At 69.4% G+C, this 57,671-nt stretch carries 53 protein-coding genes; 26 read left to right on the top strand and 27 right to left on the bottom strand.

Translation table 11 applies throughout. The features are described 5' to 3' along the window. Positions 1-129: 129 nt before the first annotated feature. Complete coding sequence (locus OO71_RS19990) at positions 130-636, bottom strand: DoxX family protein (RefSeq protein ID WP_033291362.1); 507 nt, start codon at positions 634-636, stop codon at positions 130-132. 177 nt (positions 637-813) lie between these two features. Here OO71_RS19990 and OO71_RS19995 point away from each other — a divergent pair, with 177 nt between their 5' ends. From OO71_RS19995 to OO71_RS20010, 5 genes are all read left to right on the top strand, one after another. Beyond that, positions 814-1,572, top strand: a complete 759-nt coding sequence (locus OO71_RS19995) for a MerR family transcriptional regulator (protein WP_033291363.1) — start codon at positions 814-816, stop codon at positions 1,570-1,572. A 191-nt stretch (positions 1,573-1,763) separates the two neighbouring features. Next, positions 1,764-2,954, top strand: a complete 1,191-nt coding sequence (locus OO71_RS20000; protein ID WP_033291364.1) for an ATP-binding protein — start codon at positions 1,764-1,766, stop codon at positions 2,952-2,954. Between the two features lie 230 nt (positions 2,955-3,184). Further along, the gene (locus OO71_RS51290; protein ID WP_162836041.1) at positions 3,185-3,334 is read left to right on the top strand and encodes a hypothetical protein; all 150 of its coding nucleotides are present in this window, start codon (positions 3,185-3,187) and stop codon (positions 3,332-3,334) included. Between the two features lie 246 nt (positions 3,335-3,580). Next, complete coding sequence (locus tag OO71_RS20005) at positions 3,581-4,510, top strand: bifunctional helix-turn-helix transcriptional regulator/GNAT family N-acetyltransferase (RefSeq protein ID WP_033291492.1); 930 nt, start codon at positions 3,581-3,583, stop codon at positions 4,508-4,510. Then, positions 4,511-4,798: a hypothetical protein gene (locus OO71_RS20010; protein WP_033291365.1), complete on the top strand. Its 288-nt coding sequence runs from the start codon at positions 4,511-4,513 to the stop codon at positions 4,796-4,798. It begins immediately after the preceding gene. On the opposite strand, the gene OO71_RS20015 is transcribed toward OO71_RS20010, so the two are convergent. After that, complete coding sequence (locus tag OO71_RS20015) at positions 4,786-5,361, bottom strand: peroxidase-related enzyme (protein WP_033291366.1); 576 nt, start codon at positions 5,359-5,361, stop codon at positions 4,786-4,788. The genes OO71_RS20010 and OO71_RS20015 overlap by 13 nt on opposite strands. Positions 5,362-5,418: 57 nt before the next feature. Here OO71_RS20015 and OO71_RS20020 point away from each other — a divergent pair, with 57 nt between their 5' ends. Beyond that, complete coding sequence (locus OO71_RS20020; RefSeq protein ID WP_033291367.1) at positions 5,419-6,048, top strand: hypothetical protein; 630 nt, start codon at positions 5,419-5,421, stop codon at positions 6,046-6,048. A 27-nt stretch (positions 6,049-6,075) separates the two neighbouring features. Here the strand turns inward: OO71_RS20020 and mctP are convergent, their stop codons facing one another. Both mctP and OO71_RS20030 read right to left on the bottom strand, forming a co-directional pair. Continuing rightward, complete coding sequence (gene mctP / locus OO71_RS20025) at positions 6,076-7,740, bottom strand: monocarboxylate uptake permease MctP (RefSeq protein ID WP_033291368.1); 1,665 nt, start codon at positions 7,738-7,740, stop codon at positions 6,076-6,078. Beyond that, positions 7,737-7,982 (bottom strand): DUF3311 domain-containing protein, encoded by a 246-nt coding sequence (locus OO71_RS20030; protein ID WP_033291369.1) that lies wholly within the window; start codon positions 7,980-7,982, stop codon positions 7,737-7,739. Before OO71_RS20030 ends, mctP begins: the two co-directional genes overlap by 4 nt. 305 nt (positions 7,983-8,287) lie before the next feature. On the opposite strand from OO71_RS20030, the gene OO71_RS20035 reads away from it, so the two are divergent. Next, on the top strand, positions 8,288-8,557 hold the full coding sequence (locus OO71_RS20035) for a helix-turn-helix domain-containing protein (protein ID WP_033291370.1): 270 nt from the start codon (positions 8,288-8,290) through the stop codon (positions 8,555-8,557). A 608-nt stretch (positions 8,558-9,165) separates the two neighbouring features. Here the strand turns inward: OO71_RS20035 and OO71_RS20040 are convergent. Next, complete coding sequence (locus OO71_RS20040; protein WP_033291371.1) at positions 9,166-10,017, bottom strand: LysR family transcriptional regulator; 852 nt, start codon at positions 10,015-10,017, stop codon at positions 9,166-9,168. A 92-nt stretch (positions 10,018-10,109) separates the two neighbouring features. Between OO71_RS20040 and OO71_RS20045 the strand changes: the two genes are divergently transcribed. Then, complete coding sequence (locus tag OO71_RS20045) at positions 10,110-10,805, top strand: SDR family oxidoreductase (RefSeq protein ID WP_033291372.1); 696 nt, start codon at positions 10,110-10,112, stop codon at positions 10,803-10,805. A 1-nt stretch (position 10,806) separates the two neighbouring features. Here OO71_RS20045 and OO71_RS20050 read toward each other — a convergent pair whose 3' ends face one another. The 11 genes from OO71_RS20050 to OO71_RS20100 form a co-directional block, all read right to left on the bottom strand. After that, complete coding sequence (locus OO71_RS20050) at positions 10,807-11,382, bottom strand: EndoU domain-containing protein (protein WP_033291373.1); 576 nt, start codon at positions 11,380-11,382, stop codon at positions 10,807-10,809. A 45-nt stretch (positions 11,383-11,427) separates the two neighbouring features. Then, positions 11,428-12,690, bottom strand: a complete 1,263-nt coding sequence (locus OO71_RS20055) for a DUF6297 family protein (RefSeq protein WP_033291493.1) — start codon at positions 12,688-12,690, stop codon at positions 11,428-11,430. Then, complete coding sequence (locus OO71_RS20060) at positions 12,690-13,295, bottom strand: ATP-binding cassette domain-containing protein (protein WP_033291494.1); 606 nt, start codon at positions 13,293-13,295, stop codon at positions 12,690-12,692. The genes OO71_RS20055 and OO71_RS20060 overlap by 1 nt, the downstream gene beginning before the upstream one ends. Next, on the bottom strand, positions 13,292-14,179 hold the full coding sequence (locus OO71_RS20065) for a TIGR03621 family F420-dependent LLM class oxidoreductase (protein WP_084145077.1): 888 nt from the start codon (positions 14,177-14,179) through the stop codon (positions 13,292-13,294). The genes OO71_RS20060 and OO71_RS20065 overlap by 4 nt, the downstream gene beginning before the upstream one ends. A 91-nt stretch (positions 14,180-14,270) precedes the next feature. Further along, the gene (locus OO71_RS20070) at positions 14,271-16,091 is read right to left on the bottom strand and encodes a phosphoenolpyruvate carboxykinase (GTP) (RefSeq protein ID WP_033291496.1); all 1,821 of its coding nucleotides are present in this window, start codon (positions 16,089-16,091) and stop codon (positions 14,271-14,273) included. A gap of 358 nt (positions 16,092-16,449) precedes the next feature. Next, entirely contained in the window at positions 16,450-17,133 is a 684-nt protein-coding gene (locus tag OO71_RS20075) for a DUF6802 family protein (protein WP_033291374.1), read from the bottom strand. A gap of 99 nt (positions 17,134-17,232) precedes the next feature. Continuing rightward, the gene (locus OO71_RS20080; RefSeq protein WP_156096433.1) at positions 17,233-17,814 is read right to left on the bottom strand and encodes a hypothetical protein; all 582 of its coding nucleotides are present in this window, start codon (positions 17,812-17,814) and stop codon (positions 17,233-17,235) included. Between the two features lie 7 nt (positions 17,815-17,821). Continuing rightward, positions 17,822-19,642: a dynamin family protein gene (locus OO71_RS20085; protein WP_033291376.1), complete on the bottom strand. Its 1,821-nt coding sequence runs from the start codon at positions 19,640-19,642 to the stop codon at positions 17,822-17,824. Next, on the bottom strand, positions 19,639-20,028 hold the full coding sequence (gene grpE, locus OO71_RS20090) for a nucleotide exchange factor GrpE (protein ID WP_033291377.1): 390 nt from the start codon (positions 20,026-20,028) through the stop codon (positions 19,639-19,641). The genes OO71_RS20085 and grpE overlap by 4 nt, the downstream gene beginning before the upstream one ends. Further along, positions 20,028-20,645: a TetR/AcrR family transcriptional regulator gene (locus OO71_RS20095; RefSeq protein ID WP_033291378.1), complete on the bottom strand. Its 618-nt coding sequence runs from the start codon at positions 20,643-20,645 to the stop codon at positions 20,028-20,030. Before OO71_RS20095 ends, grpE begins: the two co-directional genes overlap by 1 nt. After that, positions 20,642-21,121 (bottom strand): YqeB family protein, encoded by a 480-nt coding sequence (locus tag OO71_RS20100; protein WP_033291379.1) that lies wholly within the window; start codon positions 21,119-21,121, stop codon positions 20,642-20,644. Before OO71_RS20100 ends, OO71_RS20095 begins: the two co-directional genes overlap by 4 nt. 106 nt (positions 21,122-21,227) lie before the next feature. On the opposite strand from OO71_RS20100, the gene OO71_RS20105 reads away from it, so the two are divergent. The 3 genes from OO71_RS20105 (at position 21,228) to OO71_RS20115 (ending at position 24,328) form a co-directional block, all read left to right on the top strand. Beyond that, a complete protein-coding gene (locus tag OO71_RS20105; protein ID WP_033291380.1) occupies positions 21,228-22,178 on the top strand; it encodes a sigma-70 family RNA polymerase sigma factor in 951 nt (316 codons plus the stop codon). Positions 22,179-22,247: 69 nt separating this feature from the next. Continuing rightward, the gene (locus OO71_RS20110; RefSeq protein ID WP_051791730.1) at positions 22,248-23,660 is read left to right on the top strand and encodes an MFS transporter; all 1,413 of its coding nucleotides are present in this window, start codon (positions 22,248-22,250) and stop codon (positions 23,658-23,660) included. Continuing rightward, the gene (locus OO71_RS20115) at positions 23,657-24,328 is read left to right on the top strand and encodes an SDR family NAD(P)-dependent oxidoreductase (protein WP_033291381.1); all 672 of its coding nucleotides are present in this window, start codon (positions 23,657-23,659) and stop codon (positions 24,326-24,328) included. Before OO71_RS20110 ends, OO71_RS20115 begins: the two co-directional genes overlap by 4 nt. Here the strand turns inward: OO71_RS20115 and OO71_RS20120 are convergent. Both OO71_RS20120 and OO71_RS20125 read right to left on the bottom strand, forming a co-directional pair. Further along, entirely contained in the window at positions 24,325-24,894 is a 570-nt protein-coding gene (locus tag OO71_RS20120) for a hypothetical protein (RefSeq protein WP_033291382.1), read from the bottom strand. The two genes, OO71_RS20115 and OO71_RS20120, sit on opposite strands and share 4 nt — an antisense overlap. Before the next feature lie 30 nt (positions 24,895-24,924). Further along, positions 24,925-26,460, bottom strand: coding sequence for a dynamin family protein (locus OO71_RS20125; protein WP_033291383.1), 1,536 nt, complete (start codon positions 26,458-26,460; stop codon positions 24,925-24,927). Between the two features lie 142 nt (positions 26,461-26,602). On the opposite strand from OO71_RS20125, the gene OO71_RS20130 reads away from it, so the two are divergent. From OO71_RS20130 to trmB, 8 genes are all read left to right on the top strand, one after another. Next, complete coding sequence (locus OO71_RS20130; RefSeq protein WP_425388694.1) at positions 26,603-27,775, top strand: sensor histidine kinase; 1,173 nt, start codon at positions 26,603-26,605, stop codon at positions 27,773-27,775. Next, positions 27,772-28,428 (top strand): response regulator, encoded by a 657-nt coding sequence (locus OO71_RS20135; protein WP_033291385.1) that lies wholly within the window; start codon positions 27,772-27,774, stop codon positions 28,426-28,428. The genes OO71_RS20130 and OO71_RS20135 overlap by 4 nt, the downstream gene beginning before the upstream one ends. 211 nt (positions 28,429-28,639) lie before the next feature. Beyond that, entirely contained in the window at positions 28,640-29,578 is a 939-nt protein-coding gene (locus tag OO71_RS20140) for an ABC transporter ATP-binding protein (protein ID WP_033291386.1), read from the top strand. A gap of 31 nt (positions 29,579-29,609) precedes the next feature. Then, on the top strand, positions 29,610-30,347 hold the full coding sequence (locus OO71_RS20145) for an ABC transporter permease (RefSeq protein WP_033291387.1): 738 nt from the start codon (positions 29,610-29,612) through the stop codon (positions 30,345-30,347). 165 nt (positions 30,348-30,512) lie between these two features. Continuing rightward, positions 30,513-31,421 carry an ABC transporter ATP-binding protein gene (locus OO71_RS20150; protein ID WP_033291498.1) on the top strand — a complete coding sequence of 303 codons (909 nt, stop codon included), beginning with the start codon at positions 30,513-30,515 and terminating at the stop codon, positions 31,419-31,421. Continuing rightward, a complete protein-coding gene (locus OO71_RS20155; protein WP_033291388.1) occupies positions 31,418-32,161 on the top strand; it encodes an ABC transporter permease in 744 nt (247 codons plus the stop codon). The genes OO71_RS20150 and OO71_RS20155 overlap by 4 nt, the downstream gene beginning before the upstream one ends. A gap of 220 nt (positions 32,162-32,381) precedes the next feature. Next, positions 32,382-32,876: a hypothetical protein gene (locus tag OO71_RS20160; RefSeq protein ID WP_245633737.1), complete on the top strand. Its 495-nt coding sequence runs from the start codon at positions 32,382-32,384 to the stop codon at positions 32,874-32,876. 20 nt (positions 32,877-32,896) lie between these two features. Continuing rightward, positions 32,897-33,592, top strand: a complete 696-nt coding sequence (gene trmB / locus OO71_RS20165) for a tRNA (guanosine(46)-N7)-methyltransferase TrmB (protein WP_084145079.1) — start codon at positions 32,897-32,899, stop codon at positions 33,590-33,592. Positions 33,593-33,800: 208 nt separating this feature from the next. On the opposite strand, the gene OO71_RS20170 is transcribed toward trmB, so the two are convergent. Continuing rightward, complete coding sequence (locus OO71_RS20170; RefSeq protein ID WP_033291390.1) at positions 33,801-36,071, bottom strand: FtsX-like permease family protein; 2,271 nt, start codon at positions 36,069-36,071, stop codon at positions 33,801-33,803. Beyond that, positions 36,068-36,772, bottom strand: coding sequence for an ABC transporter ATP-binding protein (locus OO71_RS20175; RefSeq protein WP_033291391.1), 705 nt, complete (start codon positions 36,770-36,772; stop codon positions 36,068-36,070). The genes OO71_RS20170 and OO71_RS20175 overlap by 4 nt, the downstream gene beginning before the upstream one ends. 181 nt (positions 36,773-36,953) lie before the next feature. Here OO71_RS20175 and OO71_RS20180 point away from each other — a divergent pair, with 181 nt between their 5' ends. The 3 genes from OO71_RS20180 to OO71_RS20190 are packed head-to-tail and all read left to right on the top strand — an operon-like array spanning position 36,954 to position 40,734. Next, on the top strand, positions 36,954-38,753 hold the full coding sequence (locus tag OO71_RS20180) for a sensor histidine kinase (protein WP_033291392.1): 1,800 nt from the start codon (positions 36,954-36,956) through the stop codon (positions 38,751-38,753). Beyond that, on the top strand, positions 38,750-39,400 hold the full coding sequence (locus OO71_RS20185; protein ID WP_033291393.1) for a response regulator: 651 nt from the start codon (positions 38,750-38,752) through the stop codon (positions 39,398-39,400). The genes OO71_RS20180 and OO71_RS20185 overlap by 4 nt, the downstream gene beginning before the upstream one ends. Positions 39,401-39,426: 26 nt before the next feature. Further along, positions 39,427-40,734, top strand: coding sequence for an amidohydrolase family protein (locus tag OO71_RS20190; protein ID WP_033291394.1), 1,308 nt, complete (start codon positions 39,427-39,429; stop codon positions 40,732-40,734). A 400-nt stretch (positions 40,735-41,134) separates the two neighbouring features. Here OO71_RS20190 and OO71_RS20195 read toward each other — a convergent pair whose 3' ends face one another. From OO71_RS20195 to OO71_RS20215, 5 genes are all read right to left on the bottom strand, one after another. After that, a complete protein-coding gene (locus OO71_RS20195; RefSeq protein WP_033291500.1) occupies positions 41,135-41,812 on the bottom strand; it encodes an SDR family oxidoreductase in 678 nt (225 codons plus the stop codon). A 17-nt stretch (positions 41,813-41,829) separates the two neighbouring features. Beyond that, positions 41,830-43,509 carry an arabinofuranosyltransferase AftB family protein gene (locus tag OO71_RS20200; protein ID WP_051791731.1) on the bottom strand — a complete coding sequence of 560 codons (1,680 nt, stop codon included), beginning with the start codon at positions 43,507-43,509 and terminating at the stop codon, positions 41,830-41,832. Between the two features lie 118 nt (positions 43,510-43,627). Continuing rightward, complete coding sequence (locus tag OO71_RS20205; protein ID WP_051791732.1) at positions 43,628-45,010, bottom strand: DUF7850 domain-containing protein; 1,383 nt, start codon at positions 45,008-45,010, stop codon at positions 43,628-43,630. Between the two features lie 64 nt (positions 45,011-45,074). Continuing rightward, positions 45,075-47,153 carry a PhoX family protein gene (locus tag OO71_RS20210; RefSeq protein ID WP_033291395.1) on the bottom strand — a complete coding sequence of 693 codons (2,079 nt, stop codon included), beginning with the start codon at positions 47,151-47,153 and terminating at the stop codon, positions 45,075-45,077. A gap of 161 nt (positions 47,154-47,314) precedes the next feature. Beyond that, positions 47,315-48,529, bottom strand: a complete 1,215-nt coding sequence (locus OO71_RS20215) for an MFS transporter (protein ID WP_033291396.1) — start codon at positions 48,527-48,529, stop codon at positions 47,315-47,317. A gap of 84 nt (positions 48,530-48,613) precedes the next feature. Here OO71_RS20215 and OO71_RS20220 point away from each other — a divergent pair, with 84 nt between their 5' ends. Continuing rightward, positions 48,614-49,258, top strand: coding sequence for an HAD family hydrolase (locus OO71_RS20220; RefSeq protein ID WP_033291397.1), 645 nt, complete (start codon positions 48,614-48,616; stop codon positions 49,256-49,258). A gap of 181 nt (positions 49,259-49,439) precedes the next feature. Here the strand turns inward: OO71_RS20220 and OO71_RS20225 are convergent, their stop codons facing one another. Together OO71_RS20225 and OO71_RS20230 are read right to left on the bottom strand one after the other, a co-directional pair. Beyond that, positions 49,440-50,528, bottom strand: a complete 1,089-nt coding sequence (locus OO71_RS20225) for an inositol-3-phosphate synthase (RefSeq protein WP_033291398.1) — start codon at positions 50,526-50,528, stop codon at positions 49,440-49,442. A gap of 63 nt (positions 50,529-50,591) precedes the next feature. Continuing rightward, complete coding sequence (locus OO71_RS20230) at positions 50,592-51,149, bottom strand: PadR family transcriptional regulator (RefSeq protein WP_033291503.1); 558 nt, start codon at positions 51,147-51,149, stop codon at positions 50,592-50,594. 246 nt (positions 51,150-51,395) lie between these two features. On the opposite strand from OO71_RS20230, the gene OO71_RS20235 reads away from it, so the two are divergent. From OO71_RS20235 to OO71_RS20245, 3 genes are all read left to right on the top strand, one after another. Then, complete coding sequence (locus OO71_RS20235; protein WP_033291399.1) at positions 51,396-51,797, top strand: DUF5318 domain-containing protein; 402 nt, start codon at positions 51,396-51,398, stop codon at positions 51,795-51,797. Between the two features lie 424 nt (positions 51,798-52,221). Continuing rightward, positions 52,222-54,705, top strand: coding sequence for a transglycosylase domain-containing protein (locus OO71_RS20240; RefSeq protein WP_156096434.1), 2,484 nt, complete (start codon positions 52,222-52,224; stop codon positions 54,703-54,705). 441 nt (positions 54,706-55,146) lie between these two features. After that, on the top strand, positions 55,147-57,435 hold the full coding sequence (locus OO71_RS20245; protein ID WP_033291400.1) for a transglycosylase domain-containing protein: 2,289 nt from the start codon (positions 55,147-55,149) through the stop codon (positions 57,433-57,435). Positions 57,436-57,671 lie beyond the last annotated feature (236 nt).

Genomic DNA, 57,671 nt, shown 5'->3' on the forward strand with positions numbered 1-57,671 from the left:
AACACACCTCAAAAACAGCAGACGCGGCACAAAACCCACCACACCAACACGTTAAAACCCAAGGGAACCATCACGGAATCAGATTCCCTCATGGTTCCCTTCACGGACTTGCGCGGTCTGGGCGGGACTTCAGTCGGTGAGCGACTTCTCGGCGCGTTTGCCCAGTTTCTCGGCGCGCTTGCCCGCTTTTTTGGCGGCTCGGCGGGCGCGCCAGCCGAGCGAGGGTTTCCCGGCGGTGTCGCCTGCGGCCAGGAGGAGACCACCGGCCAGCGACGCGTTCTTGATGAATTGCACCTGCTGAGCCTGCTTCTCGGCCGGGTTCTCGAGTGCCCAGAAGCGGTGGGTGGCCAGCGTGGTCGGGACCAGTGAGCCGAGCAGGGCCACTGCCGCCAGCCGCGGGGCTTTGCCGCTCGCCAGTGCGAGGCCGGCGCCGATCTTGACAGCTGCGTCGATCCGGACGAGCGTGACCGGATCGCGCGGGACCTGGTCCGGTACCAGGCCCTCGACCTTGTCGAACGTGTCGGTGATGAACGGTTCGGCCGTCTTTGCGTGCCCTTGGGCGTCGCGCAGGGCGTTGATGCCGCCGGAGATGAAGATCGACGCGAGTAGTGGACGTGCCACCCGGCGCAGTATCACGGGTCTCGCCTCTCTGGTGTGGAAATCCCTGTGGAGAACCTACAACCGAGGATGCCCGCGTGGCTTCCCGCCGAACCGGGACTAGCGGTTCCTACCACAATATTGCACAACTACTAGATACCGCTAGAAAGATTTAGCGTTGACCTTGACGCGGCGTCAACCTTTACCGTCGAAGGCGTGGTCAGAACGGAGTGGTCGATCCAGGACATCGCGCGGTCCGCGGGCACGACGAGCCGGACCCTGCGGCACTACGACGCCGTGGGGCTCCTGCCGCCGACGCGGATCGGCGGCAACGGGTACCGCTACTACGACGAGCAGGCGCTCGTCCGGTTGCAGCGGATCCTGCTGTTGCGCGACCTGGGTCTCGGCCTGCCCGCGATCGCCGAGGTGCTGGACGGCCAGCACGACGGCGTCGCGGCGCTCGAAACGCACCTGGCGCTGCTGGAGCAGGAGCGGCAGCGGATCGGGCGGCAGATCGAGTCCGTGCGCACCACGCTGCGGAAACTGAAGGGAGGTGAACAACTGATGGTGGAGGAAGTTTTCGACGGCTTCGACCACACCCGTTACGAGGAGGAGGTCACCCAGCGCTGGGGCGCGGAGGCCTACCGCAAGGGGGACCGGTGGTGGAAGTCGCTGACCGAGGCTGACAAGAAGGCCTTTCAGCAGGAACAGCTCGACATCTCGGCCGCGTACGGGGCAACCCGCAAGGCTGGTCACGACGCTGCTTCGCAAGAGGCGCAGGCCGTCACCGCACGGCTGTACGCCTGGTTGCAACCGGCAGCCGGGAAGGTGTCGAAGGGCTACTTCGCCGGTCTCGGACAGCTGTACGTCGACGACCCGCGCTACGGCGCGTACGACGAGAAGCACGGGCCTGGCACCGCCGAGTACATCCGCGACGCGATGAAGATCTACGCGGAACGGAACCTGACGGACTAATGCGCCGTCGAAAGGGGTGCTGGGGGTAGGGATGGACGGGGCTGCAGACCCGGCCATCTTTCAGGGAGACACGAGACACCTCCGCCTTCCTCCCCTCCACCACCCTCAACGGAGTGGCTGCGCCACGCTGTGCTCTGTGCATGTATCCGCAAATATCGGGTCCACGCTAGATACCTCGATACGGTGACAGAGTGGACCCCATCCGCAACCCCTTCGCGCCTGGCGCCGGGCAGCGGCCGCCGGAACTGGCCGGCCGTGAACGGGAGCTGAAGGCGTTCGAGGTCGTGCTCGAGCGGGTCGCTCGCGGGCGGCCCGAGCGCAGCCTCGTGCTGACTGGCCTGCGCGGGGTCGGCAAGACCGTGCTGCTGGGGGAGCTGCGGTCGATGGCCGTCCGGCATCGGTGGGGGGCGGGGAAAATCGAGGCGCGGCCGGATGCCGAGCTGCGCCGTCCGCTTTCGGCCGCCCTGCATCGGGCGATCCGCGACCTGGCCGTGCGGCATCGCGCGCCGGACCGGGTCGAGGACGTCCTCGGCGTGCTGAAAGCGTTTGCGCTCAAGGCAAACAGGCCGGACGCGAAGCTGCGCGACCGCTGGCAGCCCGGCATCGACGTGCCCGCTGCGCAGGGCCGTGCGGATTCCGGCGACATCGAGATCGACCTGGTCGAGCTGTTCACCGACGTCGCCGAGCTGGCCGCGGACGTCGGCACCGGTGTCGCGCTGCTGATCGACGAAATCCAGGACCTGCAGCCGGACGACGTGTCGGCGCTGTGCGCGGCGTGCCATGAGCTGTCGCAGTCCGGCGCGCCGCTCGTGGTGGTCGGGGCCGGGTTGCCGCACGTACCGGCAGTGCTGTCGGCGTCGAAGTCCTACTCCGAGCGGCTTTTTCGCTACGCCCGCATCGACCGGCTCAGCCGCGAAGACGCCGACTACGCCGTGATGGCCCCGATCGAACGCGAGGAAGCCGGGATCGAACCGGAGGCGCTCGACGCGCTCTTCGACGCGTCCGGCGGCTATCCGTACTTCATCCAGGCCTACGGCAAAGCCGCCTGGGACGCCGCACCCGCCGACCCGATCACGGTCAAGGACGTGCAGGTCGCCGCGCCGGAGGCGGAATCCGAGCTGGCCGTCGGGTTCTTCGGGTCGCGCTACGAACGCGCGACGCCGGCCGAACGCGAGTACCTGCTCGCGATGGCCGAGCTGACCCAGGGCCGCGACGAGCCCGCGGGCACCGCCGATGTGGCCGTCTACCTGGGGCGGAAGCCGTCGTCGCTGTCGCCGGCGCGGGACAACCTCATGAAGAAGGGCCTGGTCTACTCCGCCGAGCGCGGGCAGATCGCCTTCACCGTGCCGCATTTCGGGCATTACCTGCTCGGCCGCGACTGACCATACGTCCGGCTAAACCTTTCTACCCGTTTTCCTAGAAAGCCATAGATATCGCTAGGGCGTTAGCGGCTTGTGACTGCCGACACCAATCTGTCCGGTGAAGATCAGGTCGTCGCCGATGATTATCCGGCCAGTGCCCCATGTCACCGTCGATTCATTGGAATCCTTGTGAAAAAAGGCGCATACTAGAGGCACAGCCACCGAAGAACTCCGAAGGGGATGCAGAACCCATGAGCAACATCGCCGCCAAGCTCCGTGCCCGTCGCGCCGAGGCTCGCACTCGCCGGGCGCTGAACCGGGCGATCGACACCGCGGCCACCTCCACGGTCCGGCAGGAGCTCATCGCCCTCGCGCAGGCGCGTCAGCCGTTCATGCGCTGACGGACACCACCCTGTTGGTAGGTCACTCACGAGAGTGACCTGAACCACAACCCATCCGAGATGTAACGCTGCGCGGAGCAGCGTCGATACCCCCTACGACCCCGTGATGCTGGCGGACCCCCGACCTGGCAGCATCACGGGGTTTCCACATGTCCGGACCACTTCCCCATCGGGGGAATTCGCTTGCCCGAAGCGGCCGCCGGGGCGATGCTTGACTCGGTCAACGATTCAAGCCGAGGTGGTTCCGTGTCCGATTCCGTGCTTGCCGAGCGTGTTGCGACGGTCCGCGCCTTCAACCGGCTCTACACCGGGGTGATCGGCGTCCTCGACGAGGGCCCTGCCGACGCCGAGTACTCCCTCAGCGAGGCGCGGGTGCTGTTCGAATTGGCCCAACAGGACCAGCTCCAGGTAAGTGACCTGCGTAAACGGCTCGGGCTCGATGGCGGGTACGCGAGCAGGCTGCTCGGCAGGCTGGAGAACCGCGGCCTCGTCGCGCGCGAACGCTGCACCACCGACGCCCGGCGCCAGCTCGTCACGCTCACCGCCGACGGGCACGACGCGTTCGCCGACCTCAACAACCGGTCCGCCCGCCAGATCGGCGGCCTGCTCGACAAGTTCCCCGACGCCGACCAGCGCCGTCTGCTCGGCGCGATGGGCACCATCACCGCGCTGGTCGGCGAGCCCTCGGCACAACCGCAGGTCACGCTGCGCGCGCCCGGGCCGGGTGACCTCGGCTGGGTGGTGCACCGGCACGGCGCGCTGTACGCCACGGAGTACGGCCTCGACGGACGTTTCGAAGCCGTGGTCGCGCGCGTGATCGCCGATTTCGCCGAACACCGCGGTGACCCGGGCCAGGCGGGCTGGATCGCCGAGGTCGACGGCGAACGCGTCGGCAGTGTCTTCTGCACCCCGGGCGACCACGAGGGGGTCGCGAAACTGCGGCTGCTCCTGCTGGAACCGGCCGCGCGCGGGCACGGCGTCGGCAAATGGCTGGTGCACGAGTGCGTCGAGTTCGCGAGAGCGGCGGGCTACCGCGAGATGGAGTTGTGGACGCTGTCGATGCTCACCGCCGCGCGCGGGATCTACCGCAGCGTCGGATTCGAGCTCGCCGGGCAGGAGGAGACCGACAGTTACGGGCCCCTCGTCACCAGCGAGACCTGGCGACGGGAGCTATAGATGTTCGCCGTCTACTGCGCGGTGTGCGACCGCCGCACGCTACTGGGGGTCGACGAGGTCGACTGGGTCGAAAACCTCACGCGCGGCGTGATTTCGGTGTCCGGGCGCTGCCCGCTCGGCCACGACGCGGTGCTGCTCACCGGCGACGCGTTCACCCCGCACGAGGACCCGCGGTACTTCGGTCCCGCGCCACGGATCTGGACGAAACCGGTCAACCGGCTGCGCAGCTGGCTGCGCGGACGGTTCGAGATGAGCCGGGACCTGCCCGGGCCGTTCTACCGGTTCTGACGGCCCATCAGGAAGAACTCCGGGTTCGGCTTCAACGCGGTCAGGTGCGCGAGCCGGTTGGACATCGCGAACAGCGCGGTGATCGAGCCGACGTCCCAGATCTCGTCCTCAGTGAGACCGGCCTCGCGCGCGGCCTCGAGGTCGGCCTCGCCGAACAGCGCGGAGTCCTGCGCGAGCGCGAGGGCGAGGTCCACGATCGCGCGGCCCCGTTCGTCCAGCTCCACCTGCCACGGGTTGGCGGCCACGCGGTCGGACAGCTCGGGGTCCTTCGCGCGGATCCGCAGGATCGCCCCGTGTGCCACGATGCAGTAGGTGCAGTGGTTGGCCGCGGACGTGGCCACCACCACCAGCTCGCGTTCGGCCTTGGTGAGGCCGCCCTCGCGTTCCATCAGCGCGTCGTGGTAGTCGAGAAACGCCCGCAGCTCGGCAGGCCGGTGCCCGAGCGCGCGGAAGATGTTGGGGGTGAAACCGGACTTCTCCGCGATGGCACCGATCCGCTCGCGCAGGTCGTCGGGCAGGTCTTCGAGTTCCGTCACCGGGAACCGGCTCACCGAGTCGCTCATGGGCTCCACGGTAACCCGCGTGCCTGACGTTCATCCGGAGGGAGTTTGCTTACCCCCGTGAACTGGACCGCATACGTGGACGGTTACTGCGAGCGCACGGCACCGGGGCTCTGGGGTGAGCCGCTCAACGACCTCGCCAACCTGGCGTTCCTCGTCGCCGCCGGAATGGTGTGGTGGCGTGCCGCCGGACAGCGCACCGGGCGCACGCTCGCCCTGCTGGTCGCGCTCGTGTTCGTGGCCAGTGGCGTGTTCCACCTGGTCGCGACGAGGTGGAGTGCGGTCGCCGATTCCGCTGCGATTCTCGTGTTTGTGCTGTACTACGCGGCGCGGTTTCCGCGGGTTTTCTTCCAGGTGCCCGCGAAATGGGCATGGTTGGGGGCACCGGCATTCGTGGTGTTGACCGTCGCGATGTCCGCGCTCGGTGGCGGGCTTTATCTGCCGGCGCTGGTCGGGCTCGCCGGGTTCGCCGTCGCGTTGCTGGTGGTGCGCAATCCGTACTGGCCGCATTTCGCCGTGGCTGCGGCTGTTTTCGCACTGTCGCTGGCCTTGCGCAGTATCGACGGCGTGGTGTGCGGTGATTTCCCCGCTGGTACGCACTTTCTGTGGCATCTGCTGAACGCCGTGGTGCTGTACGTGGTGTCCGCCGCGATGATCGCCCGTACGCGAGAGGCCCCCTCGCTGCGGTAGCGAGGGGCCGCTGTCCACTGTGGACCTCTAGTGCACGCCGATGGGGCGCAGGTTCTCGTCGTGCTCGTCGGCGTGGTAGTCCTCGGGTTCGGTCTCGTCGTTGCCCGCGTTCCACTTCAGCGCCCAGGCAATCGCCGAGACCACCGCGGCGACCAGGATGTTCGCGATCAGCGCGACGAACCCGGGGTAGATCTGCACGACGCTGAGCCCGGTGCCGGCGAACGGGTGCCAGCCGAAGATCGACAGGTTCCCCAGCGGCAGCGCGGAACCACCGAAGTGGAGTTTCTTGGTGGCCGGGTTGGGGATGCCGTACAGCATGATCAGGCCCCAGCCCATCCCGACGACCCAGCCCGCGATGAGCCCGGCCTTGTGGAACCACCGGGTGTACAACGCAATCGCGACCGCGGGGAGGGTCTGCAGGATCAGCACGCCGCCGATGAGCTGCAGGTCGATGGAGAACTGCGGGTCGATGAGGATGATCACCAGCACCGCACCCAGCTTGACCACCAGCGACGCGAGTTTGGCCTGTTTGGCCTCCTGGCTCGGCGTCGCGTCCTTGCGGATGTACTCCTTGTAGATGTTGCGGGTCCACAGGTTCGCCGCGGCAATCGACATGATCGCGGCGGGCACCAGCGCGCCGATGCCGATCGCGGCGAACGCGATCCCGGCGAACCAGCTCGTGAACTGCGAGCCGAAGAGCAGCGGGACGATGGTGTTGCCGTCCGCCTTGCCGGTGGCCGCGTTCGTGAGCGGCTTGACGCCCGCCGAGATCGCGACGTACCCGAGCAGCGCCAGCAGACCCAGCACGAACGAGTAAGCGGGCAGGGCCACCATGTTCCGCTTGATCACGTTACGGCCGCGCGAGGCGAGGACGCTCGTGAGCGAATGCGGGTAGAGGAACAGGGCGAGGGCCGAGCCGAGCGCGAGCGTCGCGTACTGTAGCTGGTTGGAGGACGTGAGGAGGAGGGAACCGGCGGGTTTGCCGGTGTTCGGGTTCGGTTTGGCGAGGGTGTCCTTGGCGGTGTTGAAGATGTGGTCCCAGCCGCCGAGTTTCGAGGGCAGGTAGATCACCGCGACGATGATCACCAGGTAGATCAGGATGTCCTTGACGAACGCGATCAGCGCGGGGGCACGCAGGCCGGACTGGTAGGTGTAGAGCGCCAGGATGACGAACGCCACCAGCAGCGGCAGGTGCCCGACGATGCCCGAGCCGTTGATACCCATGGTGCGCAGCACGGCTTCGAGGCCGACGAGCTGCAACGCGATGTACGGCATCGTCGCGACGATGCCGGTGATCGCGATGAGCAGCGCGAGCGTCGGCGAACCGAAGCGGCCGCGGACGAAGTCGGCCGGGGTCACGTAGCCGCGCGACCGGCTGACCGACCACATGCGCAGCGCCGGCAACAGGACGATCGGGTAGACGACGATGGTGTACGGCAGCGCGTACAGGCCGAGCGCGCCGGCGCTGAACACGAGCGCGGGCACGGCGACGAACGTGTACGCGGTGTAGAGGTCGCCGCCGAGCAGGAACCAGGTGATCCACGAGCCGAACTTGCGGCCGCCGAGTCCCCATTCGTCGAGGTGGTCGAGCGTGGCGCCGGCCTTCCAGCGCGACGCGACGAACCCGAGCACAGTGACGACGAGGAACAGGAAGGCGAAGACGATCAGCTCCACCCACTGGATGTTGTTCATCGGCCATCACCCTTGCCGCCGTTCCGCTTTTTCCTGGTGGCGAGGTAGACGATGCCGGTGCAGACCACCCCGGCGATGACGAACACCAGCTGGAACCAGTAGAAGAACGGCAAGCCGAAGAGGCGCGGTTCGTCGAAGTTGTAGAGCGGCGTGACCAGGATCAGCAACGGGATCAGCAACAGCAGGTTCCAAGCGCTGAACTGGAACCCGCGTACCCGCCCGCCCGGTTTGGCAGTGGACATCGGGACCTCACCTAACACGTACGTGACACGCGACCGCCTGACCCTAGACCCAGGTGGTCCGGACTTCACACGTCTTCGGTCTCGATTTGATCAGTCCTTAGGCCGGTCTGGCGGGTTGTGGACAACCCCGGGGACAACTCGCCCGCGGACGCCTCTGCCGCCCGATCGGTACCCCTATCGGCGGGGCATTCCCGGTCCGAATGCCCCCAGCACTTGTGCCGATCGGCGGTTGTCCACGGGGTTTGCAACCTTGTGCACAGAGTTATCCACAGGCAGTGGACAACTCTGTGACTAGACTGGGCGGCATGGTGCGCGTGCCCCTGACCGACGAAGAACGCTCCCGAGGCGAGCGGCTGGGCGTAGTGCTGCGCGCGGCCCGAGCCGGCCGCAGCATGGTCGACGTGGCCGCGGAAGCAGGCATTTCGGTCGAAACCCTGCGCAAGATCGAGACGGGCCGGATCCCGACCCCGGCGTTTTTCACGGTGGCCGCAATCGCGGACGCGGTGGGGATGCCGCTGGACCGGTTGCGACTGGCGTGCGATGGGGAGGCGGCGGCGTTTTCGCAGGCCAGTTGACGCTTGGCCGGTGGGTGGGATGTTTGGGTGGTGACCAGCTGGCCGCAACGCCGGTGCCGATAGCCGCTCAGGTGGCCGATTGCTGCGCCGGGTTCCGGGGACTGTGGCCGTCCAGCGCTGTTTCGCAAGCCAACCGCACTGGCCGCTCACCACGCCGGATTCGGCGACCGTCGCCTACCCGTGCCGCGTCACAGACCAACCGCGCCCGCCGCTTGCCGCACCAGGTTCCCGCGACCACCACACCAGTGCTGCTTCGCACACCAACCGCGCCAGCCGCTCGCCGCACTGGGTTCCGGCGACCTCCAGCGCCACCTCGCATGCCAACCACTAGCCGCGCCCGGTAGCGGCGACCACCAGCGCCGTCTCGCCAGCCGCTCGCCGCGTTGGGTTCCGGCGACCACCGACCTCCAGCGCCGCTTCGCAAACCAACCACGCCAGCCGCACGCCGCACCCGGTTCCGGCAACCACCACCCACCAGCGCCACCTCGCAAACCAACCACGCCAGCCGCACGCCGCACCCGGTTCCGGCAACCACCACCCACCAGCGCCACCTCGCAAACCAACCACCACGCAACCCGATTGCCACACCGGGTTCCGGCGATCACCGTCTAGGCGAGGCTGGTTGCCGCGCGCACCAGCGTTGCTACTTCTCGTGAGCGGCTGTTCGCTGGCCATGCGATCACGGTGGTCACTTCCGGGGCGTCGATCACCGGTACCGCAACGTGTTCCGGCCATTGCCAGGCTCTGCTGGACGCCGGGATCACCAGCAGGGTCCGGCCGAGGGCGACCAGTTGGGCTAGTTGTGCCTGGGTGTGGACTTCCGGTCCGGGGCCGTCCGGGTAGGTTCCGTCGAGCTGGGGCCAGCGGGCGATCGGCAGGCCAGGTACGTTGCGGACGTCGGCGAGGGTCAGCTGGGCCCGGGCGGCCAGTGGGTGGGCGGCGGGGACGATCGCGACCTGGCCTTCGGTGTGCAGGTCTTCCGTGTCGAAACCGGCGAGGTCGTCGAAGGGGCGGTGCATGAGTGCGGCGTCGGCGTGGCCGTTGCGCAGGAGTCCGGCCTGTTCGCCGACCTCGCACAGCAGGACGTCGACCGGGGTCACGGCGGGGTCGTTCGCTGCTGCGGTGAGGAGTTTTTGCAGGAGTTCGTGGGACGCGCCTGCTTTGGTGACGAGTACCAGCGGCCGTTCCGGATTGCCGGCTCGGCGGGTTCGGCGGGCGGCGGCATTGACCGCGTCGAGGGCCGTGGTTGCCTCGTGGAGCAGGACCTGACCGGCGGGGGTCAGCGCGACGCCGCGGCGGTTTCGGTCGAGGAGCTGGACCCCGAGCCGGCGCTCCAGCAGGCTGATCGCGCGGGAAAGTGGTGGCTGGGCAATGCCGAGGCGGGTGGCGGCGCGGCCGAAGTGCAGTTCCTCGGCCACTGCGACGAAGTACCGAAGTTCGCGGGTTTCGAGATCGTCCACGAAAACCAGCGTACGGATTGATACTCGGCGGGTATCACATGCGACCGAGGCGGTCTTGGCCACGAGGGCGGCCGGGAGCACAGCATGAAGGAGTGAACGACACGAAAACCGCGCTGGTTACCGGTGCGAACAAGGGAATCGGCTTTGCGATCGCGCAAGGTCTCGGGGCCGTCGGATTCACCGTCGCGGTCGGGGCCCGCGACGAACGAAGGCGCGCGGAGGCGGTCGGAAAGCTGCGGGCTGAAGGGGTCGACGCGTTCGGGGTCGCCCTTGACGTGACCTCGGACGACAGTGTGGCCGCGGCGGCCGCGGACCTCGGGCGGCTGGACGTGCTCGTCAACAACGCGGGCATCGCCGGTGCGGGCCCGCAGGATCCGACGACGCTCGACGTCGAGGTCGTCCGGACGGTGCTCGACACGAACGTATTCGGCGTCATCCGGGTGACCAACGCGATGCTGCCGCTGCTCTACCAGGCACCGGCGCCGCGGATCGTGAACATGTCCAGCAACATGGGGTCGCTGACCCTGCAGACCGGGCCGATCCTCGCCGCGTACGCGCCGTCGAAATCGATGCTCAACAGCCTGACCGCGCAGTACGCCCGCCGATTCGCCGAGACGAAGGTGATCGTGAACGCGGCCTGCCCTGGCTATGTCGCAACCGATTTCACCGGATTCGCCGGCCTACGGACACCTGAACAAGGTGCGGCCATCGCGATCCGCCTCGCGACGCTGCCCGATGACGGGCCTCGCGGTGGCTTCTTCGATGACGCGGGGGTCGTGCCCTGGTGAGTCAAGCGCGTAGGGACGTCAGGATTCGGTCTCGGCCGTTGAGGAATTCGCAGTCTCGGACGGGGAGGTCGAACGAGTTCAGCAGTTTTTCGAAATCCGCGTACTCGTCCGGGTTGAGCTGGAGGCCGGTGACCGCAAAGTGGGCGGCCAGGGTGTCAGCGAGTTCTTCCCATTCGCCGGACCACTGGAGGTCCCGGTAGTGCGCCAGGTCGTCCGCGGGGAGGCGGTCGGTGAGGAGGCGCAGGAGGCTGTCGGTGAAGTAGCTGATGCGGTTGCCTGCCCGGTCGGCGACCGTGGGGTTGGCCGGGTCACGGGCGGTGTCCGGGTTGCGGATCACGCCGGGGCCGGACAGCGGATAGCCGGTGTGCACCTGGCCATCGCCGTTGACCAGGACCACCACGTGCACCCCGAAGCGTTCGCCGGCACAGCGCCAGCGGCCGTTGTACTGCTGCCGGCGCGGTTCGCCCGGATCGTTCGCGACGTCCTTGACCACCGCGATGATCTGCTCGTCACTCCACTCGGGAGGGAACTCGCTGGTCGCCCTGCGTCCGGTGCCGGAAGCGTGTCCACCGCCCACGTCGGCTCCTCTCGTCGGCACGGAGCCTAACCCGCGCGCGCCCGTTCAGCCGACCAGCGCCAGCACCAGGATTCCGGCCACCAGCAAGTCGGGCCCGCGGAACAGCTGCCGCGCGAGGTTGGCGGGCATCGGACCGGCGGGGGTGTCGACGAAACCCGCGCTGCTGTAGTCCACCGGCGCGCGCGTGACCGTGCGCAACACCGACAGCACAGCGAGGGCGACCATCACCCAGGAGAGCGGCGAAACCGCTGTCCCCAAAGCAAAAAGTGCCACTGTGAGCAGCATCGACCAGCCGAGCGCGACCACGATGAGCACCACGCCGTGCGCGACGACCAGCTCCCCGGACGACGAACCCAGCCATCGCCGCCGTCCCGGATTTCGCCACAGCACGCCGAGCCCGGCGCCGAACGGCGTGAGCGCGATGTACGCGCCCAGCCCGACGAGCACCGGACCGGGCAGCGTCGGCACGGCCACGTGCCCCACCGCGACGGCCAGCGCGACCAGCAGGACGGTGCCCGCGTACCGGGACCGGCCGATCATCCCCGCCCAGGCCAGCCGGAACGCGGTGGGGTGCCGCACCGACCACGTACCCACCGGCGCGGACTCCGGCAGCATCATCATCGGGTCGAGGAACGTGACCGCGACCGACCGCAGGACCCGCGCGTTCCAGCCGTCGAGCAGCACCGCGCGTCCGCCTCGGCTGGCCGCCTCCCCGCCGAAGGCGAGCAGCAGACCGCACAACGCGAGCGCGGCGCCGACGTACTGCACGGCGGGAGCATCGAGCTTCGCCGCAGCGATGACCACTCCGGCCACCGCGATCAGCAGCGGACCGGCGGCTTCGCTGCGGAAACCCGTGCGCCGCGCGGTGGTGAACGCCAAAACCGTGCCACCGGCGACGATTGCGGCCGCCGCGCGCCACCATTCGAGCGAACCGCCGCCGACCGCCAGCATGAGCGCGGCGACGTATCCGATCACCACGAAGAACCCGGTGAGCGCGCCCGCCAGCCGGGTCGCCACGACTCGGCGGCGGTCCACCTGCGCGTAGTCCATCCAGGTGAGCTCCGCCGGTTCCGCCCACACGAAACCGCGGCGCAGCAGGCTTCGCCAGCCCACCGCACAGCACAGCAGGACGAGACCGAGCACCGCCGGGAAGTCCACAACGGACGGTCCAAAAAGGACTCGATGCCACGCGTCGGTGCGGAAGAACGCGGTGAACAGGAAGCCCACCCCGAACATCAGCACGAAGGTGGGGCTGTCCCCGCTGAAAATGCCGCCGAACCGCTTGCGGCCGGGTACGCGCAACCGCATCACCACAGTTCGAGCACACTGTCCGCAGTTTCCAGCAACGGCTGGTGATGCGTGGCCACGACCACCGCCGCCCCGGCTGCCGTGGACCGGCCGATGAGGTCGACCAGCCATTCCTTGCCTTCGGTGTCGAGCGCACGTTCGGGCTCGTCGAGCAGCAGGACCCGGTGCGGCCGCGCGGTGACACCGAGCAGCAGCAACCGCCGCCGCTGCCCGGCGGAGAAATGCCCTGCGGTGACGCGGGCGCGTTCGGCGAGCCCGGCGTCGGCCAGTAACGCACTGAAATCACCGAGGTCTTCGCCGAACGAACCGGCCAGCAGTTCCAGGTGCTGCACCGGCGTGAGCTCGGCGAAGAAGTCGGAATCGTCGAACAGCACGGATACCTTGCGGCGGAAGGCAACACTGCGCTCGTCCGGCTTCGCGCCGTCGACCAGCACCCGGCCCCGCTGCGGTTCCTGCATCCCGTACAAACATCGCAGCAGCGTGGATTTGCCGACCCCGTTCGGCCCGACGAGCACCGCGCATTCGCCCGGCTCGACGGAAAAATCGAGGTCCTCCAGCAGCCACAGGTCACCGGCTTTCACCCCGAGGCCGCGGGCGTCGATCACCGGCTGCACAACGACTCCACCACCGGCGCGAGAACCTCGGCATTCGGTTCCAGGACCGTGTAATAGCTGATGCCGAACCGATCCCGGTGTGCCCGCAGCTGTTCGGCGATTTCCGCGACCGTGCCGACCAACACCGTGGGCACCGTCGCCAGTTCGGCAGCCGGAAGCTCCAACCGTTCACCCAGTTTCCGCAGCGTGCCAAGCCGATCATCGGTGATCTGGACGAACTGCACGAGCAGGTTGAATTCGACCTCCCGCGAACCCACCCGCTCGGCAACGAACCGCGTGCGCTCCTCGAGCCCGTCGGCGGTGGCCAACGCGAGCGGTGCACCGTCACGCAACTTTGCCATGCCGTTGAACGCAATCACCGAAGCATGCTCGGCGGCCAGCGCCAACACCCGGTCCCCCCGGCCGCCGATCATCAACGGGGGACCGGCCGGTTGCGCAGGTTGCGGCGCATACGCCGGATCCGCGTACAACCGCGCGAGTTCCTTGACCGTGCGTTCGAGATGGTCGACCCGTTCGCCCGCACTGGGAAACGGCATTCCGGCGGCCTCGAACTCCGCCTTCACGTACCCGGCGCCGAGGCCGAGCTCCAGCCGCCCGGACACGAACTGATCGGTGCCCGCGACGTCACGCGCCAGCAACGTCGGATGGTAGAACGGCGCATTGAGCACGAAAGTGTTGAGCCGCACGCGTTCCGTGACTTCACCGGCCAGCACGAGCGCCGGAAACGGCGGCGCCATGCCGAGATGGTCGGCCACGCTCAGCACGTGGTAACCCATTTCCTCGACCCGGCGGCACTTCGCCACCCACTCCGCGCGCGTGCCCGGCAGCACCATGTTGACGCCGAACCGGAACGGCCTCTCCCCAGGGATCACCATGCGCTCACGCTACCGCGCCGCACCGACACTTTCCGCGCATGAAGAAGGGGACGTCCGCGCCCGGTGCGAACGTCCCCTTCGGACTGTGGGCTCAGCCGAGGCGCTGGGCCAGCGCGTCGAGCTCGTCGCGCAGCGACGAGGGGACCTCGCCGATCTTCGCGAACCACTCCTCGATGAGCGGCAGCTCCTCGCGCCACTCCTCGTTGCGCACCTCGAGCGCGGCCTGGATGTCCTCGACCGGCTCGGACAGGCCGTCGAGGTACAGGTCCTCGGCGTTCGGCACGTATCCGATCGGGGTCTCGGTGGCGTTGCCGCGGCCTTCGACGCGGTCGAGGACCCACTTGATCACGCGCGAGTTCTCGCTGAAGCCCGGCCACAGGAACCGGCCGTCGTCGCCGCGGCGGAACCAGTTGACGTAGAAGATCTTCGGCAGCTTGTTCGCGTCGGCGTTCTTGCCGAGCGTGAGCCAGTGCTTGAAGTAGTCACCGGCGTGGTAGCCGAGGAACGGCAGCATCGCCATCGGGTCGCGGCGCACGTTGCCGACCGCGCCGACCGCCGCCGCCGTGGTCTCCGACGACATGGTGGCGCCGAGGAACACGCCGTGCTGCCAGTCGCGGGCCTGGTTCACCAGCGGCACCGTGGTCTTGCGGCGGCCGCCGAACAGGATCGCCGAGATCGGCACGCCCTTCGGGTCGTCCCACTCCGGCGCGAGGATCGGGCACTGCGACATCGGCACGCAGTAACGCGAGTTCGGGTGGGCCGCCTTCTCCTCGGAGCCGGGCGTCCAGTCCTGGTGCTTCCACGACGTCGCGTGCGCGGGCGTGTTCTCCATGCCCTCCCACCACACGTCACCATCGTCGGTGAGCGCGACGTTCGTGTAGACCGTGTTGCCCTTTTCGAGCGTGCGCATGGCGTTCGGGTTGGTGTGGTTGTCCGTGCCCGGCGCGACCCCGAAGAAGCCGAACTCGGGGTTGACCGCGTAGAGCCGGCCGTCCTCGCCGAAGCGCATCCACGCGATGTCGTCGCCGAGGGTTTCCGCGCGCCAGCCCGGAATCGTCGGCTGCAGCATCGCGAGATTGGTCTTGCCGCAGGCGCTCGGGAAGGCCGCCGCGATGTAGTGCACCTTGTCCTCGGGCGAGATCAGCTTGAGGATCAGCATGTGCTCGGCGAGCCAGCCCTCGTCGCGGGCGAGCACCGAACCGATGCGCAGCGAGTAGCACTTCTTGCCCAGCAGCGAGTTCCCGCCGTACCCCGAGCCGTAGCTCCAGATCAGCCGCTCCTCCGGGAAGTGCGAGATGTACTTGGTGTCACTGCACGGCCAGGCGACGTCCTTCTCGCCCGGCTGCAGCGGCTTGCCGACCGAGTGCAGCGCGGGCACGAACTCGCGCTCGGAGCCGTCGGCCTTCACGAACTTGTCGAGCGCCGCCCGGCCCGCGCGGGTCATCACGCGCATCGACGCGACGACGTACGCGAAGTCGGTGATTTCGATGCCCAGCTTGGGGTTTTCGTCCCCGAGCGGGCCCATGCAGAACGGGATGACGTACATCGTGCGCCCGCGCATGCAGCCGCGGTACAGCTCCGTCATCGTGGCCTTCATCTCGGCCGGGTCGACCCAGTTGTTGGTGGGGCCCGCGTCCTTCTCCTCCGCCGAGCAGATGAAGGTGCGGTCCTCGACCCGCGCGACGTCGCCGGGGTCCGAGGTGGCCCAGTAGGAGTTCGGCTTCGCGTCCAGCTTCACGAAGGTGCCTGCCGCCACCAGCTCCTCGTTGATCAGGGCGGCTTCCTCGTCCGACCCGTCGATCCACACCACGCGGTCCGGGGTGGTCAGCTCGGCGACCTCCCGGACCCAGGACAGCACGCCACTGTGCGTCGTCGGCGCGTTGTCCAGTCCGGGGATGGCGACTGCGGTCATCTCTGCTCCTGACTTCCGAACTTCCGACGACAAAAGAGCCCACACCGCGAACATCCGTTGTTCGTCGGTGCGGGCTTCGTTGCCGGCGACCGAATGGCTTCGCACACCGGCGACGACCGGTGTGCGGGTTTTTGGGATTCCCCGACTGTAGCCGGATGACCGGCAGGTAACCGAGAGCTGACCTGTCGGTTCTCTCACAAGAACGATAAGGGAATCGATTCAGTTTCACTGGAACGGGCCAGCGCCGAAAATCTTTTCGTGCGGGCCGGGTCGCATTCGTGCCGGATGCGGAGATGCAGACGACAACGGGCCCGGCGCGAGGCCGGGCCCGTAGTGTGTGACAGGAGTTACAGCAGGGTCAGTTGGGGCTGATCCACTGCCCGGTGCCGGAGTCGATTTTCGCGACGCCGCTCAGCAGCTGCGCGCCCTCGCCACCCCAGGCCGCATCGCTCGCCGGGTCGATCGCGTGGTTCGCGCCGCCGGTCTCGGTCCATTCGCCGGAGCCGGTGTGCTCGTACGTGGTGGTGCTGCCGTCCGCGCCGATCTGCACCGCGACGTCGGCATCGCCGTCCTTGTCGGTGTCGGTGAACGCGATCGTGCCGCCGGACTTGGTCTCGACGACCGCGGTGTCGTTGTGCCCGTCGTGGTCCGTGTCGATCGTGGCGACCCCGGCGTCGACCTCGCCGCCGGGCAGGTCCGCGTGGATGTGGCCGGTGGTGGAGGAGTCCTGCGACGTCGACTCCGTACCGCCGGGGTGGCCCTGTCCGGACTCGACCCACGATCCGCTGGCCTCGTCGTACACCGCCTGGTCGACGACGTGCCCGGTGGAGTCGACCACCGCGTAGTGGTCGGCGACGCCGTCGTGGTCGGTGTCCCCGAACGCCTGCGCCGTGCCGTCGCCGTGCTCGACGATCGCGGTGTCGGCGACCCCGTCCTGGTCGGCGTCGTAGTTCACCTCGGCCTGGTAGTCCTGCCCCTCGACGTGGACGGTCATGGCCTCGGGCCCGCTCGCGTCGGTGCCGCCACTCTCGTCGACCCACATGGGTTGGTCCCCCTTATTACGGCCGGGTCTGCGCTGATTCATGCGTAAGACTCACGTTAGGCCGGTTCGGTTCCCGTCCACAAGCCGATCATCGGCGGGTCAGCCCGGCAGGTTGACCGGAAGACCGAGGCCGGTGAGCGGAACGCACCAGGTCCCGCCCTCCTCCTGGCTGAACTCCAGCCTGCCGATGGACGGCGGACGGCCGGTGCGGGTCACTTCGACCTCGTAGTACTGCCAGCCGGACGAGGCCTGCGCTTTCCGCCCGAGGCGCATCCGGACGCCGTCCGTGGCGAACCCGGCGACCGACCGGGTCGCGGGGTACTCGGTGGAGGGGTGGCAGTTGACGTTCTGCAGGCCGATCGGGTCCCGCTGGTTGACCGCATCGACGTACGCCTGGACGACGACCTCGGGGCCGCCTGCCGGACGGTGCACTTCCACACTGTCGTCGGTGACCACGACGAAGATCGTGATCCCGGCCGCGGCGAGGACCACGACGCCTGCCAGGCAGATGCCGATGATCAGCCCGGTACGGCGGCGTTTCGGCGGCGGCGCGCCGGTGGAGGCCCGGCCGCTGGGGTAACCCGGAGGCGGGCCCGGCCACTGCGGCGTGCCCCACTGTGGCGACACGGGCTGCGGCGGCGGCTGCTGGTGCGGTGGCGGGTAGCCGGGTCCGTACGTCACGAACCGATCATGCCCGATCACGCACCGTGCGAATGCGCGACAGGAGGGTTTCCGCGCGAGTGTGGCCGTCCGTGACGTCCTTCAGGCGTTTCGACACGATCGCGATCTTCTTGGCCCGTTCCTGCGCGCTCATCTTGATCGTCCGGTCGACGTCCTTCAGCTCGGCCTCGATCGCCTCGATGCGACGGCCAAGCGCCTCGTCCAGGGCGAGCGACAGCTGTTGTTCGGCCTCGATGAGCTGTTCCGCGATGAGCTGGTCGAGCGTCGAACGGGCGTCCGCGATGGCTTCGACCAGCCATTGCTTCAGGTGCTGTTTGTCCGCGGCGTGTTTGCGCGTACGGGCCATCCACCAGCCCGCGCCGAGGCCGATCACGATCGTCGCCGGGAGGACCACCGGGTTGAGGATCGCGACGCCCGCCAGCGGCAGCGCGGCGATCTTGCCCGCGCCCACGCCGCCGGAGATTCCCATGAACACCAACAGTTTGTCCTCGGCCGTCGGTGGCCGTTTGTCCGGCGGGCGCAAGACGACGGGCGGACCTCCGGCGCGCAGGAACTGGGCCCGCAGCACCGCCAGTTCCTCGGCGGAGAACAGCTCCGACAACGCCACGTTGGTCACCTGATTCAGCCGCTGTGACAACAACATCGACACCCGCTGCGACGCCGTCTGCAGCGCGATGTCCACTTCCTGCGGCAGCCCGGGCAGCTGGTCGCGCTTCGCGCCGTCGATGCGCTGGCGGAAATACGCTTGCGCCTCCCGCATTTCCCGGCTGCTCTCGTGCCCGACCTCGACCCGCGTGCGCTGGATCTCGCCGCGCAGCCGGAGCTGCCAGCCACGCGTGGACGTGCGGCGCTGGGCCTGGAGATCGTCGCGGCGGGCGCGCAGTTGCTCGGCTTCCGCTTCGCCGGCCGACAAAGCACGGCTTTCCGCCTGCAGTTTCGCCTTGATCCCGGCCAGCGCGCTCGACAGCGACCGCAGCGTGTTGGCTTCCGTCAACATCATCGACCGGCCGACCAGCAGCTCCTGCAACGCCACCTGCACCGCCGCGATCCCGGACTTCTCCCGCAGCATGGCCGCGACCTGCTCGTTCGGCGCCTTCGCCGCAGTTTCGAACACGCGCGCCGACACCGGGTGGAACACCGCTCCGGCAAACCGCGGCGCATGCTCGGCCAGCAGCTGCCGGTCGGCTTCGAGGATCTCGCGCCAGCCGCGGAACGCGTCGGTTTTGGCCAGTACGAACACGACCGTCTCCACGCGGTCGGCGACCTCGCGCAGGAACTGCAGCTCGCTGGACGTGAACGGCGCCGACGCGTCGACCACGAACACGAGCGCGGTCGCGCCCGCGGCGGCTTCCTTGGCCAGCTCGCCGTGCAGGGAATCGAGGCCGCCGACCCCCGGTGTGTCGACCAGGGTCAGCCGTTCCAGCAGCGGGACCGGGCCGGACACCTCGACGTAGCGTGGCGGCAGCTGTCCCGGCGGCAGCTCGTGCGCCGCGGACACCCAGTGGACCAGCTGCGTGAGGTCGATGGGCACGGACGCGAGCTGACCCGGGTAGCACGCCTGCGCGCCCCACTGCGGCGCGTGTTCGAAGACGAGGTACGTGGCGGTGGCGACGTCCGCGTCCACCGGGGACAGCCCTGGGGTCGCGAGGAGGGCGTTGACCAGCGAACTCTTGCCGCGGTTGGTCTCGCCGACCACGACCACCGACGGCTTCTCCGACCGCGCGCGGCGTACGTCGTCGACCCATTTGGCGGCCTGCGGATCGGCCTCGCGGACCACGGCGAGCAGCTGCTCACGAGCGTCCTGGACCTGGAGGGGGAGCGTGGTCACGGGGCCCGCTTCGCGTAGACGGTGACGATCGGCGCCCGCAACAGCCGGTCGTGATCGGCGAACCCGACGACCTCGGTTTCCGCGACGACGCCGTCGAGCTCGGGATCGTCCGTGGCCACGGCACCGCCTGCCTCGTGCCGCGCCGGGTCGAACCGTTCGCCCTCGGCCCGCAATGCGGTGACCCCGAGGTCGGCGAGGCCGTGCTCGAGCCGCTCGGCGACGCCGTTGCTGCGCGCGCGATCCAGCGCGTACAGGCACAGCTGGATGAGCGCCTGCCGGTCGGCCAGCGCGCGTTCGAGGTCACCGGGGGCAGCTACGACGTCCACATCGGGTTTCGACGCGGCCGCCGCGCCTTCGGTTCCCGCACTCCGGCGGAACCACCCCATCAGGGCCTCCCTCTGCCGGTCCCCGACGGGACGAGCATCCGTTCCAGCAGCGTTCGCAGTACCGCTTGTTCGTGTCCGGTGTCCAGGGCGGGGTCGAGACTCGCCCGGGACAGCAGCGCGTCCACCAGCGCCACGATCCAGTTTCCCGCATCGGCCGGCGACACGACGGGGGACAGGCGGCCGGACTCGACCCCGCGGGTGATCACGTCGGCCAGGCCGATGCGCATGCGGTCGTCGTTTTCGCGGATCAGGGTGGCGAACTCCGGGTCCCGCGCGGCTTGCGCGGCGGCTTCGAGGATCAGCCGGACGACGCCCGGTATCTGCAGCGGCGCAGTCAGATGCATGAGGACATGCCGGACGGCGTCCCACGCGTCATCGATTTTCGCCGCCGCAGCAAGGACTTCCTCGTTGTCGGCCGTGTCCGCTTCGAAAATGCCGACGAAAACCGCCCGTTTGGTGGGGAAGTAGTGGAACAGGCTGCCCGAGCTGATCCCCGCGGCGCGGCAGATGTCGGCGGTCGATGTTTTCTCGAAACCGTTGCGGGCAAAGCATTCTGCGGCCGCGTCGAGGATGGCGCGCCGCTTTGCCGCGTGCTTCGCCGGGTCGACGGTCCTCATCGTTCGGGTGGCGGTTCGTCGAGCCACGGGCGGCCGTGCGTGGTGAACGCGAGCGCCAGCTGACGGCGGTTCAGGTCGGTCTTCTCCCTGGCCAGTTCGCGGTCGCCTTCGCCGAGCAGGACGAGCTTGCCGTCGTCGACGAACACTGCGGTCAACGGCGTGTCGATGCGCCGTCGCCGCTCGCGTCGTTCGAGCGTGACGCGCGTGGCCGACACCGTGACCACCAGCCGGTCCCACGCCCACATCCACGCGAACGCCAGCCCCAGCAGCGCGCCCACGGCAACCGAAGCGAGCAACCGCCCCGGCTGGGGCACCGAGTGCAGCAGCCGGAACGGGCCCTGCACCGGGAACCAGGTCAGGGAGACGATCCAGCCGGACAGGGCCTGCACGCCCCAGCCGAGCGCCGCCCCGGCCGCCGGGCAGGCGACCCACGACCCGCGCCGCACCCAGGTCGGCTCGTCGACCACTGTCTCCATGGCGACCAATAATAGACCGCGTACTCGGTTTATCAATGCGCCCGGTCCGTTTTTGTCGTACCTGAGGTCTGTACTGGGGGAAGTTGTGTCGGCGGTGGAGGCGGGAATGACGGATGGTGGCGAGTTCACCCGGTTGGCGAGCGGGTTCCGGCCGGAGTTGCTCGGCTACTGCTATCGCATGCTCGGTTCGCTGGACGAGGCCGAGGACGTGGTGCAGGAGACCTACCTGCGCGCATGGCGGGCGTATGCCGGATTCGAGGGGCGCTCGTCGCTGCGCAGCTGGCTGTACCGGATTGCCGCGAACGCCTGCTGGACCGCGCTCGAGAAGCGGGGGCGGCGACCATTGCCGTCAGGGCTCGGCGGGCCGAGCACGAATCCGCAGGCGGTGCTTGCGAAGCCGGAGGTTTCGTGGCTGCAGCCGTTGCCCGAGGTCGTGCTGAACACGATGGACCCGGCCGCCATCGTCGCCGGGCGCGGCAGTCTGCGGCTGGCCTTGGTCGCCGCGTGGCAGCACCTGCCCGCGCGGCAGCGGGCGGTGCTGATCCTGCGAGACGTCATGGCCTGGCGCGCGGCGGAGGTCGCCGAGGCGCTCGAGATGACCCCCACTGCGGTGAAAAGCGCTCTGCAGCGCGCCCGCGAACACCTCAAGCAGGTCGCCCCGGCGGAACACAACCTCGTCGAACCGGCTGACGCCCGCGTCCGGACTCAGCTCGACGGGTTCATGACGGCCTTCGAGACGGCTGACGTCAACGCGTTGACCCGGCTGCTGCGCGAGGACGTCGAGCTGGAAATGCCCCCGTACTCGACGTGGTTTGCCGGGCGGACCGCGGTCGTGCAGTTCCTCGAGACGCGGGTGCTGGCCACCGGCGCCAAGCGGACGGTCGCGACGCGCGCCAATGGTCAACCCGCCATCGCCGTCTACGCCTGGGAAGACGGGGCCTATCGAGCTCACGCCATTCACGTCTTGACCTGCACCGACACCGGGATCGCGCGAATCGTCGCGTTCCTCGATCCGGCACTGTTCGGCGCGTTCGAGCTCCCGCTAGAGAGGAGGTGAGCGGTTCCTTTCCGATCCGCGGCCGGTCTGCCCTTCGTACGTCCTCTCGAACCTGCGAAGGAATGACGAATGGCACAACAGACGATCGCGCCCGGCCATGTCGGCGACCCACCCGTCCGGCGCGGCTGGACCCTTGTGCTCGCCGGGCTCGGCGCGTTCCTGTGCTCGCTGGACGTGGTGGTCGTGGCCACCGCGCTGCCGACGCTGCGCACGGACCTCGGCGCGAACCTGTCGGACCTGGAATGGACGATCAACGCGTACAACCTGGCGTTCGCCTGCCTGATGCTCACCGGCTCGGCGCTCGGCGACCGCTTCGGCAGGCGGCGGATGTACCTGGTGGGGCTTGCGGTGTTCAGCCTCGCCTCGGTCGCCTGCGCGCTGTCGACCAGCGCGACCGGGCTGATCGTCGCGCGCGTGGTCGAAGGGGCCGGCGCCGCCGTCGTCCTGCCGCTCACCCTCACGCTGATCAGCGACGCTTTCCCCACGGGCAACCGCGGGATGGCGATCGGGCTGTGGGGCGGGATCACCGGGCTCGGGGTGGCCGCCGGTCCGGTGCTCGGCGGCGCCATCGTGCAGGGCGTGGCCTGGCAGTGGATCTTCTGGATCAACGTGCCGGTCGGACTCGCCATGATCCCGGCTTCCGCCTTGCTGCTGCGGGAAAGCCGTGGTCCGCGGCCGAACCTCGACCTCGTCGGGGTCATGCTGGCCGCGGCCGGAATGTTCGCGCTGACCTTGGCGCCGGTGCGGGCGCCGTCGATCGGCTGGGACAGCGCCGAGGTGCTCGTCTCGCTCGTGGCCGGGGTGGTGCTCGTGGTTGCTTTCCTGCGTTGGGAGCGGCGGGCGGCCCATCCGATGCTGCCGCTGGCGTACTTCCGCCTGCGCGGATTCTCGACGGCGGGCGGGGTGATCTTCTTCCAGTTCCTTTCCCTGCTCGGCAGCCTGTTCATGATCACCCAGCTGTTCCAGATCGGGCTCGGCAACACCCCGCTGGAGGCCGGGCTGCGGATCCTGGTGTGGACCGGGATGCCCATGCTGGTCGCGCCGGTCGCCGGGGCGCTGGCCGACCGCGTCGGCGTGCGGCCGTTCCTGCTCGGCGGGCTTCTCCTTCAGGCCGCCGGCCTCGGCTGGCTGGCCATGGTGACCGAACCCGGCGTGAGTTACGCGCGCCTCGTCGGACCGCTGATCGTCGCCGGTGCGGGCATCGGGATGATCTTCGCGACCACTGCGGGCGCCGCGACCGCCGCCGTCCCGATCGACGACACCGGGGTCGCCGCCGGAGCCAACACCGCACTGCGGGAACTCGGCGGAGTATTCGGCGTCGCCATCCTCGCCGCCGTTTTCGCCCACTACGGCAGTTACGCGTCCCCAGAAGCATTCGTCGACGGATTCAAACCCGCGCTCTGGGTGGCTGCCGCCCTTGCCGCCGTCGGAATCATCGCCGCCGTCTTCGCCCCTGCTCGACCAGATGGAGTTACCCGATGACCACTGCACTCGTCACCGGCGCCACCCGGGGTTTCGGCCACGCCATCGCCACCGAACTGGCCGCAACCGGCGTCACCGTCGTCGGCGTGGGCCGCGACCAGCTCGCCGACGGCACGGAAGCCCACCGGCTCCTTGACCTCCACCGGCCGCAGATCCTGGTCCTCAACGCCGGGGCCACCCCGCCTGCCGAGCCGATCCATCGGCAAACGTGGGAAACCTTCAGCCGCAACTGGGACGTCGACGTCCGGCACGTCTTCACCTGGCTCCGCGAAAGCCTCCTGCTGCCACTGGCTCCCGGCAGCGTCGTGATCACCCTGTCCAGCGGAGCCGCGCTCGCCGGGTCCCCGCTCAGCGGTGGCTACGCCGGAGCCAAGGCCACCATCCGATTCATCACCGGGTACGCCGCCGAGGAGTCCGCGCGGGCGGGTCTCGGCATCCGGTTCGTGTCCGTACTGCCGAAGCTGACCCCGGCCACCGGCCTGGGCGCGAGCGCGGTGGCCGCCTACGCCGAGCGGCAAGGGGTCGACTTACCGACTTTCCTCGCGGGCCTCGGCCCGACGCTCACCACCGCCCAGGTCGGCAAGGCCATCACCGACCTGGCCACCGACCCCGCCCACGAACAGGGCGCCTACCTGCTCACCCCGGCCGGGCTGGCGCCGGCGCCCTAAGCCAGCTCGCGGATCAGGGTGCGCATGGCGTGGTCCAGCTCGGGAACGTCCGCCGCCAGCCGGGACGACACCAGCAGCCGGTGTTCCGTGCGCAGCCACACCCGGCCCGCCACCGGGACCTCCAGTACCGACAACCGGAACGGCCGGGCGCGGCGGCCGAGCTCCACCTCCGTCTCGCGCACCAGCCTGCCCAGCCGCTCACCGGCGAGGATCTGGCGGCGGTGGAAGCCGGACGCGACCGGCCGCCGGGCGGTGGCGAAGTGGTCGGCCGCGGCGGCGGCGAAGTGCTGGACCGCCAGGTCGAGCGCCGATCCGCTGACCCGCCGGGTTCGCGCCGGACCTCGCTCACGCGCGAGCAGCCCGTTCCACCACTGCGGCCACTGCGCCTGCACCGCCGCGCGGTCGAGCGCCGGGGGCACGTGCACCGGCACCGCCGGTTCGACCGGGGGCAGCAGCTGGCCGTCGGCGACCGAGAGCGCCAGGACGTCACGAAGGTAAAGCGCCACGTCGATCTCGGGCTCGCTCCCCCAGTACACCTGCCACGAGGTGGTGTTCTCCAGCCGCACAAATCCAGCCTACGCGTCACGCGGACCTGGTCACTGTGCGCGGATTTGTTGCCAGATCAGGAAATAGGCACGGTGTACGACGTGGGCCACGCGGCTTTGCGCGGGAGTTGCGCCGAATGACGCAAAGGACCGCCACCATCCGGCACGTTCCAAGGCATGCGCGGCGAGCTCCGGCCGCGCCGCGCCGGGCAGGCCGAGCTGCGCGCCGACGTCGGCGTTGCTGCCGACCCGCAGCACCTCCTCGGACAGGTCTTCCGGCATCTCGACCGCACCCGACGCGACCAGCGTCAACGCCTCCAGCAACCGCAGCTGGTGGGCCTCCGGACGGGCCAGCAGCACCTCGATCGCGTCGTGGACCTGCTGCCGCTCGGCCGGGTCGCCGGACGCGTGCGCCAGCGCCGTCACCGACGCCAGCGCGGCCGCCGCCTTGATCCCGTCGGCGCGCGCGGCGAAGACCACCGAAAGACGGCGGCGGACCGCGTCGAGGCCGGAAACGTCGAGCAGCTTCCGGCGCAACGCTCCCGCGGTGATCTCCGGTTCCGCGCGAATTGCCTCGACCGCACAGCGGATTCCGAAGAGATCCAGCTTCTCCAGCAACCGCAATCGGATTCCGGTCGGTACCTCGCATTCCCACGTCGTGAAGATGTCCGCCGCGATGAGCAAGGTCTCCAGGACGTCGTCGTCGAGGGCGGCCAGCTGACCCAGCGCCTCGGCGTCGGCGGAGGTGAACCCGCCCGCCTCGGCGGATTCGGCGATCAGGCCGATCACCGGCAGCACGTCCGCGACCCGCGGTTTCAGCGTCGCCGCCTGCTTTTCGGCGAGCAGCTGCGCAGCTTTCCACACGTCGCCGTCCGAACCCTCGACGGTCTCCGCGACGACCGTGTCCGCCTTGTTCAGCACCGCGATCGCGTTGACCGGACCGGCCTCGCGGCTCGCGGTGGCAGCGGTGAAGGCAGCCAACGCCTGTTGATCGTCGGCGCGTACGCCCTGCGTCACCACGTACAGGACAGCCTCCGCACCAGCGACGGCGTTGCGCGAAGTGTCGTCGAGATCGTCGGAGCCCTCGTCCTGTTCGGCGGCGCCCAGCAGCTGCTCGGTGCGTGACACCGACGCCGCGTCGAGGGAGCCCAACCCTGGGGTGTCGATCACCGTCATGTCCTGCAGCACCGCGTGCGTCAGGTACGCCTCGAGGTGTGAGACCTCGGCGATGTCGACGCCGAGCTCGGCCGGGATCGACCCGTCGGCGGCGAACGGCAGCACCTGCTTGCGGCCGTCGAGGAACACGACCTCGACCCGGTCGACCGTGCCGTACTGGAACCGCGTGACCAGCCGCGTGCACTCGCCGACGTCGGTGGGCGCGACCCGCCGCCCGATCAGCGCGTTGACCAGCGTCGACTTACCCGATTTGATCCGCCCGGCCACGGCCACCTGCAGGGGCGCGCCGAGCCGGCGCAGCACCTCGGTGAACCCGGCGGCGGTCCGCGGCGAGACCTGGGACCGGAGCCGGTGGCACAGGTCGGCGACCGACGTGGACAGCGGACCGGCGAGCCGCCCCTGTTCCGTCACCCCCGGGCCCCCTTCCGCGCCGTCCGCGCCCGAATCGTGCCATGCCGGTCATCCTCGGGTCGCATCGAAGGTCGTACCGGCGGGCGACGCGCCCGCCGCCGCGCCGACCTAATGTTGACCCGTGCGACGGTTCAGCCTCTGGATGCGTGCCCACCCGATGGCTGGGGACACGCTGCTCGCGGCGCTGCTCGCCCTCGTCGACCTGGTGATCTACGCCGGCGGGCTGGACAACGACATGCCCACCCCAGCCTGGTACATCGCGTTCCCGATCGACCTGGCGGTGGTGGCGCCGCTCGCCTTCCGCCGCAAACGGCCGCTGCTCGCCGCGTATCTCGTGTACGTCTTCGCGTATCTGCACGGCGCGCTGGAACTCGGGGTGTCCTCCGTCGCGGCGCTGGCGGTGAGCCTGTACTCGGTGCTGGTTTACGTCGGCCGCAAGCAGGGGCTGCTCTACGCCGGCGCGCTGGTGGTGATCTCCACCGTCAGCGCGATCGCGAAACCCGACCCGGCCTGGGCCCCCCAGGTCGCGTTCAGCGTGTTCATGATCGCGTTCTGCTGGATCCTCGGCGAGTTCATGTACGCCCGCCGCGCATACCAGCGGGAGCTGGAAGCCCGGCTGCACCTGCTGGAGACCGAACGCGACCAGGCCGCGCGCATCGCGGTGGCCGAGGAGCGTGGCCGGATCGCCCGCGAGCTGCACGACGTGGTGGCGCACTCGGTGAGCGTGATGGTCGTGCAGGCGGACGGGGCGGCGCTCGCCCTGTCGGCCAACCCGGAGCTGGCCGGGCGGGCGCTGAAGACGATTTCCGAGACCGGCCGCAGCGCGCTCGGCGAGCTGCGGCGGCTGCTCGACGTGCTGCGCGGCGACCGGGGCGACGGCGAACCCCGGGTACCGCAGCCGGACGCGACCGCGCTGGGCGACCTCGCCGAGCGGATGCGCGGCGCGGGCGTGCCGGTGGACCTGGAGCTGGGTACCGACCTCAAGGGCCTGCCCGCCGGGGTGTCGCTCGGGGTCTACCGGATCGTGCAGGAATCGCTCACGAACACGCTCAAGCACGCGGGCACCGGCGCGCGGGCGCACGTCCGGGTGCAGCGGGTCGGCGACGCGGTCGAGGTGCTCGTCCGCGACGACGGGGCCGGGCGGCGGCTGGAGCAGGTCGGCTCCAAGGCGCCCCGGCTGTCGGTCGCCGGGGGAAACGGGCTGATCGGCATGCGCGAACGGGCCAACGTCTACGGCGGAACACTGGAAGTCGGCCCCGCGACCGGCGGTGGCTGGCAGGTGCATGCGGTGATTCCGGCTAGGTTGAACTCGTGATCCGAGTGGTGGTCGTCGACGACCAGGAACTGATGCGCGTCGGGTTCCGGATGGTGCTGGGCGCGCAGGCCGACCTCGACGTGGTCGGCGAGGCCGGCGACGGCGCGCAGGCCGTGCGGATGGCCGCCGAGCTGCGGCCGGACGTCGTGCTCATGGACGTGCGGATGCCGGTGCTCGACGGCGTCGAGGCGACCAAGCAGATCGTCGCCGCGGGTACCGCACGGGTGCTCGTGATGACCACCTTCGACCTCGACGAGTACGTCTACGCGGCGCTGCAGGGTGGCGCGTCGGGCTTCCTGCTCAAGGACACCCAGCCGGACCATCTGGTGTCCGCGCTGCGCTCGGTCGCCGAGGGCGACGCGGTGATGTCGCCCTCGGTCACGCGACGGCTGCTCGACCGGTTCATCGGCTCCGGCGGTGCGCCGATGCGCGACGCGAGCGAGCTGGACGTGCTCACCGACCGCGAGCGCGAGGTGCTCGTGCTGATCGCGAAGGGCATGTCGAACGTCGAGATCGCCGAGGCGCTCTTCCTGTCCGAGGCCACGGTGAAGACCCACGTCGGGCGGATTCTCGCCAAGCTCGACCTGCGCGACCGCGTGCAGGCCGTGGTGCTCGCGTACGAAACCGGGCTCGCCCGCCCTGGCCTCGGCTGAGCTGTCCACTTCGGACACCAGCGGACTTCCCGGACACCTGCGCGAAAAAGTTCAGGGTCGGCTCAGGGGTTTCACCGATCGCGCTCCCTCTCGTGACCCGGTTGGGTACTACTCAGGTCGGGTGGCGAGTTCGAACCACAGGATGACGCGCGAACGGCCGGTGTTCCGTCAGGATGAATGCCGTTCGCAGGTGTCGTAGAGGGAGCAGGGGATGATCGAGGCAACAGGTCTCACCAAGCGTTACGGAAGCACGCTCGCGGTGAACAACCTGTCGTTCAGCGTGGCCGCCGGTACCGTCACCGGCTTCCTCGGCCCGAACGGCGCAGGCAAGTCCACCACGATGCGGATGATCCTCGGCCTGGACAACCCGACCGCGGGTCAGGTCCGGATCGGCGGGAAGCTGTACCACGATCTCAAGGAACCACTGCGCACCGTCGGCGCGCTGCTCGACGCGAAGTGGGTGCACCCCAACCGCTCGGCCCGCGCGCACCTGCAGTGGATGGCCCGGTCCAACCGGATCCCGGCCGCGCGGGTGGACGAGGTGCTCGACATCGTCGGCCTCACCAGTGTCGCGGGGAAGCGCGCGGGCGGGTTCTCGCTCGGCATGTCGCAGCGGCTCGGGATTGCCGCCGCGCTGCTCGGCGACCCGGAGGTGCTGCTGTTCGACGAGCCGGTGAACGGCCTCGACCCGGAGGGCATCCTCTGGATCCGCAAGTTCATGCACCGGCTGGCCGAAGAGGGCCGCACCGTGTTCGTGTCGAGCCACCTGCTGTCGGAGATGGCGCTGACCGCGAGCGACCTGGTGGTGATCGGCAAGGGCGAGCTCATCGCGCAGTCGTCCACCGAGGAGTTCGTGGCGCGGGCCGCGGAGAACACGGTGAAGGTGCGTTCGCCGCAGCTGCCCGCGCTGCGCGACCAGCTCGTCGCGGCCAGCGCGCAGGTCACCGATTCCGGCGAAGCACTCATTGTGTCCGGAGTGGACAGTGCGAAGATCGGCGAGATCGCCGCGGCAGCCGGAATCGTGCTGCACGAGCTGAGCCCGCAGACCGGCTCGCTCGAACAGGCCTTCATGCAGATCACCGGCGACGCCGTCGAGTACCACACCGGCTTGGACGCGGAAGCCCAGCAGACCGCGGCCGCCCTCCGCTGACCACCCACCACTTTCCCGGGAAGAGAAACCCATGACTTTGCTCGCGGTCGAACGCATCAAGCTTTTCACCACCAGGTCGCCGTGGTGGTGTGCGGCCATCGCCATCGCCCTCACCGCGGGGTTCGCCGGGCTCATGGCGTCCACCTCGGAAAGCGGCACCGAGCTCACCGTGTCCAGCACCCAGTTCGGCCACCAGTTCGGCATTGCCGTGATCATGGTGCTGGCCGCGCTGTCGGTCACCACCGAGTACCGGTTCGGCACGATCCGCACCACGTTCCAGGCAGTGCCGCACCGCGGTCCGGCGCTCGTCGCGAAGACCACCGTCGTGGCGTTGCTGTCGCTCGTGATCGGGGAGATCGGGGCCTTCGGCGCCTGGGCGCTGGGGTACGCGATCCGCCCGTCGGACTCGCTGGCGCTGACCACGTCCGCGGACTGGATCAACGTCGCCGGGGTCGGCGTGGTGTTCGCCTTCGCCGCGGTGATCGCGGTGGCCGTCGGAATCCTGATCCGGCACAGCGCGGGTGCGCTCTCGCTGCTGCTGATCTACGTGCTCGCGGTGGAAAGCCTGGTGCAGCTGATCCCGACGGTCGGCCCGAAGATCCACCAGTGGATGCCGTTCAACGTCGCGGAGAAGTTCCTCGGCGGCCAGGGCGGGCCGAGCAGGTCGGACGCGGTGCTGTCGCAAGGCTGGTCGCTCGCCTACTTCGCCGGGTTCGCCGTGGTGCTGCTGGCGATCGCGATCGGGGTCGCGAAGAAGCGCGACGCCTGAGAAAAGACCCACCACAGGGACGTTCGGACGGAGCCTGGCGGGGGCCGGCCCCGCGCCGAACACGGGGAAAAAGGGAAAAAGGGGAACAAGATCCGGGTCGCCATTCGGGGGGCGGCCCGGATCTTTCCGTCGCGGTAGAGTGCGGCACTCGGAGAAGGGGTGAGTGTGCTCGAAGCGACCGGACTCACGAAGTCCTACGGTGACACTGTCGCGGTGCGGGACCTGACGTTCACCGCGAATGCCGGCCGCGTCACCGGATTCCTCGGCCCGAACGGCGCGGGGAAGTCCACGACCATGCGGCTGCTGCTCGGCCTCGACGCACCAAGCGCAGGTACCGCGCACATCGAAGGCAGACCGTACCGGCAGCTGGCCGATCCGCTCCGGACAGTCGGCGCGCTGCTCGACGCGACGTGGCGGCATCCGGGGCGCACGGCCCGCTCGCATCTGCGTTTCCTCGCCGCCACGAACGGGTTGCCGGACCGCCGGTGCGACGAAGTCCTCGAGCTCGTCGGGCTGAGCGCGGTGGCAGGCAAACGGGCAGGCACGTTCTCGCTCGGCATGCTGCAGCGGCTCGGTATCGCGAGCGCGCTGCTGGGCGACCCGCGCGTGCTGCTGTTCGACGAACCGGTGAACGGCCTCGACCCGGAAGGCGTCCAGTGGGTGCGGCAGCTGCTGCACGGGCTCGCCGCGGAAGGCCGCACGGTATTCGTGTCCAGCCATCTGCTGCCGGAAATGGAGCAGACCGCGCAGGATCTCGTGCTGATCGGCCGCGGGCAGCTGATCTACCAAGGCACGATGGCCGATTTCGTGGCCCGCGCCGGTTCGCGCGGAGTCCGTGTGCGCACGCCGCACGCCGAGGCATTGCGCACTGCCCTCACCGAACAGGGCGCGGTGTTCACCGAAGATTCCGGCGCATTTCTCGTGTCCGAAATGGACAGTGACAGGGTCGGCGAACTCGCGTTCGCGGCCCGCGCCACGGTGCACGAACTGAGCCCGCTCGCCGGTTCGCTCGAACACGCGTATCTCGAATTGACCGGCCAGGCAAGCGAATTCACCAGTGGAGGTGCGCGGTGAATCTGCTGCGGGCGGAACGGATCAAGCTTTTCAGCACCCGTGCGCCGTGGTGGTGCGCATTGATCGCGGTGGCCGCGCCGATTGCCTTCACCGCGTTGTTCCTCGGTTTGTCCGGCGCCGAGGTGACCGCCGACGTCGGCAACACCCAGCTCGCCACCGCCACCGGCCGCACGGTCGCGCTCGTGCTGGCCGTGCTCGCCGCGACGGCCGACTTCAGCTGGGGCACGCTGCGGCTCACCTTCCAGGCGGTGCCCACCCGGGTACCCGCGCTGCTCGCCAAAGGCACCGTCGTGCTGGCCGTGTGCGCAGTGCTCGGCCTGCTCGCCGGCACCGGTTCATGGGGCCTCGCGCAGCTGGTCCGGCCGGACGCCGACCTCGCGCTGCACACCGGCGGCGACTGGCGGCTGGTGTTCGGCCAGGTCGTGACGTTCGCGCTCACCGGGCTGCTCGGCGTCGGCGTCGGACTGCTGCTGCGCAATTCGGCAGCGGCGCTGGCGATCGTGCTGGTGTGGACGCAGCTCGTGGAAGGTCTCGTGCTGCTGATCCCGAAGATCGGCGACGACCTCTACCAGTGGATGCCGTTCTACGCCGCTTCCCAGTTCGCCGGTGGAGATTTCACCAGGACGACCTTGAAACTGTCCGCGCCTTTCGGCCCGTGGGCATATCTCGCGTATTTCGCTGCGATCAGTGTGGCCTTGTTCACCGCGGGTGTTCTCACCGCGAATCGGCGTGACGCGTGAAACTGCACGTGCAGATTCCGCTTGTACCGCAGGCAAACGGATTAAGACCACGTTAAGCGGGTGTGGCTTCTCTCACAGGAAGCGGACATACTGTCGGAAACCCCAGGATATTCGAAAGCAGAGCCCCGTCTCAGCTCTCCGGAGGTGAACCTTGACGGTGGACGCTCACCAGGAAACTGTTTCCCGCGACGTTGCGGTCCCGACTCCCCGGCTCGAACCGATGCTCGACCTCGAATGGGCACAGGCCATCGAGCTGCCGCGATTTGCGCTGCCCGCCACCAGACCGGCGGACCTGCGCCAGTCGTGGGTGCATCGCGCGCCCGAGGACGCGGTGCTCGCGCTGTACCGGCGTTCCGGCGGCGTCGAGGATCCGCCGCCCGCGCCGTGGTGGCTGCGCGCGGTCGCGAGTGAACGGCTCGAATCGCGCGAGCTCGGCTTCCGCATCGAAGACCGGGTGGCACAGCTGCTCGGCAAGCGGATGGGCTGGGAGTTCGTGCCGTGGGCAGCCGACGGCGAATCCGGGTACTGGGAGTTCATGCCGTCCGAACGCGGGAAATCGGGCCATTCGATTCCCACGACCGTGCTGAACACCGACCGGCACGACGGCTGGATCGACGTGCTGCCCGCCCATTCCGGCGCCACGCCCGCCCCGGTCGCGGTGGCCGGGCTCGCCGGATTGCGCGCCCGGCTCGGGGAGTTCGAAGCGGTGCGCTGACCCGCCCGTATGTTGTCCGGGTGGAAAACGAGGACCAGCCACGGCTGCGCAGCGTGGTGAGCTACGTCAAACGCGGCGGGCGGATGACCGTCGGCCAGCAGCGGGCTTGGGAAGAGCACTGGCCGCAGCTCGGCCGTACGGTCGCCGACCTGCCCGCAGGACCGGTGGATTTCGGCGCGTGGTTCGGCCGCGAAGCGCCGGTGCTGCTGGAGATCGGCTCCGGAATGGGCGAGACCACGTCGCAGCTGGCAGTCGCGGCGCCGGAGCTGAACTACGTCGCGGTGGAGGTGTACGACCCCGGGCTCGGGCAGCTGATGCTGCGCGCGGAAAAGCTCGGCGTCGAGAACCTGCGGCTGATGCACGGCGATGCGGTGGTGCTGCTCACCGACCACATCGCGCCGGACACGCTGTCCGGCGTGCGGCTGTTCTTCCCGGACCCGTGGCCGAAGAAGCGCCACCACAAACGGCGGATCGTGCAGCCGGAGTTCGCCGCGCTCGTCGCGTCCCGGCTCGCCCCCGGCGGCACGTTCCACCTGGCCACCGACTGGGAGCACTACGCGGACCAGATGCTCGAGGTGTGTTCCGCGGAACCCGCACTGCGCAACCGGTACGACGGCTGGGCTCCGCGGCCGGAATGGCGTCCGGTTACGAAATTCGAACAACGAGCCGACCGCGAGGGCCGGATCTCGCGTGACCTGATCTTCGCACGCCGCTGATCGCCCAAACCACCCCAATGTGGCATTGGGTGCATCTGACGCACCCAATGTGGCGTTCGGTGCGTCAGATGCAGCGAATGCCACATTGGGGCGATGCGGAGCAGGCGGCGTGCGAAGGGCCGTTGCCGGGTTCCCATCCCCGGCAACGGCCCTTCGTCTCCTCACCCCCGGTCCCGGCCTCCCCCCGATCGGCAGGCCGGGCGCCGTCTCATTCGTCCGACAGCGGTTCCGCCTGGACGCGCTTCAGTGCGGGCGTGCAGACCGACGCGCCGAGCAGCGCGACGCCGACCCCCAGCACCACCGGTGCGACGATCCACGGGCTGAGCGCGATCCCGCCCTTGCCGCCGGTCACCACGAACAGGCCGATGCCCACGAGCACCCCGGTCACGCCCGCGCCGATAGTGGCCACCAGCGCAGGTAGCGCGGCCTCCATCCGCAACGCCCTGGCCAGCACCCGGACCGGCGTACCGGCCGCCATCAAGGCGCCGAACGTGCGCCGCCGGTCCATCACCGATCCGGCCGTCGCGACCGCGGCACTGCAACCGGCCAGGATGCCTGCCGCGACCAGTCCGATCACGGTGACCCGGCGCAGGTCCTCGAGCTGCACCTGCTGGCCGTACAGGTACTGCTCGCGGCTGCCGATCTCCTGGCCGCCCGCCTGCGGGACCAGCGCGGTCCGCACGATCTCGCGGCTGGCGTCGGTGGTCGGCACGACCACGGTGGTGACGCTCGACGGCACCCCTGCGGGTACCGCGGACGGGTCGAGGACGAAGGCGGGGTCGCGGTCCGTGGCCGAGTGGTACCTCCCCGTGGGCACCTGGCCGAGCGGTTTGCCCGGACCCCGCCAAGATCCGTACGGCGCGACGCTGTATCCGGCCGAATCCGGCTGGTATGACCCGTACAGCTTGACCTCGGGCTTGCAGTCCTGCTGGGTGATGCCGAGCCGGGTCAGCCGCGCGGCGTCGGCGCACGACATGACGTACGCGCGCTGCATGCTATGGCTGTTTTCGTCGCCTTGAACCAGGTAGACGCTGCTCACCGCGAGTGCACGCTCCGGACGGCCGACGCGGGCCAGCTCGGCGTTGGTCTTCTCGACGACCGTCGCCGCGCGTTCCGAGGCGACGTCGACGTACAGCGCCGAGTCGACGTATTGCCGTCCGCCACCGGCGAGTGCCTCGAACGACGGCAGCAACGTCAGTGCCATCGACCCGGTGAACACCGCGAGCACGATCCCCGCCGAAGCCCGGTAGGAACCCTTCGGGTCGTTCCGCAGGCGACGTCCGGCCAGCAGTGACGACGGCCGCCGCCAGGCCCGCACGAACGTGCCGCCGACCGCCGAGGTCACCCACGGCCCGATCACCATCGCCGACCCGACCACCAGGAGCAACCCGAGCAGCACGAACGACGCACTGCCGTTCCCTTCGCGCGTGCCGAGCACGGCGAAGAGGAAGAACAACCCCGCCGCGGGGAGCGCGAGCAATCGCCACCAGCGCAACGGTTTCACGGTGTGGCCGCCGGTCGCGAAGAGCGGGGTGCGCACCACCCGGCGCAATCCGAGTACCCCGGCGAGCACGACCAGCAGCGGAATCGCGACCACGATCAGCACGGTCAGGCCCACCGGCAAGGCGAAATCGGACGCGAGCCAGGTACCGCCGCCCCACGACACGAAGGAGGACAATCCGCGTAACGCTGGGCTCAGCAACAGACCGAGCACCGCCCCGACCCCCGCGGACAACCCGGTTTCCGCGGCGACCATCGCGGTCACCTGCCCCGGGGTCGCCCCGGCCAGCCGGATGGCGGCCAGCCGCTGTTCCCGGCGGGCGGCGGTGAGCCGGGCCGACGACGCGACCAGCACGAGACTGGGTACGAGCAGCACGATGATGCCGACCCCGGCGAGGAAGGTGAGCAGCCCGTCCGGCCGCCCCTCGCCGGTCGGGAAGTCACCGGCCGGGAAGGCGTCGGCACCGGCGCGCTCCTCGTGGCCGAAGCTGCGTAGTTCGTTCGGGCCGTGCCCGACCATCGCGACGAGCTGCTCCGGGAACCGCAGGGCCTGCTCGCCGAACGAGGCGACCGGTTTGCCGAAACGGTTCCCCAGCTGGTCGGGCGGGGTGTTGTTGAGCAGCCGCCCGAGCGCGGGCGACACGATCGTCTCGCCGGGGCCGGGCAGCCGCGGGATGCCCGCGGGCAGGTGCACGTCGCTCGCCGGCCCGGTCAGCGCGACGTCGACCCGGGTGATTTCCTTGCCGGAGAAGTAATCCTTGGAGGAGTTGACCAGCATCGTGGCCGGTTTGTCGGAGTCGTAGCGCCCGGCGTTCTGCCACAACGCCCGCTGCTCGCGTGCCTGCGTGGCGAACGGCAGGGTCGCAAGCAGCAGCACGAGCCCGGTCGCGACCGCGACGCCGACCGCGGTCAGGATCGCCGAGGTACGGGTCCGCCGGTCGGCGCGGAGCACCCGCAGCGCGAGCTGGAACGGGTTCATGCCGCGAGCCTCGTCGCGATCAACCCGTCGCGGATGGCCACGGTGCGCGGCAGCGATTCGGCGAGCTCACGGTCGTGGGTCACCACGAGCACCGCGGCGCCGGACGCCTGTGCCGCACCGAGCAGGGCGTCCATCGTCTCGCGTCCGGTGCGCGTGTCGAGTGCGCCGGTCGGCTCGTCGGCGAAGATCGCCTTCGGCCGGTGGGTGAGCGCGCGGGCGATCGCGACCCGCTGTGCCTCGCCGCCGGACAGCTCACCGGGACGGCGGTTTTCCTTGCCTGCCAAGCCGAGTTTCCCGAGCCAGTCCCGCGCGGCCGCAATCGATTCGGCCCGCGCGCCGCCCGCGAGCAGCGACGGGAGCGCGACGTTCTCCTCCGCGGTCAGCTCGGACACGAGCATCCCGGACTGGAAGACGAACCCGAATTCGGTCCGCCGCAGCTCGCTGCGCCGCTTCTCGCCGAACTGGTCGATCCGCTGTCCCTGCAACCAGATCTCGCCGCCGTCGGCACGCAGGATTCCGGCAAGCACATGCAGCAGCGACGTCTTGCCGGACCCGGACGGCCCGACGATCGCGACGGCCTCGCCCGGCTGGACGTCGATGTCGATCCCGGCCAGCGCATGCTGGTTCCCGTAGCGCTTCACCAGTCCGCGCCCCGACAGCACCGGCCCGGCGTTCCACTGTGGATTCGTCGGATTCGTCATCCGCCAGCTCTCTCCCTGTATCGGTCTTCGACTGCGACGGCGACGAGCTTCGCGGACCCGGGCGGGTGTCTGCTTCGGGCAGACGGCCGGTCCGCGGCGCCCGGTCATCGGCCGATCGGCCGAGGGGAGTGCAACCACGTGGCCAAGGTGCGGGTGCCCGCGAATCCTCTACCGTCACGGTGTGCCGCCATCTCTGCCGTCGAAGGACCTTGCCGCGCGCGCGATCGCCTTCGCGCGCCGCCTCGACATGTCCGTGCTCGTGCTGCTCGGCGCACTGGCCTTCGACCTGGCCTTCGTCACCATCGTCGCGCTCGACGACATCGGCCCGCGGTTCGTCGATCTGGGCCTGTTCCCGGGGATCTTCACGATGGCGGGGTGCGCGCTGTGGGCCCGCAAGCGCGCGGCGGTGGCGGGCATGGCCGGCGCGCTGGCGCTGATGGGGTTCACGTTCTTCATCCGGTACCTGGCGATCCCGCCGTACTCGAGCATCCTCGCCAACCTCTCGATCACCGAGGTCGTGGCCGGGGTCGAGCTGGTCTACTACGCCGCCCGCTACACCCGGCCCGGCGTCGCGTTCGCGGTGGTCAGCTCGCTGGTGGTCGGTGCGCTCACCGCGGTGTTCGGCCGCTACCCGTACGGCGAGCTGTCCGGCAGCACCGTGATACAGGCCATGCTCTTCGGCCTCCTCCTGCTCAGCGGGGCGGTGGCCACCGGCATGATCGGGCGGCCCCGCCGGGTCCGGGATCCGCAGAACGAGCAGCGGCGCCGCACGCTGTCCCGGATCAACGCACTGGTCCGCGGGCAGTGGCCGTTGATCGCCATGCTCGCCGTCAGCCTGCTGATCGAGTTCAGCTTCACCTACGAGAGCGGGTCACGCGGGTTCCCGGTCCTGTTCTGCTCGATCGGTGCCGCCGTCGTCGCCGCGCTTTCGCCGCGCCGCCCGCGGGACGCGATCCTCCTGGTGGCCGGGGTGCTCCTGCTGTCGGCGGTGGTGACGCCGTTCCTGCACCTCGGCTACGACTACCAGCTCGTCGGCGGGATCCCGCCGACCCAGGTCATCGCCGGTTTCGGGGTCGTCGTGAACCTGGTGCGGGCGATCCCGATCGTGCAGGCGTGGCCCCGGATCGCGGTGCTGTCGGGCGTGGTCGCGGTCGCGGCGATCCTGAACCTCAGCGTGCGGGGCTGGCGGGTGATCAAGGATCCGCAGGCCATCGGGTCGCTCGCCGTGTTCGCCGCGCTGCTGCTGGGTATTGCGATCGCGATCGGCCTATTCCTGCGGTCCCGCGATTCCGAACGCGCACAGGTGGTGCGGTCGGCGGTCAGCGATGCGCAGACGTCCGAGCGGATGGCGCTGGCGCGGGAGCTGCACGACGTCGTCGCGCACCATGTGACCGGGATCGTCGTGCAGGCACAGGCCGCGCGGATGATGGGCGAGAAAAACCCGCAGCTTGCGGTCGAGGCGATGGGCCGGATCGAGAACGCCGGGGTGGAAGCACTCGCGGCCATGCGCCGCCTGGTCCGCAGCATGCGTGGGGACGCCCCGGCCGGCGCGGGCGAGTTCGCCGAGCAGGCGACCACCGATCTGGCCGCGGACCTGCGGAAACTCGTCGACGCAGGTAACCACGGCATCCACACGGTCCTGCAGCTCGACCTGCCGCCGAACCTGCCGCACGAGGTCGGCCGGTCGGCGCTGCGGCTGGTGCAGGAGTCGCTCACCAACGTCGGCAAGCACGCCGCGGGGGCCACCCAGGCGCTGGTCGAGGCCGAGGTGACCGGCGGAGAGCTGCACCTCCGGGTGACCGACGACGGCCGGGACCGGACTCACCGTCCGGCCGGTGGCTCGGGCGGATACGGTCTGGTCGGCATGCGCGAACGCGTCGCGCTGCTGCACGGCAGGCTTTCGGCCGGGCGCGGGCCGGACGGCGGCTGGCGGGTCGAGGCGTGGCTGCCGCTCGAGGCGAACGGGGAGACAGACGGGTGATCCGGGTACTGATCGCGGACGACCAGGAGATGGTGCGGATGGGGTTCCGCATGATCCTGGACGCCCAGGACGACATCGAGGTGGTCGCGGACGTGCCGGACGGCGTGTCCGCCGTCGCCAAGGCGCGCGAGCTGCGCCCGGACGTCTGCCTGCTCGACATCCGCATGCCGGGGCTCGACGGGCTGGAGGTGACCCGGCAGCTGGCCGGGCCGGAGGTCACCGACCCGCTGAAGGTCGTCGTGGTCACGACCTTCGACCTCGACGAGTACGTGCACACCGCGCTGCGCAATGGCGCGAGCGGCTTCCTGTTGAAGGACGCCGGTCCCGCGTTGCTGATCGAAGCGGTGCGGGCGGCCGAACGCGGCGACGCGCTCGTGTCACCACAGATCACCGTGCGGCTGCTGAAGCATTTCGACGGCACCGCCACCAAACGCGAGGCCCCGGCGCCGTCGGAACCGCTGACCGCGCGCGAGATGGACGTGGTCAAGGCGGCTGCGCGCGGGCTGACGAACACCGAGATCGGCGCGGAGCTGTACCTGTCGCTGTCCACGGTGAAGACGCATCTGGCCTCGGTGCAGGGCAAAATCGGTGCGCGGAACCGGGTGGAGATCGCGGCCTGGGCTTGGCGCAGCGGGGTGGTGGACTGATCCCCGCGGGCCCGTACGATCTTGGTATGTCCCGCCGTTTTCACGCGCCCGTCGTCCTTCCCGCCGACCCAGCCTGCTCCCTGCTCCGCGACGCCGTCGTGGACGTCGACGACGACGGCCGGATCACGTACACCGGACCGGCGTCCGGCGCGCTGGAATTCGACGGCGAGGTGCACCGGCTCAGCGGAATCCTGTTGCCCGGCTTGGTGAACTCGCATGCGCACAGCCCGATGACGCTGCTGCGCGGCATGGGTGGCGACCTGCCGTTGCTGCGCTGGCTGCGGGAGATCATCTGGCCCACCGAGGCGAAGCTGAAACCGGCCGACGTGCGTACCGGCATGCTGCTCGGGTCGGTCGAAATGCTCCGGCACGGCGTCACCACCAGCGCGGAGATGTACTTCGAGGGCGAGCAGGTCGTGGAAGCGGTGCTGGCCACCGGCGGCCGGGCTCTCGTCGCGCCGCCGGTGATCGAGCTGCCCGGCATGGACTGGCGAGCCACGCTGAGCGCGATCGACCGCTGGATCGACGCGGACGGCCTGCGGTTCGGCCCGGGCGACCGGATCGAACTGGGGTACGGCCCGCATTCGGCGTACATGCTCAACCCGGACGGGCTGCGTGCCACTGCGGAATCCGCTGCCGCGCGGGGTGCCCTCGTGCAAATCCACATCGCCGAGGCCGCCGCGGAAGATCTGGTGCAGCGCAAGGAATACGGCTCGGTGCCGAAGCTCCTCGACTCGCTCGGCATGTTCCACGGCCGCACGATCGCCGCGCACGCCGTCCACCTGTCCGACGAGGACATCGCGCTGTTCGCCGCGCGCGGGGTCGGCATGGCGCACTGCCCGGGGTCGAACGCGAAGCTGGCGTCGGGCATCGCGCGGATCAAGGACCTGCGGGCGGCCGGGGTCGCGGTGGGTCTGGGTACCGACGGCCCGGCCTCGAACGACGACATCGACCTGTGGGAAGAACTTCAGCTCACCGCAATGCTGGCGCGGCTGGCGAACGAGGACTCCACCGTGGTGACCGCCGCGGACGTGTTCCTGATGGCCACCCGCGGCGGCGCCGAAGCGCTCGGCCGCAACGACATCGGGGTGCTGGAGGCGGGGCGCTGGGCAGATCTGGTGCACGTCGATCTCGACGACCCGGCGTTCGCGGCCGGTCTCGACGTTCCGGACGAGCAGCTACTGGCCAACCTGGTGTGGGCCGCCGGTTCGCGCCGAGTGCGCGATGTGTGGGTGGCGGGTGAGCAGGTAGTCGCCGAGACGGAGCCGACGCGCGTCGACCGAGGCGAGATCCAGGCGACGGTCGCCGAAACCGCCGCCCGGCTGCGCGCCTGACCCGTAGTCCGTGAAGGGAACCATGAGGGAATCTGATTCCGTGAAGGTGGCCTTCACGGAACTTGGTCCGGCAGCCCAAGGTGACGGTTGCTGCCTTGGCGCAGGTCCCGGGCGTTGGGCGGCTGCCGCGAGGTCACGCTGGGCATTACCGCAGGGTTTGCGCTGACCAGCAGGTTTCCGTGAACCTGCAATTCTCGTGCCTCGTCTGGCTCCTCACCCAGTATCACCGGCCCGTGTCCCCACGCGAGAGAACGCTGACCGCGGAGCCAGAGCCAGCCGACCATGGCCAGCAGCGCGGCCACACCTCAACCCACCCGAGGCGGTACCCCACGGTCAAACCCCAAGGGAACCTTCAGGCCAGCTGATTCCGTGAAGGTGGCCTTCACGGAATTGAAGCAGTTCAGTGCGGGCGGACCTGGATTTCCGTGAAGTGGGCGTCCGGGGTGGCGGTGACGGCGGTGACCACTGCGGTCGCCACGGAGTCCGGGCGCAGGTAGCGCGCCGAGTCGTACGTGCCGCCTTCCTGGGACACCACGTCGCGCTGCATTTCGGTGTCGGTGCGGCCCGGGAAGACGGACGTCACGCGCAGGTCCGGTTCCTCGAGCCGCAGGGAGTCGGCGAACGCGCGGGCGGCGAATTTGCTTGCCGCGTAAGGACCCCAGCCCGCGCGGGCGCGGTAACCGCCGCCGGAGTTGATCACCACGACGTGTCCGTGCGCGGCTCGCAGGGCGGGCAGCAGCAGCCGGGTCAGCTCGGCCACGGCGAGCACGTTCACCTCGAAGTTCACCCGCCATGCAGACGACGGCGCGGCGGCGACCGTGCCGAGCTGTGCGGTACCGGCGGAGTGCACGAGCACGTCCAGCTCGTCGATGCCCCGCACCGCTTCGGCGAGCGCGGCAGGATCGGTGAGGTCGACCGGCCATGGCTCGGCACCGGGCAGCTCGGCAGCGACCTTCGCGAGGGCGACCTCGTCGCGTCCGCCGAGCAGCAGCCGGTGTGTCGGGGACAGCTGATGCGCGACGGCCGCGCCGATGCCCCGGGAGGCACCGGTGATCAGGGCGAGCGGAAGGTCGGTCATACCGGCCACGGTAGGCGTCAGCAGGTCGACGCCGTCCACGGGTCCCGGGGGAACCGGATCTCCGTCCGGTGCACCGAGCCGGTGAAATTGTCGATAAATCGATCCAAAGTCAGCGGGGCCCTGGTCGAAGCGAGGATCTCCGGCACGTCGTGGCACTGCAGCGCGCGGCGGGCGGCGTCGATCTCGGCGGGTTTGAACATCCGGACCTGGCCGTCGGTCGCCAGGTCGCCGCGGCCGGCTTCGGCGATTTCCCAGGCCGCGACCAGCCACTTCGAGTGCCCGGGCCGTCCGTCGGGGATCGACGACGAGTGCGCGGCGAGGTCGCTTGCGAGGCCGTAGCCGTCGTGGATGCGGACGTCGAGCGACACCATGTTGCTGATCGCACCCATGCTGTCGGCGGCCATGGTCACGTACGGGCGGTCCGTCGGAAACCGGAACCACTGCTTGACCTCGCCGTAGCTGTACGCGAGCACGGCGGGCGCCCGCGTGTCGTCCACCGCCTCGGCGGCCCGGCGGACGACGTCATGGCTGAGGTAATCCGTCGCCAGCACCGGATGTTCGTTCCCGGTCGCCCACGACCAATACGCGCGCTCGTCGGTGACGCTCACCGCAAGATGCTTGTCCGCGTACGGCACCCGCAGCCAGCCACCGGCGATCACCGCCCACACCGCGACCCCGGCGACGAGCGCGACCGTCCGCCGCGTGAGGGGGACCGCCATCACCGGCAGCAGCACCACGAACAGCGCCGGCAACAGCATCCGGCCGTGCATGAAATCCCCGCCGACCCGCGTCACGTACCCGGCGAGCAGCAGCCCGGCCACCAGCGGCGCGAGCACGAGGAGCCGGGACAGGTGCGTCAGCGCGGCCACGATCACCAGCAGCAGCAACGGAATCCACAGCAGGTACGGGCTGAAGAGGTCGAGCAGGTACTCGAATCCGCGCGGCCAATCCGTGTCGGCGGCTTCCTTGGCGAGCGCGGTATTCGGCACGAGCAAGCCGTAAAAACCCATGCGGAACACCTGGTACCCGACCGGCAACGCGATCCCGGCGCCCAGCCAGCCCAGCCCGGCGCGCACCCGCGGCCGCCACAGCAGCACGAGCGCACCGAACCCGACGATGCTGAACAACGCCAGGTCGGGCCGCACCAACGGACCAAGGCCAAGCACCACCGCGGTCGCGACCGGCGCTTTCTCGCGCACCAGCAACCACCAGCACAGGCCCAGCCACAGCATCGCCAGTCCGCTCTCCAGCCCGGACGTCGCGAAGTCCCGGAACGGCGGCAGCGCGCACACGATCAGCGCACCCGCGGGCACGACCGGGGAGTCGTGCAGCCGGCGCGCGCCGTCGAGGCCGAAGAACAGCCCGCCGACCGCGCACAGCAGGCCGGTGATCACCGCAACCCACTCCAGCGGCGGCCCGGGAATCGTGCCGAGCCCGGCGAGCAGCCACGTCCACAGCGGGCTGGTGCTCGCCTCGACCCGCTCGCCGACGTTGAACACCGGCCCGTTCCCGGCCAGGATCTGCCGGACGGTGCGCAGCACGAGCAGCCCATCGTCGCTCATCCACCGGCGCTGCCACGCGAGGATCGCGTACAGCACGAGAACGGCCGCGCCTGCGGTCCACGTCCAGGTGAGCGGGCGGCGGTACCACGGGAGCGGCTCGACGACGGGTGCACCGACGGTCACTGCCGCGGTCATGACTGCTCCGGCCCTCCCCGAGACGTGATGTGCGGGCACCAGTCTCGCATCCGTTCTTCGAGGTCCGTGAAGGGAACCATGAGGGAATCTGATTCCGTGATGGTTCCCTTCACGGACTTCAGGCCGTCGGGGAAGGGGGCGCGGGTGACGGTGGCGGAGGTGGCGGGGGTGGCGGAGCGAGGCCGATGTCCAGGTCCATCCGTTCCCGGTCCTTGCCGCCGAGCGTGAACGGCGAGGTGCAGCCGGTGGCCGGGTCGACGGCCGACTCGAGACCGGGGACCCCGGCGGCGCGCTGGGTGACGGTGAGCCCGTCGGGCAGTGCGGACACGTCGAAGCAGACCTGGTACGTGCCGTCCTTGCGCTGGTCGAACTGGTAGCTGCCGTCGGAGCCGGTGCGGGTGGTGGCGACCGTGCCGCCCGCGCCGTCCTTGAGCGTCACGGGCAGATCCGCGTACCCGGGTTCGTCGTCGTCCTGCAGGCCGTTGCGGTTCAGGTCCTTCCACGCACGGTCGCCGATCTTGCCGACGGCAGGCTGCGGCGTGACGGTGACCGTCGCGGTCGCCTTCTGCTCGCCGAGCGGCCCGCCCGGCGCGGTGACCCCGCTGACCTTCACGGTGCTGACGTGCCCGGTGTCGTCCTCGGTGAGGTTCGGATGGTCGCAGGTGAGCTCGCGGGTGGCACCGGCGGCGAGGTCGAACGCTCCCGGCAGGCCGATGCACCACGGATCTTTCAGCAGCACCCAGGTGAGCGGTTGCGACCCGGTGTTGGCGACCGTGATCCGGAAGTGCGCCGGGTTCCCGGCCGGGATGGTGGCCGAGGGACCCCATTTCCCGTCCGCGGGGTTCTGCACCTCCATTTTCACCGTGTACGCGGCAAGATCGACGCGCACGCAGTCCCACAGCACCCAGTTGTGGTTGGTACTGGCGAAAAACGACACCGCGGTGGTCTCGTCCGGCGCGGTGACCGCCGGGACGACCTGCTGGGCGAGCCTGCCGTCGGACACGATGTCGTGCGTGACCGCGACCGGCTTCTCCAGCACCGTGCGGCCGCTGCGGTCGGCAAACCGCAGGCCGGTGGTCGTCGCCGCGCGAGACCCGAGCCCGGACGCCGCCGTCCCGGCCCACACCGACAGCGTGTACTGCCCGCCTGCCACGGCTTTCAGCTGCTGGCTCGCCGAGCTGACCCGTCCGTCGGGCGTCTGGATCTGTGCGTTGACGCGGCCGTCGACGGCGTTCGCGGTGACCGTGGCGAGCTTCGGCACGCGGTCCGGCGGGGTGCTGCGCGGCACCGGCGCGGCCGGGCTGAAGAGGTAGCCCTGCGGTGGCCCGCCGGGCGAACCGGCGTCCTCGACACTCGGGTTGGGGGCGATGCCCCCGCAATCCGGGGCACCCACCGCGGGTGCCGATCCGGGTAGACCGACGGCGAGCGCTCCGACCAGCACCGCAATGCCAGCCGTCGCGCCCGCCGCCCGTCCGATCGCGACTTTCCTTGCCCGCCTCACCCGGAGAAGCTAGACCCGGTAGGGGTTCAGCGCCGCGAGAAACACCCCAAAGAGTTACTGCCCCTCACGAACCGATGCGGCCGACGAAACCGAAGCGGCCCTTCTTCCACACCGACACGATGGCAGGCCGCGGCTGCGAGGTGCCGCCGTCCGGCCAGTGCGACGACGGGTTCGCCGAGCTCTGCGCGTTCTCGCCGGGGTGCTGCACGGCGACGAGGACGAGGTGATCGGTGACCACCGGACCGCACGTCTCGGCACCGACCGGCACCGAAAGGAACTGCTTGACGTGCCCGCGTTCCGGACCGCTCACCGGTACCGAGAACAGGCCGTCGTTCGCGCCGAGGGTGTTGCCGTCGGTGGAGATCCACAGGTTGCCGTGCGGGTCGAACGCCACGTTGTCCGGGCACGAGATCGGGCTGACCTGGTCCTTCGGGAAGCCGCCGAAGTAGGTGTCGGCCGTGGCCGGGTCACCGCAGACGAGCAGCAGCCGCCAGGAGAACCGGGTCGCCGCCGCGTCGCCGCGGTCCTCGTCCCACTCCAGGATGTGGCCGTTCTTGTTGCGGGTCCGCGGGTTCGCCTCGTCCGGAGCCGCCTTGCCGGTGGCGCCGCGGTCGGTATTGTTGGTGAGCGCGGCGTAGATCCGGCCGTTGACCGGGTTGGGCTCGATGTCCTCCGGACGGTCCATTTTGGTCGCCCCGGCGTGGTCGGCGGCCTGGCGGGTGAAGACGTAGACCTCCTCCGCGGTGAAACCGTCCACAAAGGACTTGTCGCCGCTGGCGAGGGGGATCCACTCGCCGGCGCCGTCGAACTCGCCGTCGGCGGGCAGCTTGCCGGAACCGTCGATCTCACCCGGGCTGTCGCCGGTGAACTTGGCGACGTACAGCGTCCCGTCGTCCAGCAGCGCGGAGTTGTGCCGCCGGGCGAACGCGGAATGCCCCTTCTTGTACTTGCCCTTCGACACGAACTTGTAGATGTACTCGAAGCGCTCGTCGTCGCCGGAGTACACCGCGACCCGTCCGTCGGCGGTGATCTTGACGTTCGCCGCCTCGTGCTTGAACCGGCCGAGCGCGGTGTGCTTCACCGGCGTCGAGTCCGGGTCGTTCGGATCGATCTCGACGACCCAGCCGAACCGGTTGGACTCGTTGGGCTCGCGCGGCACGTCCCAGCGCTGGTCGAAGCGCTCCCACTTGCGGGTGCTCTCGCCGGTGCCGATCGTGTACCGCTTGAGCCGCGCGGCCTGCGCCGGGTCGGTCACCTTGTCCGCGTTGGCGAAGTACTGGTTGAAGTTCTCCTCGCCGGACAGCACCGTGCCCCACGGCGTGACGCCGCCGGAGCAGTTGTTCTGCGTGCCGCGCACGCGCTTGCCGGACGGGTCGGCGGACGTCTTGAGGTACTTCGACCCCGCCGCCGGACCGCGTACCTCGAAGATCGTGTCGAGCGTGATCCGCCGGTTCAGCGGGCTCGGGACGGTGCGCAGTGCGCCGCCGATCGGGTCACGCAGGGTCTGCACCACCGACAGCCCGTGCGCCGCCTGCGCGATCTTGACCTGCTCCGCGGTGGGGTTGGCCGGGTCGTACTGGTCGGCCGGGAAGAGGTGCACCTCGGTGGTGTACTCGTGGTTGACCACCAGCAGGTTGCGCAGCCCGAGCGGGTCCTGCGGGATCAGGCCGACGAAGTCGTTGTTGTAGCCGAACTGCTTGGCCTGCGCGGCCGCGGTCTGGTTGCGGAAGTCGAACTTCGGCGCACCGGGGACCACCGCGTCGCCCCAGCGGATCACGACGTGCTGGTCGTAGCCCTCGGGGATGCTGACGCGGTCGAGCGTGTTGGGCGGGACCGGCTTGAAGTCGGTACCCGGGACCGGACGGCCCTTGGCAAGCGGGGCCGGAACAGCGGTGTTCTCAGCAGCGGCAGCTGTACCGGACAGCGCGGCGAAGCCACCGGCCGCGGCGGCCATCACCGCACCCGCCTTGAAGACCCCGCGCCGCGAGACGCCCTTGGCGACGTCGCCGAAGTACTCGTTGCCACTCGGGTTGGGTGCCTCGTGCGCGCATGCGTTGCCGCACCGGTACTCGCAAGTGATGGGGGAACGGCCGCCGGGATGGGCGGTGAACAGGGGCAGCAGTCGCCCGGGTTCCAGGGACACGAGGCCTCCAGGTCACTTCAGTAGGGGAACGAAGCGACCGTATGCGGCCAAAACCCACCTAACCGATCCAAAAGGTGAACAGCGGGTGTATTCGGCGCAAGAGGGACCGGACGCGCGACCGCGCCCGAACGGACAGTCCGGACGCGGTCGCCGAGCGTGGTTCAGAACTCCTCGTCGCCGACGAGCGCGGCTTCCTTCGGGACCACGTGCGGGTCGGCCTTCTTCTCCCGCTGCGCCAGCAGGATGGCGGCGATCAGGCACAGGACCGCGGCAGCAAGGAACGGGGCCTGCGCCCAGCCGAACCACTCGGCGACGTGGCCGACGAGCGTTGCCGCGATCGCGCCGCCGAACCAGCGGCAGAAGTTGTACCCGGCGCTCGCGACCGGGCGGGGCGCGTCACTGATCGACATCGCGGTGCCGGTGAAGAGCGTGTTCAGCAGGCCGGAAACCAGACCGGACACGATGATCCCGACGACCACCACCGGCTTGCTCGGGATCGCCATCACCAGCATCAGCACGGTGTAACCGACCACCGCGAGCGCGGCGGCGTGCCGTTCGCCGAAGCGGGCGGCCATCTTCGGGGCGAGCACCACGCCGGCGATCGCCACGCACAGCCCCCAGCCGCAGAAGATCAACCCGACGGCAATCGCGTTCCAGCCCAGCACGAACGGGGACCAGGCGAGTACCGCGAAGAACGCGGCGGTGTAGAGCGCGGAGGCGAGCGATGTCCGGAGCAGGCCGGGGTGCTTCAGCGCACGCAGCGGGTCGAGCAGCTTGACGCGTTCGCGGTTTTGCCGGGAATCGCTGGTCAGGAAGATCGAGCAGAGCAGAAGCGCGGCGACCATCAGCACCGCCGTACCGAGGAACGGGCCGCGCCACGAGATCGTGCCAAGGAGCGCGCCGAGCAGCGGCCCGACCGCGAGCCCGACCCCGAGCGCGGCCTCGTAAAGCAGAATCGCACCGGACTGCCCACCGGCCGCCGCGCCGACGATCACCGACAGCGCAGTGGCGATGAAGAACGCATTGCCGAGCCCCCACACCGCACGCAGCCCGACGAGCTGCTCGATCGACCCAGCCGCCGCACACAGCGCAGTCGCGGCGACGATCAACGTCAGCCCGACGAGCACGGTGCGCTTGGCGCCGAAACGCGCGGACATCGCACCGGTGAAGAGCATCGCGATCACCTGCACGCCGAGGTACGAGGTGAAGAGCAAGGTCACCTGCGACGGCGAAGCGTCCAGGCCCTTGGCGATCGACAGCAGGATCGGGTCGACCAGCCCGATCCCCATGAACGCGATGACCGCGGCAAACGCGGTGATCCACACCTGTTTCGGCTGGCCCTTGACCGCGTCCAGCAAGTTCCCATGGTCGCTCACCCGGCCAGGCTAACAAAAATACTTAGCATAGCGAAGTAATTCGTCTCACAGACTGGTCCAGGCCACGACGCCTAGGCTGGGCAGGTGGATGCGGTGATCTTCGACCTCGACGGCGTACTGGTGGATTCCGAGCGGACGTGGGACGAGGTGCGCCGCTCCGTGGTCGCGGCACACGGCGGCACCTGGCGACCGGAGGCGACGCGCGCGCAGCAGGGCATGAGCACGCCGGAATGGGCGCGGTACCTGGTGGAGACGCTCGGCGCACAGCTCACGCCGGACGAGATCGCGCGCATCGTGATCGACGAGATGGCCGCCCGCTACGCCGATCGGCCGCCGGTGATCGACGGCGCGGACGAGGTCGTGCGCGCAGTGGCGCGGCGCTGGCCGGTCGCGATCGCGAGCTCGTCGCCGCCGGTTTTGATCCACTCGTTCCTGACCGCGTGCGACCTGACGTCGCTGGTCCCGGTCGCGGTGTCGAGCGAGGAAGTGGCCGCGGGCAAACCGGCACCGGACGTGTACCTGCGCGCGGCAATGCTGCTGGGGGTAACGGCCGAACACTGCGCGGCGGTGGAGGACTCGACGAACGGCCTGCGGGCCGCACTGGCCGCGAACATGACCGTGTACGCGGTCCCGAACCCGCATTTCCCGCCGGATCCCGCGGTGCTGCGGGAGGTCAAGGTGCTTTCGTCGCTTGCCGAGCTTCCGGGCACCCTGGGCAAAGTCGCGTGACGCATCGGCTCACCGCACGCGATCGAAACGGCTTCGCCGGACGCGCTGACTCGAAGATCCGTACGCAGCGGAGTTCGTGCACGCGGCGGACCCGCCGCCGCCGATCCGCACTGACCGCGGTCCGTGAAGGGAACCATCACGGAATCTGATTCCGTGATGGTTCCCTTCACGGACTGGAAACTCAGCGCTCCAGTTCGCCGCGGATGAACTTGTCCACCGCGTCGCGGGCGGTCGAGTCGTCGTACTGTTCCGGCGGTGACTTCATGAAGTAGGACGACGCCGAGAGGATCGGGCCGCCGACGCCGCGGTCGAGCGCGATCTTCGCGGCCCGTACGGCGTCGATGATGATGCCTGCCGAGTTGGGCGAGTCCCACACCTCGAGTTTGTACTCCAGGTTCAGCGGCACGTCGCCGAATGCGCGGCCCTCCAGCCGGACGTAGGCCCACTTGCGGTCGTCGAGCCACTGCACGTAGTCCGACGGTCCGATGTGGACATTGCCCTTGCCGAGCTCGCGGTCGACCTGCGACGTGACCGACTGGGTCTTCGAGATCTTCTTCGACTCGAGCCGCTCCAGCTCCTTCATGTTCAGGAAGTCCATGTTCCCGCCCACGTTGAGCTGCATCGTGCGGTCGAGCTGCACGCCGCGGTCCTCGAAGAGCTTCGCCAGCACGCGGTGCGTGATAGTGGCGCCGACCTGCGACTTGATGTCGTCCCCGACGATCGGCACGCCTGCCTCGGTGAACTTCGCCGCCCACTCCGGGTCCGACGCGATGAACACCGGCAGCGCGTTGACGAACGCGACCTTCGCGTCGATCGCGGCCTGTGCGTAGAACTTGTCCGCGACCTCCGAACCGACCGGCAGGTACGACACCAGTACGTCGACCTTCGCCTCCCGCAGCGCGGCGACCACGTCGACCGGTGCCTCGTCGGACTCTTCGATGGTCTCGCGGTAGAACCGGCCGAGGCCGTCGTGGGTGTGCCCGCGTTGCACGGTGACCCCGAGCGGTGGCACGTCGGCGATCTTGATCGTGTTGTTCTCGCTCGCGAAAATGGCCTCCGAGAGGTCCCGGCCGACCTTCTTCGCGTCGACGTCGAACGCGGCGACGAACTCGACGTCCCGCACGTGGTAATCGCCGAACCGGACGTGCATCAGACCCGGGACGCGCGTGGCCGGATCCGCGTCGCGGTAGTACTGGACACCCTGGACCAGCGACGAGGCGCAGTTGCCGACGCCCACGATGGCCACCCGAACGCGGCGGTTCTCGCCCATGCCGGTTTCTCCTTCAATCCGTTCTCGTGCATCTGCAGGTCTGCCGCGCCGTTGCGGCACCGCTCAGCCCGGCCCCGGCTCCTCCGGTCCGCGCTGCTCGGCTTGTTCGTGCGCGATCAGCTCGTTGAGCCAGCGCACCTCCCGCTCACTCGACTCCAGTCCGAGCCGGTGCAGCTCGCGGGTGTAGCGGTCGATCCTCTCCTCGGCCCTGGCCAGCGCCTCGCGCAAACCTTCGCGCCGTTCCTCCACGCGCCGCCGCCGACCTTCCAGGATTCGCATCCTGACGTCGGCCGGTGTCCGCGAGAAGAACGCCAGGTGGACTCCGAACCCCTCGTCGTCCCACGTCTGCGGGCCCGCGTCGCCGAGCAGCTCGGCGAAGCGCTCCTTGCCCTCGGCGGTGAGCTTGTAGACGCGACGGCCGCGCCGGGACCAGGCCCGGTCGTCCGCCTCGTCCAGCTCCTCGACGAGGTAACCGGCCCGCAGCAGCCGACGCAGCGTCGGGTACAGCGAGCCGTACGAGAACGTCCGGAACATCCCGAGCGTCTCGTGCAAACGCTTGCGCAGCACGTACCCGTGCATGGGCGTCTCGTGCAGCAATCCGAGGATCGCGAATTCGAGCACACCGCACCCCATCCCGGGAATACACCACGACCGGCACCGTTAACCACACGGAACCGGCACGGCCAACCTACTCGCCGATTATATCGCGCCGATACATCGAAGTGGCGTAAGTAACCTCCGACCTGCAGCGCCACGGCAAGAAGTCACCAGAGTGTTATCGAAACCCCGGCGTGTCCGAACGGTCGCCGTGGGTGCGGGAAAGCAGGGGGCACTGCGCACACAGCAAGAGCCCGTACTCTGTCCTTCGTGCGAAACCAGCGGCAGGTCGTGGACTACGCGTTGCAGCGTCGTGCGCTGCTGGCCGGCGTCCGCTCCGGCCGGGTCGGGGACAACGAGGTCTGCGACGCGAGCCCGTACCTGCTCCGGGCGGCGAAGTTCCACGGCAGACCCGAGGACCGGGCCTGTCCGATGTGCCGCCGGGCGCCGCTGCACCTGGTGTCCTGGGTGTACGGCGACGAGCTCAAGCACGTCTCGGGATCGGCCCGCACCCCCGCCGAGCTCACCCGGATGTCCGGGATTTTCGGCGAGTTCACCGTCTACGACGTAGAGGTGTGCCGGACCTGTCACTGGAACCACCTGGTCTGTTCCTACGTGCTCGGCACGGGTGAGCCGCAGCCCACCCGCCCGCGAAGGACCGCAGGCCAGTGACGAGTACCACAACCGCTGCACAAAGCAGGGCGGCATGCCCCGGTCCATCCCGGACGCCGGGGCCGGCAGTGCAGCCCTCGGAGGCCCATCCGTGAACGACGATCGCAACCGCTCCTGGCCCAGCCAGGAGCCAGATGCACCTCGCCGTGCCCGCAGGCCCCAGGAGGACCCCGGTCCCGCCTGGCCTTCCGACGACGCTCCCCGGCGCCCCGCGCCGCCACGGCGTCCTCCCGCGGGTGGTCCGCGTCAGCCGGGAGCCGCCGCGCCCGCGTGGCCCGCTGGGGACGAGGGCGGACCGCAATGGCCTTCGGGGGACGAACCACGTCGTCAGCCGCGTCCGCCGCAGGGCCCACCGGGTCCGCCGCCGCGCGGGCCGCAGAACCGCGGTGCCACACGCACCTCGCAGATCCTGGACGGCCAGGGCATGCCGCCCCGCCGCCAGCCGCCGCCCGGCGCTCCCGGGCCGAACGGCAGTCCGCCGCAGGGGTTCCGGCAGCCGAACGGCAGTCCGCCCCAGGGCCGCCCGGTCCCGCCGCCTCCGCCGCCGGAGCGCGAGCCGGAGCTGATCACGCACGCCGCGCACAACGGCTACGACCCCTATGACGACCGGTACGACGATCGCTACGACGACGAGGAAACCCGTCTGGCGCAGTACTCCGGCGACAAGGACTTCGAAGACGGCGAGGACGACGGCAAGAAGGCCCCGCTCACCCCGCGGCAGCGCCGGAAACGCCGGTGGAAGATCGTCCGGCGGGTGCTGTACGCGATGTTCGGCCTCTTCATCGTGGTGCCCGCGATCGCGTTCGTGATCACCTACTTCGCGGTCGACGTGCCCTCGCCGCAAGACGTGAAGGCGTTGCAGAACCAGCCGATCACCTTCTACTACGGCAACAAAGAGGTGATGGGCCGGTCGGTGCCGCAGGGCGGCGACCGCGAGCTGCTGCAGCCCAACCAGGTACCCGAGGTCGTCAAGCACGCCGTGTACGCGGCCGAGGACGCCACTTTCGAGACCAACTCCGGCTTCAACGTGATGGCGATCCTGCGGTCGGTCTACAACCAGGCGACCGGTGGTACCGGCGGTGGTTCGACCATTTCGCAGCAGTACATCAAGCAGGCCACCGCAAATGACGCGCCGACGCTGAGCCGCAAGTGGACCGAGCTGGCGAAGTCGTTCAAGCTCAACAACGAGACGTCCAAGTCCGACATCATCACCGGTTACCTGAACATCGTCTTCTTCGGCCGCGGATCGAACGGCGTCGCCGCAGCGGCGAAGGCGTACTTCGGCAAGGACGTCGCGCAGCTCAACGCGTCGGAAGCGGCGTTGCTCGCCGGCATGATCCAGGGCCCGAGCCGCGACCGCGACACCGCGTACGTCGAGAAGCGCTGGAACTACGTGATGGACCAGATGGTGGCCAACCACTGGCTTTCGCCCGCCGACCGCGCCGCGGCGAAGCTCCCCACGATGATTCCGCGCAACGCGCAGAAGGCCAAGGACGCCGGCACCCTCGACTACTTCGTGCAGCAGCGCATCCTCGACGAGCTCAAGGACAAGGGTTACGACGAGGAGAAGCTGTACTCCACCGGCGCGAAGATCTACACGACGATCGACCCGGCCGCGCAGCAGGCCGCGGCGAAAGCCGTGCAGGACAACATGGAAGGCCAGGACGATCCCAACCTGCTGGGAGCGCTGGTCGCGGTCGATCCGAGAACCGGCGGCGTGCTCGCGTACTACGGCGGGCCGAACACGGTGAAGGACGGCAACGGCAAGGACCAGCTCGGGCACGACTGGGCGAACACGCCGCAGAACCCGGGCTCGTCGATGAAGGCCTACGACCTCACCGCCTGGCTCAAGATGGGCAAGGGACTCGGCGAGACGTTCGACGGCAGCAACAACCGCCAGCTCGGCGGGCGCGTGGTCCGCAACGCGGGACAAGGTTCGAGCTGTGGTACCGAATGTACCGTCGCGGAGGCGACGAAACGCTCGGTGAACACGGTCTTCTACGACATGGTGCTGAACTACACGAAGCCGTCGCGGGTCGCGGACGCCGCCAAAGAGGCAGGCGTGCAGACCGCGCCGAACGGCAAGGCCAAGCTCGGCACGAGCGACGCCAACATCTCGCTCGGCGGTGGTGCCACCGTCACCACCCCGGAGGACATGGCCGCCGGCTACGCCAGCTTCGCCTCCGGCGGGGTGCGCCGGGACCAGCACTTCGTCGCCAAGCTCACCAACTCACAAGACGAGGTCATCTTCGACGAAACCGCCAACCAGGGGAAACCGGCATTCGACGCGGATGCCGGGAAGAGCAAGCAGATCGCGGGGAATGTCACCACCGCGCTCGAACCGGTGATCAGTTTCTCCAAGCTGAAGTGCCCGGCGAACCACGAGTGTGCGGGCAAGACCGGTACCCAGCAGTACGACCCGCGCGACAACGACCCGGCCTCCTACCGCGACCGCAACGCCCAGACCTGGATGGTGGGCTACACGCCGTCGGTGTCGGTGGCGGCGTGGATCGGCGGCGACGGCAACAAACCGCTGCACGACAAGAACGGCAAGCCGATCTTCGGGTCCACCATCGCCGGTCCGACCTGGCAGGCCTTCATGGCGGACTACCTGAAGGACAAGCCCGCGGAGAAGTTCGACAAGGTCCAGCCGATCGGCAAGGACGCGGATGCGGTCACCCCGACCAGCCGCGTCAGCACGCCGCCGCCCGAGACCCCCACCTCGACCACGGCCGAGCCACCGCCGAGCACGCCGTCGACCAGCTCGAGCTCGAAGGCCCCGACGTCGTCGACCAGCCCCACCACGCCGACCAAGCCGAGCGGAATCTTCGGCGGGGAACCGGGCGGTGGGACAGGTCCGGGTGGCGGTCCCGTGGTGAACGGCGAACCACCGAGACGGACGGGCTGACCTGGTTCCTTCCGGTTGCTTCGGCGACCGGGCGAAAGGGCTCTTCTTCCCGGATTCGGGGAGGGGAGCCCTTTCGGCGTCTCCGCCAGGTCCGGGATGCGGTAGGTTCGCCGAGGTTACTTGTCCCCCGATAGGGGGATTGGCCGGGGGAGTGAACCTCGACCGGGCCTGGCGCGTCTGGTCAGCAGAGGGGGTCTGCAGCCGCAGCACGCCCGCGTCCGAGAAGAGGATCCGCACGTGAACGACGACCGCACCCGCTCCTGGCCCGACCGGGATCCCGACCCGCGGCGTCAACCACCTCCCGGACGCCCCGCGGGGCCGCCGCCGTGGGCCCGCGGGCCGCAGCGGCCTGCCGTGCCACCTGCCGGTTCGCCCCCGCCGGGGCGCCGCCCGCCGCCCGGCCGCCGCCCGGTTCCGCCGCCTCAGCCGGAACCGGAGCTGATGACGCACCGGCTCGCGGAGGACGACTTCCAGGCCGGTTTCCACGACGAGGTCCCACTCGGTGCGGACGACGGGTTCGCCGGCGGGGAGGATCTGGACAAGAAGGGCCGTACCCCGGCACAGCGGAAGAAACGGAGATGGAAGATCATCCGGCGGTGCGCGTACGCGTTCGTCGGCATCTTCTTCGTCATCCCGGCGATCGCGTTCGTGATCACCTATTTCGCCGTCGACGTGCCTTCGCCGCAGAGCATTGCGCAGGGCCAGAACCAGGCCGTCACGTATCTGTACGCCGACGGCAGCCCGATGGGCCGGGAGGTCCCGCCCGGCGGCAACCGGCAGATCCTCACCCCGCAGCAGATCCCCGACGTCGTGAAGCACGCGGTGATCGCCACCGAGGACTCCACCTTCGAAACCAACTCCGGCTTCGACATCACCGGCCTCCTGCGAGCCGGGTTCAACCAGCTCACCGGCGGTACCGGCGGCGGGTCGACGATCTCGCAGCAGTACATCAAGAAGGCCACCGACAACGACGCGCCAACGCTCACCCGCAAGTGGACCGAGCTGGCCAAGTCCTTCAAGATGAACCAGACGTACGAGAAGCAGGACATCATCACCGCGTACCTCAACATCATCTACTTCGGGCGCGGGGCGTACGGCGTCGGCGCGGCGTCGCAGGCGTTCTTCCACAAGGAAGTCGGGCAGCTGAACTACTCGGAGGCGGCGCTGCTCGCCGGGCTCATCCAGCAGCCGGGCCGCTCGGAGAACGACAAGGTGGCGCACAGCCGCTGGAACACCGCACTCGACCGGATGCTCGAGAACCACTACATCACGCCGCAGCAACGGCAGTCGGCGCAGTTCCCCGCGCTGATCTCGCTGTCGGAGTCCAAGGACGACGCGAGCGCGCCGTACCGGTTCATCAGCGAACAGGTGAAGGCCGAGCTGGCGCAGCACGGGATTCCCGAGGACAAGTACTACGCGGGCGGTTACACGGTCCAGACCACCATCGACAAGAACGCGCAGGAAATCGCCACCAAGACGGCCACCGACGCACTCAAGGACCAGCCGGACAACCGGCTGCTGGACGCACTGGTCGCGATCGATCCGAAGAACGGCGCCGTGCTCGCGTACTACGGCGGCCCTGGCACCATCGACGTCAACGGGCAGAAGCAGGCCGCGCGCGACTGGGCGAACACGCCGCAGAACCCCGGTTCGTCGATGAAGCCGTTCGACCTCACCGCGTTCCTCAAGATGGGCAAGGGAATCAACGAAACGTTCGACGGCAGCAACAACCGCACGTTCGACGGCCGGGTCGTGCGCAACGCCGGTCCCGGCTCGAGCTGTACCGGGCAGTGCACGGTCGCGGAGGCGATGAAGCGCTCGGTGAACACGGTGTTCTACGACATGGTCCTGAACCAGGTCCATCCGGGACCGGTCGGGCAGGCCGCGCAGGAAGCGGGCGTGAAGGTCAAGGACACCGGCGGTCAGTCGGAGATCTCCACGTCGGACGCGAACATCGCACTCGGCGGCGGGAACACCCGGATCACCCCGGCGGACATGGCAACGGCATACGCCACGTTCGCCGCGAACGGCGTACAGCGCGACCGGCATTTCGTGGTGAAGGTGACCAACTCGCAGAAGGAAGTCGCCTACGAAGCGCAGCCCAGCGCGGGTAAGTCGGTGTTCGCGAGCGGCAAGCCGGAGCTGAGCAAGCAGATCGCGGGCAACGTCACCACGTCACTGCAGCCGGTGGTCGAGTTTTCGCACCTGCAATGCCCGAGCGGGCACCAATGCGCAGGCAAGACCGGAACGCAGCAGCACACGAAGCGCGCCGGCGAACCGTCGTGGGCCTCGAACGCGAACGCGCAGACCTGGATGGTCGGCTACACGCCGTCGGTGTCGGTGGCAGCGTGGGTCGGCGCGGACGGTGACCAGGCACTGCACGGCCCCGGCACGTCCCCGATCTACGGTTCCACGATCGCGGGTCCGATGTGGCAGAAGTTCCTGCAGGAGTACCTGAAGGGCAAACCGGGCGAGAAGTTCGACCAGGTACCGCTGATCGGCGCCGCAGCCCCACCGTCGCAACCCCCCGCCGACGACCGCGACACCCCGATCACCCCCACCCACGAACCCGACCCCGGCGACGGCGGCCCGATCGACCCAGGCGGCCCCGGCAACGGCGGCCCCCGCTGGCCGACGAGTGGCCCATCATGGCCGGGCCACACCACCAAGCCGCCCAAACACACGACGAGTGACGGCCCATCGACTGGGGAGACACCACCGCAGCAGTAAGGGTTTTCGGCCGTCGGGTGGCCCTGGCGCGGGTGCTCGGCCGGGTCGATGCCAGTGATGTGCACGGCATGGCCCGTTCCGGTGCGGCCTGCTGTTTGAGGACCGGCCCGACGTTCGAGCCCGGTCCGACCTGACGTGACCAATCCGGGGCACGGCCTCCCCAGGCTCGGGAGGCCTGAGCGAGCGCGGATCCGGCGAAGAGTCCACACCGGCGGGCCAGTGCGTCCGCTGCCGGG

Source organism: Amycolatopsis jejuensis (assembly GCF_000717335.1).
In the GTDB taxonomy this organism is placed as follows: Bacteria; Actinomycetota; Actinomycetes; order Mycobacteriales; family Pseudonocardiaceae; genus Amycolatopsis; species Amycolatopsis jejuensis.

Excerpts from the sequence above, each read along its gene's own strand:
- OO71_RS20240 (WP_156096434.1), top strand. The coding sequence starts at position 52,222 with ATGCCGCCCCGCCGCCAGCCGCCGCCCGGCGCTCCCGGGCCGAACGGC.
- OO71_RS20115 (WP_033291381.1), top strand. The coding sequence starts at position 23,657 with ATGACCACTGCACTCGTCACCGGCGCCACCCGGGGTTTCGGCCACGCC.
- OO71_RS20225 (WP_033291398.1), bottom strand. The coding sequence starts at position 50,528 with ATGGGCGAGAACCGCCGCGTTCGGGTGGCCATCGTGGGCGTCGGCAAC.
- OO71_RS20010 (WP_033291365.1), top strand. The coding sequence starts at position 4,511 with ATGTTCGCCGTCTACTGCGCGGTGTGCGACCGCCGCACGCTACTGGGG.
- OO71_RS20200 (WP_051791731.1), bottom strand. The coding sequence starts at position 43,509 with ATGACCGCGGCAGTGACCGTCGGTGCACCCGTCGTCGAGCCGCTCCCG.
- OO71_RS20140 (WP_033291386.1), top strand. The coding sequence starts at position 28,640 with ATGATCGAGGCAACAGGTCTCACCAAGCGTTACGGAAGCACGCTCGCG.
- OO71_RS20170 (WP_033291390.1), bottom strand. The coding sequence starts at position 36,071 with ATGAACCCGTTCCAGCTCGCGCTGCGGGTGCTCCGCGCCGACCGGCGG.
- OO71_RS51290 (WP_162836041.1), top strand. The coding sequence starts at position 3,185 with ATGAGCAACATCGCCGCCAAGCTCCGTGCCCGTCGCGCCGAGGCTCGC.
- OO71_RS20035 (WP_033291370.1), top strand. The coding sequence starts at position 8,288 with ATGGTGCGCGTGCCCCTGACCGACGAAGAACGCTCCCGAGGCGAGCGG.
- OO71_RS20055 (WP_033291493.1), bottom strand. The coding sequence starts at position 12,690 with ATGCGGTTGCGCGTACCCGGCCGCAAGCGGTTCGGCGGCATTTTCAGC.
- OO71_RS20145 (WP_033291387.1), top strand. The coding sequence starts at position 29,610 with ATGACTTTGCTCGCGGTCGAACGCATCAAGCTTTTCACCACCAGGTCG.
- OO71_RS20110 (WP_051791730.1), top strand. The coding sequence starts at position 22,248 with ATGGCACAACAGACGATCGCGCCCGGCCATGTCGGCGACCCACCCGTC.
- OO71_RS20095 (WP_033291378.1), bottom strand. The coding sequence starts at position 20,645 with ATGAGGACCGTCGACCCGGCGAAGCACGCGGCAAAGCGGCGCGCCATC.
- mctP (WP_033291368.1), bottom strand. The coding sequence starts at position 7,740 with ATGAACAACATCCAGTGGGTGGAGCTGATCGTCTTCGCCTTCCTGTTC.
- OO71_RS20100 (WP_033291379.1), bottom strand. The coding sequence starts at position 21,121 with ATGGAGACAGTGGTCGACGAGCCGACCTGGGTGCGGCGCGGGTCGTGG.
- OO71_RS20075 (WP_033291374.1), bottom strand. The coding sequence starts at position 17,133 with ATGTGGGTCGACGAGAGTGGCGGCACCGACGCGAGCGGGCCCGAGGCC.
- OO71_RS20105 (WP_033291380.1), top strand. The coding sequence starts at position 21,228 with ATGACGGATGGTGGCGAGTTCACCCGGTTGGCGAGCGGGTTCCGGCCG.
- OO71_RS20175 (WP_033291391.1), bottom strand. The coding sequence starts at position 36,772 with ATGACGAATCCGACGAATCCACAGTGGAACGCCGGGCCGGTGCTGTCG.
- OO71_RS20015 (WP_033291366.1), bottom strand. The coding sequence starts at position 5,361 with ATGAGCGACTCGGTGAGCCGGTTCCCGGTGACGGAACTCGAAGACCTG.
- OO71_RS20245 (WP_033291400.1), top strand. The coding sequence starts at position 55,147 with ATGACGCACCGGCTCGCGGAGGACGACTTCCAGGCCGGTTTCCACGAC.
- OO71_RS20030 (WP_033291369.1), bottom strand. The coding sequence starts at position 7,982 with ATGTCCACTGCCAAACCGGGCGGGCGGGTACGCGGGTTCCAGTTCAGC.
- OO71_RS20195 (WP_033291500.1), bottom strand. The coding sequence starts at position 41,812 with ATGACCGACCTTCCGCTCGCCCTGATCACCGGTGCCTCCCGGGGCATC.
- grpE (WP_033291377.1), bottom strand. The coding sequence starts at position 20,028 with ATGGGGTGGTTCCGCCGGAGTGCGGGAACCGAAGGCGCGGCGGCCGCG.
- OO71_RS20070 (WP_033291496.1), bottom strand. The coding sequence starts at position 16,091 with ATGACCGCAGTCGCCATCCCCGGACTGGACAACGCGCCGACGACGCAC.
- OO71_RS20190 (WP_033291394.1), top strand. The coding sequence starts at position 39,427 with ATGTCCCGCCGTTTTCACGCGCCCGTCGTCCTTCCCGCCGACCCAGCC.
- OO71_RS20065 (WP_084145077.1), bottom strand. The coding sequence starts at position 14,179 with ATGGTGATCCCTGGGGAGAGGCCGTTCCGGTTCGGCGTCAACATGGTG.
- OO71_RS20130 (WP_425388694.1), top strand. The coding sequence starts at position 26,603 with ATGCGTGCCCACCCGATGGCTGGGGACACGCTGCTCGCGGCGCTGCTC.
- OO71_RS20160 (WP_245633737.1), top strand. The coding sequence starts at position 32,382 with ATGCTCGACCTCGAATGGGCACAGGCCATCGAGCTGCCGCGATTTGCG.